The organism is Kitasatospora sp. NPDC056184 (genome assembly GCF_042268405.1).
Classification (GTDB): domain Bacteria; phylum Actinomycetota; class Actinomycetes; order Streptomycetales; family Streptomycetaceae; genus Kitasatospora.
Window position 1 is genome coordinate 1 of sequence record NZ_JBHJUI010000031.1, and the last position, 52358, is coordinate 52358.

A 52358-nucleotide genomic window follows, 5' to 3' on the forward strand; every position below is an offset into this window, starting at 1 on the left:
GGGCGGGACCGGATCTCTCCGGTCCCGCCCCCTTCGCCGTCGGCGGGCGCGGCGGTCAGCAGCAGTCCTGGACGACCAGCCCGGCCGGCAGCTCCTCGCCGCCGAACACCGCCACCGTCGCCGGGTCGCCGCCGAGCGCCGCGACCGCGAGCAGCAGCGCCCCCGCCGTCCAGGTGGTGCGCTCCTCGGGCCAGATCGCGTCGTCCTCGAAGACGTACCCGGTCCAGTACGAGCCGTCGTCGTGCCGCAGGTGCTTCTGGATCCAGCGCAGGATGTCCACCGCGCGGTCGGACTCGCCGACCGCCCAGAGCGCCAGGGCCAGCTCGGCGCTCTCGCCGCCGGTGACCCAGGGCCGGTCGCTGACGCAGCGCACGCCGAGGCCCGGGACGACGAAGCGGTCCCAGCCCTCGGCGATCCGCTCCAGCGCGGCCGGACCGCGCAGCGCGGTGCCGAGCACCGGGTAGTACCAGTCCATCGAGTAGCGGTCCTTGTCGAGGAACCGCTCGGGGTGGTGGGCGACGGCGTGCCGCAGCCGGCCGGCCGCGAGCTCCCAGTCGGGCTGCGGCTCCTCCAGGTAGTCGGCGACGGCCAGTCCGCAGCGCAGCGCGTGCAGGATGCTGGACGAGCCGGTGAGCAGGGCCTCGTCGGTGGCCGCGCCGTGCTCGTCGACCCGCCAGGCGATCGGGCCGCCGGGCAGCCGCTGGGCCACGATGAAGTCCAGCGCGCGCCGGACGGTCGGCCACATCCACTCCAGGAAGGCGTCGTCGCCGGTGGAGAGGTGGTGGTGCCAGACGCCGACGGCCACGTAGGCGCAGAAGTTGGTCTCCTTGGCGGCGTTGCTGACCGCGCCGTCGGCGTGCTCCGGCTGCCCGTAGGCGTAGGCCGCGCACCAGGAGCCGTCCGGGTTCTGACGCCCGGCCAGCCAGCGGTAGGCGGCCTCGGCGGCGGCGTGCTCGCCGGCGGTGTCCAGCGCCATCGCCGCCTCGGTGTGGTCCCAGGGGTCGAGGTGGTGGCCGCGGAACCACGGTATGGCGCCGTCGGGCTGCTGCTCGGCGAGGATGCTGCGGACGGTGTCGGCCGCCTGTTCGGCGTCGAGCACCCCGTCGAGCAGCAGGGCCTCCGGGACGGCGGCGGTCACTCCGCCCCGCCCGCGGCCGGGTCCGCCGCGCCGCGCCCCGCCCCGGCCCGGTGGGGCTTGGCGGCGTAGGCGACGAAGCTCTTGCCGATGACGGGGTTGAGCGCCCGTTCGGCGGCCTTGGTGAGGGTGCTGATGACGGGGGTGCCGACGATGTCCCAGACCAGCAGCTGGTGGTACGCCTTGACCGGCAGCGCCTTGTCGTTGTCGACGCCGACCGCGCACTTGATCCACCAGTACGGCGAGTGCAGCGCGTGCGCGTGGTGGGTGCCGTACGGCTCCAGGCCGGCGTCCTTGAGCTTGTCGAGCAGTTCGTCGCCCCGGTAGATCCGGATGTGGCCGCCCTCGACCTCGTGGTACTCGTCGGAGAGCGCCCAGCAGATCTTCTCGGGCAGCCAGCGCGGCACGGTGACGGCGAGCAGGCCGCCGGGCTTGAGGACCCGGAACATCTCGGTGAGCACGCCCTTGTCGTCCGGGATGTGCTCCATCACCTCGGAGATGATGATCTTGTCGAAGTGGTCGTCCTCGAAGGGCAGGGCCAGCGCGTTGCCCTCCATCGCGACCGCGGACGCGCCCTCGGGCGCCTCGCCCGCCTGCTCCATGGCGGCGAACCACTTCCTGACCTCGGCGATCTCCTCGGCGTTCTGGTCGAGGGCGACCACGTTGGCCCCGCGCCGGTAGCACTCGAACGCGTGCCGCCCCCCGCCGCAGCCCAGGTCGAGCACCCGGTCGCCGGGGGCGAGCGGGAAGCGCGAGAAATCAACGGTCAGCACTGCGGACTCCCATTCCTTCGGTACCCAAGGTTCCTGACGCCGAGTCAGAGAAATCGCGGGGCGCGCGGCGCGCGTGCGGGGCGGGCGGGGGCCGCACGCACCACCGGAAGACGGGTGCGTCCGGCCGCCACCCGGCCGGTCGCCGGGGGCGCCGTCAGGCCACGTAGCGCCAGCCCGGCCCGGAGCGGGCCGCGCTCCCGGCGCCGGTGGCGATCGCGGCCCGGTAGCCCTCGACGGTCAGCTCGGCCGCGCGCGCCCAGGTGAACCGGGCGAGCACCCGCTCCCGGCCCGCCGCGCCGAGCCTCGCACGCAGCTCCGGGTCGTCCAGCAGCCGGCCGAGCGCCGACGCGAGCGCGTCCGGGTCGCCCGGGGGCACCGCCAGACAGCTCTCCCCGTCCGGGCCCGCGACCTCGGGGATCGCCCCGCCGGTGGTGGCGACGAGCGGGGTGCCGGTGGCCATCGCCTCGGCGGCCGGCAGTGAGAAGCCCTCGTACAGCGACGGCACGCAGGCCACCTCGGCCGAGCGGTAGAGGTCCACCAGCTCCCGGTCGGTCAGGCCGTGCCGGAACTCGATGTGCCGCTCCAGCCCGAAGGCGCGCACCGCGCGGGCGATCGGCCCGTCCTCCTTCTGCGGCTTGCCGACCACGACCAGGTGCGCGTCCCGTTCGGTGCGCACCTTGGCCAGCGCCCCGACCAGGTGCACCAGACCCTTCAGCGGGACGTCCGCGCTGGAGGTGGTGACGATCCGTCCGGGCACCCGGGCGACCGCGTCGGACGGTGACCAGAGCCGGGTGTCGGCGCCGATCGGCACCACCGAGACGGCGTGCGGCGCGGCACCCAGGTGCTCGACGATCTCGCGCTGGGAGGTGCCGGAGACGGTGATGATGTGGTCCAGCCGGGCGGCGACCCGGCGCTGCATCCGGGTGAAGGCGTACCAGCGGCGCAGCGACAGCCGCTTGAGCCGGCCGGTGGCCGCGTCCAGTTCGACCTGGCGGTCCACGGTGATCGGGTGGTGGATCGTGGTGACCAGCGGGAAGCCGTACCGGCCGAGGCCCAGCAGGCCGTAGCCGAGGGTCTGGTTGTCGTGCACAACGTCGTAGCGGCCGCGGTGGCGGGCCAGGTACTGGCGGGCGCGCAGCGAGAAGGTCAGCGGCTCGGGGAAGCCGCCGGTGCGCATGGTCAGGTACTCCAGGACGTCCACCGGCCCCCGGTACTCCTCGCGGGCCGGGGTGCGGAAGGGGTCGTCGGCGCGGTAGAGGTCCAGGCTGGGCAGCTCGACCAGCCGGACCGAGCCCGGCCCCTCGACCCCGTCCAGGACGGGGTACGGCTGGGCGCCGATCACGTCCACGTGGTGGCCGAGGCGGGCCAGCTCGCGGGAGAGGTGCCGTACGTACACGCCCTGGCCGCCGCAGAACGGGTCGCCGCGGTACGAGAGCAGGGCAATCCGCAGCGGCTGCGCGGTCATCGTCGGCCCTCATCTCTGCTGCTGTCTGTGCTGCCGGTCGGTAAAGTAGATCAGGTTTCAGTGGGTGTGGAGTCCACCGGTGACCATGTGAACAATGAGAGACCTCGAAGATACCGGCCCGTAGCTTCCGCTCAGGATCCAGGGCTGGTGATTCGCGCCACGCCCGGGAGCGTCCTTGCCGTCACCGTCGTCACCGCCCTCACCCCCGTCCCCGCCGTCCCCGTCGGCGCAGCCGCCGCCGGCCCCGGCGGGCTCGCCCGCGCCGCAGGATCCGCCGCTCACCGCCCGGCAGGCGGAGCGGCGGCGGCGCATCCTGCGGACCGCGACCGCGCTGGCGGCGCGCGGCGGGTACGACGCCGTCCAGATGCGGGAGGTCGCGGAGGGCGCGCAGGTGGCCCTGGGCACGCTCTACCGGTACTTCCCGTCCAAGGTGCACCTGCTGGTCGCGGTGATGCTGGAGCAGCTGCGGGGCCTGCAGGAGCAGGTCCGGCGGCACCCGCCGACCGAGCCCGAGCCGGCGCCGAGGGTCGCCGAGACGCTCACCCGGGCGTTCCACGCCCTGCAGCGCGAGCCGTTGCTGGCCGAGGCGATGGTCCGCGCGCTGTCCTTCGCCGACCGCTCGGTGAGTGCCGAGGTGGACCGGGTCTCCGCCGCCACCGGGCAGCTCATCCTGGACGCCATCGGGCAGTCCGGACCGCCGACCGAGGCGCAGCGCGCCGCCGTCCGGGTGATCGAGCACACCTGGCACGCGGCGCTGGTCGCCTGGCTCTCCGGCCGCGCCTCGCTCGCCGAGGTGCGGGCCGACCTGCACACGGCGGCCCGGCTGCTCACGCTGCCCTGAGGCGGCTCCAACTGGAACCTGTTCTCGCCCGGACCGCGTCCGGGCGGCGCGCCCGGCGGCTAGAGTCGACGGGCAGGACAACTCCATCCGCCCCTCCTCCGGGGAAAGCCGGTGAGAATCCGGCGCTGACCCCGCAACCGTGAGCCCGGCGCCCGTCCGCCGGGCGAGTCGGAGTGCCCGGGGAGGGGCGAGCGGCCCCGCGCGCGGCGGACCTCCGCCGGGCAACCGTCGAGGACTACGGAACGGCCCGTCCGGGCCGGCACCCGCGCACCGAAAGGCACACCTCCGATCATGCTGACCGCCGCCCGTCTGGGCGCCGCCGCCCTGACCGCCGCGCTGCTCACCGGCACCGCCGCCGCCCCGGCCCTGGCCGACACCCCCGGAACCGGCACGGCCGGCACCGGTACGGCCCCCGCCGCAGCGGTCCCCGACGGCCTGTACGGCAAGGGCGACCCGACCTACGACGGCGTCTGGCGGCAGTCGCTCGCGCTGACCGCGCTGACCGCCGCCAAGGTGACCCCGGCCGACTCCGCCGTCGCCTGGCTCACCGGCCAGCAGTGCGCGGACGGCGGCTGGCCCTCGTACCGGGCCGACGCCTCGGCCGCCTGCGACGCCGGGACGGAGGACAGCAACGCGACCGCGGTCGCGGTCCAGGCGCTGGTCGCCCTCGGCGGGCACCAGGACGCCGTGGACAAGGGCGTCCAGTGGTTCAAGGCCAACCAGAACGCGGACGGCAGCTGGGCCTACAACCCGGGCAACCCGGGCGACGCCAACTCGACCGGCCTCGCCGTCAACGCGCTGATCGCCGCCGGGATCGACCCGGCGGCCGTCGCCAAGACCGGCCGGAACGCCTTCGACGGGCTCGCCGCCTTCCAGTTGGGCTGCGCCGCCCCCGCCGGGCAGCGCGGCGGCTTCGTCTACCAGCCCTCGCCGGACGGCACCCCGGCCGAGGCCAACGGCCTGGCCGGCGGTCAGGCCTCGCTCGCCGCCGCCGGCGGCAGGCTGCCGGTGGCCAACACCAACCGTACCGACGCCGCTCCCAAGGCCCTGGCCTGCCCGGAGGGCGGCGCCACCGCCGCCACCGCCGTGCCGCGCGCCGACTCCGGCGAGGCGGCGGGCGCGTACCTCACCGCACAGCTCGCGGCGGGCGGCGGGCACCTGACGCTGGCCCTGCCCGGCGCCGCGCCCGCCCCCGACCACGCGGCCACCGCCTGGGCCTCGCTCGGCCTGGTGCAGGGCGGCCACCCGCAGCAGGCCGCGGCCGCCGTCGACTGGCTGGCCAAGGAGGGCGGCACCTGGACGAAGGGCGGCACCGACGCCGCCGCCACCGCCACGCTGGTGCTGGTCGCCCAGGCCGCGCAGCGCGACCCGGCCGCGTTCGGCGGGACCGACCTGGTCAAGCAGCTGACCGCGCTCGGCCCGGCGCCCAAGGCCGCCGGCGCCGCGTCCGCCCCGGCGAACTCGTCCACGCCGGCGAACTCGTCCGCGCCGGCGAAGAAGGACGACGGCGGCAGCCTCAACAAGTACTGGCCGCTCGGCATCGGCCTGCTGATCGGCGTCGGCGGCGGCCTCCTGCTGAGCCTCCAGCGCAAGCGCGGCGCGAAGCTGTGACCCACCCCGGCCGGGCCCCGCGACCGGGCCCGCCGGACGCCGTCGGCCGTGCTGCCGCCGGTGCCACCGTCAGCGTCACCGCCAGTGCCGCCGCCGCCACCGCCGCCCTGGCCGCTGCCGGGGCCGAGGCCCGGCGGCGGGTGGTGCGGGCGGCCGTGCGGTTCGCGGCCGGGGTGATCACCGGGGTGCTGATCCTGCTCGTGCTCGGGGCGGCGCCGGCGGAGGCCGCCGGGTACCGGTACTGGTCGTTCTGGCGGTGGTCCGACGGCGGCTGGGCGTACCAGCAGCAGGGGCCGGCCGTGCACGTCCCGGCGGACGGGGCAGTGGACGGCTGGCGGTTCGCCGTCAGCCCGGACGGCGGACGGGAGGCCGCCCGGCCCGCCGCGGCCGGGGGCTTCGACGCGATCTGCGCCGGGACGCCGGCCGAGGGCGGGCGCAAGCGGGTGGCCGTGGTCCTGGACTTCGGTCTCGCCGCCGACGCGCCCGGCGGCGAGACCCCGCCGGCCCCGCGCACCGCGTGCGCGGTCGTCGCGCCGCGCGCCGGCTCCGCGGAGGTGCTGGCCACCGTCGCCCCGCCGCTGCGGTACGACGGGAACGGCCTGCTCTGCGCCATCGCCGGGTTCCCGCGCGCCGGGTGTGCCGACCAGCTCGGCGCGGCGGGCGCAGTCGGCACGGCCGGCGCGGCCGGCGACGGTGAGCGCCCCGCGGAGAGCGCGAGCGCTGCCCGGACCTCCCCGAGCGGGCCCGTCCTCGGGGTGGGCGCCGGGCTCGCGCTGGTCGTCGCGCTCGGCGCGGGCGCCGGCTGGCAGGTGCGCCGCCGCCGATGAGGACCACGCCGCCCGAATCCGTTCCCTGCTCGCCGAGCCCGAATATGACGACCGGTCTACAGATTCGCTGCTCTGTAGACCGGTCTACATATTCCGCCTCTACCGACCGATCTACATAAAACCCACCGCCCGGCGCAGGAAGTCGGCGGGTCCGACTTCCCACTCCGCACCGACCGCCCGCCTCGCCCGGACGACACGACACCCACCCCTGGACCCCACCGTGCCCACACCCCGCGCCGCCCGCCGCCGGCCCCCCGCCGGCCCCCGCCACCTCCACCCCGGGGCCTGGTGGCTGTGGGCGCTCGGCCTGGGCGCGGCCGCCACCCGCACCACCAACCCGCTGGTCCTGCTCCTGCTCGCCGCCGTCGCCGGCTACGTCGTCGCCGCCCGGCGCGGCGACGCTCCCTGGTCCCGCTCCTACGGCGCGTTCCTCCGCCTCGGCCTCCTCGTCCTCGGCATCCGCCTGGTCTTCGCCGTCCTCCTCGGCTCGCCGGTCCCGGGCACCCACGTCCTGTTCACCCTCCCCGAAGTCCCGCTCCCCGCCTGGGCACAGGGCGTGCGGATCGGCGGACGGGTCACCGCCGAGGGCCTGCTCGCCGCGCTCTACGACGGGCTGCGGCTGGCCACCCTGCTGGTCTGCGTCGGCGCGGCGAACGCCCTCGCCAGCCCGGCCCGCCTGCTGCGCACCCTCCCCGGCGCGCTCTACGAGGCGGGCGTCGCCGTCGTGGTCGCGATGACCTTCGCCCCGAACCTGGTCGCCGACGTGCAGCGGCTGCGCGCCGCCCGCCGGCTGCGCGGACGCACCGACCGCGGCGTCGCCGCCGTGCTCAGCGTCGGGCTGCCCGTCCTGGAGGGCGCGCTGGAGCGCTCGGTGGCACTCGCGGCCGCGATGGACACCCGCGGCTTCGGGCGCACCGCCGCGGTCCCGCGCCGACTCGCCGTGCTCACCGCCGCCCTCACCCTGGCCGGCCTGCTCGGCATCTGCCTGGCCGCGTACGGGCTGCTGACGGCGGGCGGCAGCGGATGGGCGGTGCCGGTGCTGGTGATCGGCCTGGCCGCCGCCTTCGCCGGGCTCGTGCTCGGCGGCCGGCGCTCCGTCCGGACGCGCTACCGGCCCGACCCCTGGGCGCTGCCCGAGTGGCTCACCGCCGGGTCGGGGATCGCGGTCGCCGCGTCGACGACCTGGCTCGCCGCGCTCGACCCGGCGGCGTTCGCCCCCACCGTCGTCCCGCCGACCGCCCCCGTCCTCCCGGTCGCCGCCGCCGCGGCCGCCCTGCTCGGTCTGGTCCCCGCCTTCGCGGCCCCGCCCCCGCCGTCCACCACCGCGGACCCCCACCCCTCGCCCGCCCCGACCGACCGGGCCACCCGGACCTCACCGGCCACCCCGACCGACCCGACCACCCCGCCCGCCCCGACCGAGCCCCGGAGGACCTCGTGATCACCTTCGAACAGGTCGGCGTCCAGTACGCCGACGCCGCGGCCCCCGCGCTCAGCGGCGTCGACCTGACGATCCCCGAGGGCGAACTCTGCCTGCTCGTCGGCCCGTCGGGCTCCGGCAAGTCCACCCTGCTGGGCACGGTGAGCGGCCTCGTCCCGCACTTCACCGGCGGCGTGCTGCACGGCCGGGTCACCGTCGGCGGGCGCGACACCCGCGAACACCGCCCGCGCGACCTCGCCGACCTGGTCGGCACGGTCGGCCAGGACCCGCGCGCGCACTTCGTCACCGACACCGTCGAGGACGAACTCGCCTACGGCATGGAGTCGTTGGGCCTGCCCCCGGACGTGATGCGGCGCCGCGTCGAGGAGACCCTCGACCTGCTCGGCCTGGCCGACCTGCGCCGCCGCGCGCTCACCTCGCTCTCCGGCGGCCAGCAGCAGCGGGTCGCGATCGGCTCGGTGCTCACCGTCCACCCGCGCGTGCTGGTGCTGGACGAGCCCACCTCCGCGCTGGACCCGGGCGCCGCCGAGGAGGTGCTGGCCGTGCTCCAGCGGCTGGTCCACGACCTCGGCACCACCGTGCTGATGGCGGAGCACCGGCTGGAGCGGGTGGTCCAGTACGCCGACCAGGTCCTGCTGCTGACCCCCGGCGCGCCGCCCGTCCTCGGCGAGCCGGCCGAGGTGATGGCCCACTCACCGGTGCACCCGCCGGTGGTCGGGCTCGGCCGACTGGCCGGCTGGCGCCCGCTGCCGCTCACCGTCCGCGACGCCCGCCGCCGGGCCGCCGGGCTGCGCACCCGGCTGGACGGCCACCGTCCGCCCGCCCCGGCCCCCCACCGCCCACCGCCCGGCACCCCGCTCGCCACCGCCTCCCGTCTGGTGGTCCACCGCGGCCCCGTCCCCGCCCTGCGCGGGGTCGACCTCACCCTCCACCCGGGCGAGGTCACCGCCCTCATGGGCCGCAACGGCGCCGGCAAGTCCACCCTGCTCGGCGCCCTGGTCGGCCTGCACGCGCCCGCCGCCGGCTCGGTCACCGTCGGCGGCCGCACCCCGCACCGCACCCGGCCCGCCGAACTGATCCGCCAGGTCGGGCTCGTCCCGCAGGACCCGCGCGACCTGCTCTACGGGGAGAGCGTCACCGCCGAGTGCGCCTCCGCCGACCGCGACGCGGGCGCCGCGCCCGGCACCTGCCGCGCCCTGGTCGAACGGCTGCTGCCCGGCCTCGCCGACACCGCCCACCCGCGCGATCTCTCCGAGGGCCAGCGCCTCACCCTCGCCCTGGCGGTGGTGCTCACCGCCCGCCCCCCGCTGATCCTGCTCGACGAGCCCACCCGGGGCCTCGACTACGCGGCCAAGGCCCGGCTGGTGGAGATCCTGCGCGACCTCGCCGCCGAGGGCCACGCCGTCCTGCTGGCCACCCACGACGTCGAGCTGGCGGCCGAACTCTCCCACCGCACGGCCGTCCTGGCCGACGGCGAGATCGTCGCGGACGGGCCGACGCCCGAGGTGGTGCTCGGCTCCCCGGCCTTCGCCCCGCAGGTCGCCAAGATCCTGGCGCCGGGCCCCTGGCTCACCGTCCACCAGGTCGCCGACGCCCTCGCGGAGGCCGCCGAGTGAACCCGCCCCACGCCCCGCTGGCCTGTCCCGTCCCGCTCGGCCGCCGCTCGGTCCTCGCCCTCGCCCTGGTCTCCCTGGTCGGTGTGGCGGGCTTCGGCTGGCCGCTGCTCGCCGCCACGGACTCCGCCCTGGTGGGCCACTCCGCCGACGCCCCCTGGCTGTTCGCCCTGCTCCTCCCGCTCCTGCTCGCCGTCCTCGTCGCCCAGATCTCCGAGGGCCGCGCGGCGGGCGGCGGCGCGCCCGGTCTGGACGCCAAGTCGGTGGCCCTGCTCGGTGTGCTGGCCGCCGCCGGCGCCGCCCTGCGGCCGCTCGGCGCGGGCACCGCCGGGCTGGAGCCGATGTTCTTCCTGATGGTGCTGGCCGGCCGGGTGCTCGGACCGGGCTTCGGCTTCGTGCTCGGCGCGCTGTCGATGTTCGCCTCCGCGCTGCTGACCGGCGGCGTCGGGCCCTGGCTGCCGTTCCAGATGCTCGCCATGGGCTGGGTGAGCTTCGGCGCCGGCCTCCTCCCCGGCCCGGCCCGCCTGCGCGGCCGCCGTGAACTCCTCCTCCTCGCCGGCTACGGAGCGGTGGCCTCCCTCCTCTACGGCGTGATCATGAACCTCCAGGGCTGGCCCTACATCGCGGGCCTCGCGAGCTCGATCTCCTTCGTCCCGGGCGACCCGCTCCCCGACAACCTGGTCCGCTTCGCCGCCTACTGCCTCACCACCTCGCTGGGCTGGGACCTCCCGCGCGCCGCCCTCACCGTCGTCCTCTGCCTCACCCTCGGCACCCCAGTCCTGCGCGCCCTGCGCCGCGCCACCCGCCGCGCCGCCTTCGCCGCCCCGGTCGCCTTCCGCCCGCCGACTCACCCGGCCGGCAGCACCCCGCCGTCCGAAGGGGTGAACCACACCGCCCGGCCGTGACGGGCGGCCCCGGGCGGTCCTGCCGTGCACGAGGATGCTCGACCGCAGCCCCGAGGAAGTGGAGTCGAGCCCATGCACCCCCTCAAGCGACGCCTCGCCCGCACGGCCACCGTCGCCACCACGGCGCTGGCCCTCGCCGGCGCCTTCGCCCAACCCGCCGCCGCCGTCACCTTCATCGGCCGGGACGTGCCGACCACCGTCACGATCGCCCCGGGCGAGAGCGCCGCCGTCCCGTGGACGTACCAGAACACCGGCGGCGCGGGCAGCCTCCCCGCCTCCGGCATGACCGCCGTCTTCACCGCCCCGGGCAGCACCACCTTCGCCCCGCAGAGCACCGTGCCCACGCAGTACAGCGGCGACGGCTCGGCCTGGGGCGCCAACAACGTCGGCCTGCGCAACTGCGCCCTCAGCAACGGGAACCGGACCCTCACCTGCGAGGGCTACGGCCGCAACGGGGGCAACAGCGGCTGGCCGGCCAAGGGCTACTTCCGCTTCTCCCCGCAGGTCACCGTGGACGCCGGCGCGCCCGCCGACACCGTCCTCCCGCGCGGCAACGGCAGCTTCCGGTACACCAACCCGGGCAGCGCCACCGAGTACACGATCACCGACGGCACGCTCACCGTCGCCACCCCGCCCCGCCCGCCGTCCGGCATGTGTCTGGACGTCGGCAACACCCGGGTCAACGCGGACAACGTCCGCATCTGGCAGTGCCTGGACCACACCAACCAGCGCTTCGTCATCGACGACGGCCGGATCAAGGTCGCCGACACCGTCGGCACCTCAGGTCCCGAGATGTGCCTCGACGCCGACAACACCGGTACCAACGGCGACAACGTCCGCATCTGGGCCTGCGAGTACACCCAGGCGGCCGACGCCAACCAGGCCTGGCTGCTGCGCCGGGGCTTGGTGGTCCTGGAGTCGACGGTCGGCTCCGCCCGGGAGATGTGCCTGGACGTCGGCGGTACGCGCGACAACGGAGACAACGTCTTCCTGTACGCGTGCGGCGCCGCCAACCCGAACCAGCGGTTCCTGGTCGAGAACGGCTACTTCAAGGTCCGCGACACCGTCTGATCTCCTGCGCAACCGGCGCACAACTCCCCTGCCCCGGCGACGGGACGGCCGCACATGCCGTCCCGCCCCGGGCACTCATGACGCCTCGGGCGCGGCACCGCCACCGCGCCCTTGCTCCACGGAACAGGCGGCACTTTCGTCAAGCGCCCGCCGAGGACGGCCGCGACGCTGTGGGTCACCTTCCCCGGCAGCGGCGCGGCCAGGATGCCCAGCAGCGCGTCCGCCGACCAGCCGCCCGCCAACAGGCCCTCCACCCGCGCCGCCTGGTCCACCAGGGGCTTGCCCGCCAAGGCCAACTTGGGGTCGCGCCAACCGAGTTCGAGCAGCAGGCCCAGCCCCTCCGTCATGCGAGGCGCTGCCTTCGCCGGAAGGACGGAAGGTTCCTTGCGCCCCACCGTCTTTACCCTCAAGGAGGGGCTTCCCGCCTTCCCGACGCCGGGCGCCCCGGCGGCCGGAGATGCGGGAAGCGGCGGCAGCGTGTGAACCGCCTTGTCCGTCCTCGGCATCTCGTATACAGCGACCGCCGTCCTGACCCGGCCCGTCAGGGGGTCGCGCACGGTCCGCCGCACGTAGTGCCCGGCCGCCTCCAGCTCCCGCAGCGCGCGGGCGACCGTCGCACGCCCCTCAACACTCTTTGCCGCCAAGGTCCGTACGTCCTCGCGGGCTCCGTCCGGCAGGCTGAGCAGATAGCCCAGCAGTCCTCGGGCAGCCCACGACAGCGCGTGCTTGCGCACGACATGCCGGTTGTCCAGGATCGTGTACCCGGGCGCGTGGTCGGGGATACGATGAATTCGCATCGTGGAGTCCTTTGCTCCTGGTGCCAATCCCCGGGGTGTTGGCGCACCGCCGGGGCTTTTCATGCCGCCATCACGGTAAGCACGGCCGCCGACCCCCCGGCCCTGAATCAGCCGATCTCCCCGCCGGATCACCCGTATTGGGGGCGCGCAGGCGCACACCCCAGCGCGACACACAGCGGCGCACCCCGGTCCGACCCGAGGCCGGCCGCCCTGGTCACGGAGTAGCGGGGCCCCGGCGGCAGGCACGTTCAACCCGCATCAGACGACGCCGAACTCGCCCGCCTGAACGGCACCGACGAACGCCCCCCACGCGCCGGAAGAGAAGACCAACGCTGTACCCACGGGGTCCTTGGAGTCACGGACGGGGACGACACCGGGCAGACCGTCCGCCACCTCGATGCACTCGCCGCCGTTGCTGCTGTGTGAGCTCTTCCGCCAGGTGACGCCACTCGGATCGTCCATGCTCAAAGCCCTTCCGCACGTCGCTGATGAACTCAGTACCAGCGAGACCCCACCACCCAGGTCAAGGGGTAGCGGGGCCTCGCTGGCCAGCGCGTCCAACACGCCGCATCAGACGACGCCGAACTCGCCTTCCCGAAGAGCGCCAACGAACGCGCACCACGCGTCAGCCGGGAAGATCAGCGCGGGACCGGACGGGTCCTTAGAGTCGCGGACCGGGACGGCACCGGGAACGTCGGCCGCCACTTCTACGCAGGAACCGCCGTTACTGCTGTATGAGCTCTTCCGCCAGGTGACGCCACTCGGATCGTCCATGCTCAAAGCCCTTCCGCGCGTCGCTGATGAACTCAATACCAGCGAGACCCCACCACCCCGGTCAAGGGGTAGCGGGGCCTCGGTCGCCGGCCCGTTCAACACGCCGCATCACACGGTGCCGAACTCGCCCGCCCGAACGGCACCGACGAACGCGCGCCACGCGTCAGTCGGGAAGACCAACACGGGGCCGGACGGGTCCTTGGAGTCACGGACTGGCACGGCACCCGGGATGCTGTCCGACACCTCGACACACTGTCCCGCCTGGGCAGTGTATGAACTCTTCCGCCAAGTGACGCCACTCAGATCGTCCATGCTCAAAGCCCTTCCGCACGTCTCCGATGAACTCAATACCAGCGAGGCCCCACCACCCAGGTCAAGGGGCAGCGGGGCCTCGGCGGCTGGCGCGTTCAACGCGCCGCATCAGACGGTGCCGAACTCGCCTGCCTGAACGGCACCGACGAACGCCCGCCACGCGTCGGCCGGGAAGATCAGCGCCGGACCGGACGGGTCCTTAGAGTCGCGGACCGGGACGGCACCGGGAAGGCTGGCCGACACCTCAACGCACTGTCCTGCCTGGGCACTGTGACTGCTCTTGAACCACGCAGCATCGCGTAGATCATCCATGTTCAAAGCCTCTCCGCACGTCTCGAATGAACTCCTGGCTCGCCGCTCGGGACAGCGCCTCCGCCTGAAGGTGATCGTACTCACTGCTCCACTCCGCCAACGTCACGGGATCACGTTCGAGGAAGCCCCGCCGTTCCGTCTCGCCATAACCAACAATGGCCCTGTTTGGCATGGTCAGCAACGAAATTGGGTGGGCGAACGGGCGGTTTTCCGCCGCTGAGAACGGGCTCACCTGGATGAGGATGCGAGGCCGGGAGGCAAGGGTCTCAAGGTACCGGAGTTGCGCAGCCATGACGTTCCGGCCACCGATCGGCCGACGCAACGCCCCCTCGTCTACGACCACCTGTACGAGCGGTGCCGGGTCTTGAGCAAGGACCTGCTGCCTTCGGAAGAGCAGCTCGGTTCGTTCGTCGGCCTGTTGCTGCGTCGCCACACCTCGAAGCACGGGCGCCGCTTGATAGGCGCCGACGTACGCGGACGTCTGGAACAGGCTCGGCACGATGTTGATCTCGAAGAGCCTCAAGCTGACGGCCTTCGATTCGCTGTGAACATACTCCTCGAAGCCTTCGAAGAGGGCGTGATTGCCGAAGGAAGCGGTCAACTCCCTTAAGAACTGCTCGCCACTACCAAACGCCTTGTCAAGCGCAGTTGCAATCTGGCGACTTGGTTTCCTTCGGCCGATTTCAAGGGCGGAGATGTGCGACGACGTACAGCCAACCAACGACGCAAGGTACTCCTGCGTCCAACCCCTTTGCTCCCGGGACGTGCGAAGTAGCACTCCGAACTTGGCGGTTAGGGAGGACTCGGGGTCAAGGTCCCTCTTGTTCACGGCGGTTCGTCCTACCAATCAAACGGACGGAGACGGGTTGAACAGTTGCTGATCCTAGGCCACAGTGAAGCCGCTCGGTAGCGAAACGACTACGGAAGGGAGTCGCCATGCGGCGCGCGAGGGAGCCGGCCAGACCGGACTATCACCCGCATCGGGGCGAGCTGGTCCACGATCGCCTCTACAACCGAACCGGTCGCTACATGGGCACCGTCGGCGGACAGGCATACCTGCGTCCCCCGGAGGGCGGCTGCGAGTGGGCGACTTACCACAGCGAGATCGAACCGGTGGGCGCCGAGCCCAGAGTCCATAGCAGCTAGCCCCCCAAGACTCCCGCCCCGCACTGCCCCCAACACCCGGCGCGAGGGCGGGCACCAACCCCCAACGAACCCCCTGAAAGGGCGGCGTTGGGGATGCGCCCGGCAGTCACCTTCCGACGTGACGCACCACGCCGGGTGGTGGCTCCGCCTGCTCCGGTCCCGTGAGGCAGGCGGAGCCCACAAACCCCGCCCCGTGTTCATCCACCCTCCCCGACACGGGGCGGGGCACCCCACACCTCCCCCCTCCCCGGAGCCCCGTCATGGCACATTCCGTTCGCCTCGATGCCGACGTCCTGGTCCTCAACTCAACAGGCACATCCATCCTCCTGATCCACCCGACCTACCGTCCCGACTGGGTCCTGCCCGGCGGCGGGATCCGCCCCGGCGAGTCCGTGGCCGTTGCCGCGAGACGTGAACTGCGCGAAAAGCTGGGGCTGAACAGGCTGATCACCCACGGCCTGACCGTCGACCAGGTTCCGGCCGACCCCGACACGGGAACCCCCAAGAACCTGACCGTCGTGTGCGACGGCGGGACCGTGGGCATCGGAACCGCGCTGGCACCGCCGATCGAGTCCGCGCGGGAGATTCGCGCCGTGGAATGGGTACCGCTGGACACCCTGTCCGACCACTGCGAGCCGTTCATGCAGCGCCGGATCCGGGTCGCCGTGGCCGCGGTCATGCACGGCACCCGGATCCCCCTCCTCTACCGGGGCGAGCCGGCGACCCCCGCCGCATGACGTGCGGCACTCCGAACCGATCGCCCCGCTCCCCTACGCCCACATCGAAAGCACCCTCTGGACAAGGGACTTCGACTCCCGCACCAGCGACTGCCAGTGCCCTTGGCGGACCCACCACGGATGCGTCGACGACCTCCCCCTCCCGCCCCGCCTCGGCCTGTACATCCACCCTGACGGACGGCGCGGCAGCTTCGTCCGACGCTGGCGCCGACACGACCCGGACACGCTGGCCATCGTCCAGACGGCCGTGGTGTTCCAGCACCACAACGCCGACGGCTCGGTCGTCGAGTGGTCGTTGAAGTGCGCGCGGTTGGGGCCTGCCGCATAGTCCCACCGATCCCGATTGGACCCCGCGTTGTCCTTCCTCTCCGGCCCCGGCCGACTCACCATGCCCTGGTCCGCCGAGTACTTCTTCCGGGGGCAGCCCGGGCTCCCCGGCACCTCCGACCTCTCCGGCCTCGGACTTCCCGACGTACGCGGATGGACGACCGCCGAGGCCTTCCCCCGACTCGCCGTGCAGGTGCTGACGGTCGCCGCGCGCCGATGGTGGTCGCCCGACGTGCCACCTGCGGTGATGGACCTCGGGGAGGCCCTGCTCCTCGGTGCACAGCAGGTGGCCGAGCGCGAGGGGCAGTGGCACTACGAACCGTCCGACCGGCAGGACTGGGCGGAGGTGACCGTGACCTACCACCCGGTCGGCGAACCCCCGCCGGAGCGCAGACAACCGCTGCCCCACTGACCCGGGCACACGAGGGCCGGCCACGCCCGGACCGCCACGGTACGGGCTTGCACAACCCGCCGCTTCAGCCACAGGGGCGGCCCTTTGAACAAGGAAGACACTGTGCGAACCACCATGGACCCGCGGACCGACCCGGACGAGAGCCCGGACGACGGCAAGGGCGGCAACCCCCTGCCCGGCGACTCCGACGACGGACGGAGGTACGGGACCTGACTCACTAACCTTGAAAGACTGCCCCCGCCGGACCTCCGGTCTCGACAACCAGACGGTCCGGCAGCCCGCCTGATGGGACCTCAGACAGTGACGCACTGGCACGCGTACGGGTGGAACGGCCGCGATCGGGCCGAGAGCAAGTCACGTGACGACGAGCTGCCCCCGATGGAAGTCAAGTACTGGCTCCGCAAGTCACCCCGCCTGATCCGGGCAACACTCAAGACCGTGGACGAGGCCGTCGACTGGATGGCCGGCGAGCTGGCGCAGCACCCCTACCCGGAGTCGTACGGCAGCAGCGACGACGCGCGCCTCCAGTACGTCCGTGACACGCTCTCCCTGACCGCCGGGAACGACGTCGTCTGGGGCTGGTACCCCAACGCGTCGCAGTACATCTCCCGCGCACTCATCGCATGCCCCCGAACGGCTGACGGAATCCCCTGCCCGCAGGGCCTCTAGCCCCGCAGCCAGGTTCTGTCCGCGCGATCACGAGCGGAGCCGGATGGCCAGTGCGGCGACAGTGACCGTGCCGAGGAAGATGTACACGCGCTTGGTGCAGTCGGCGCATTGTCCCGGCGCGATGACCAGGGACGACGTCCGGCAGCGGCCCTCCGCGCCCGGGTGGGACTTGGTGGTGCGACCGCCTCGGGACCGTCCGAGGGCCTCGCCGGGCGGCCGGCGAGCCGGGGCTCGGCCCGTGGGTGATGCTCGGCAAGACCTTCGGGGGGCCGACCGACCGGACGACCGGACGGTGCTGGTCCGGCCGGAACTGGTCGAGCTCGCCTTCGACGGCCTCCAGCACAGCCCCCGCTGCCCCGCAGGGCCGGCCCTGCGGGGCAGCCTCCGTTACCCCGCCGGGCAGCCCCCGCTACCCCGCCGGTCAGGCCCTGCGGTTCGCCCGGGTGGTGCGCTACCGGCCGGACAAGAGCGTCGCCGAGCTCGAAACGGTGTTCTCCATACGGGAGTTGGTCTCCGTAGAAGGCTTGTGAGGCCGTCCGCGCGGCCGGGTCCGCCGACCCGTCCGGCGAAGTACCACGAGCTGAACCGCATTGCGCCGCACGGAGGTTCACGCACAGGGGCCGAATCGGCCATTCTCGATCCGGCCACCGGGCCGCTCCGTGAACGGACCAGCGATGGCTAGGTTGACCGTGACAACGAGAGGCGGCTGCCGGGCAGTCGGCGCCGCCCTGGCGAAAGGTGCCGACATGCAGGTGAGCGTCGACCGGGACCGTTGCTGCAGCTCCGGCATGTGCGTGACGAACGCCCCCGAGGTCTTCGACCAGGACGACCGGGACAGTCTCGTGAAGCTCCGTCAGACCGTCGTGCTGCCCGAGCAGTTCGACGGCGTGAGGCTCGCCTCCGAGCTCTGCCCGGGCCGGGCGATCACCGTCACCGGGGACGAGCCCGCGCGGACCGGGGTCTGACGGACCCCCGCCGCCGGCCCCGCAGGCCGCCGGGAACCTTCCCGGGCCCCGAACCCCACGAGAACACCCGCGACGTGAGGAGACCCCCGCCTTGACCACCGCACCCACCACCCCCGTCCTCGCACTGCCGGCCCGGCACTCCGGCGGCTGCCCGTTCGGCCCGCCGCCCGCATACCCCGAGGCCGCCGCCACCGGGCCGATGACCAGGGCCGAGCTGCCCGACGGCGACCTCTGCTGGCTGGTCACCGGCTTCGCCGAGGTCCGCACCGTGCTGTCCGACCGCCGGTTCAGTGCCGACATCCGCCACCCGACCTTCCCGCTGCTGATCGCCGGCGCTCGCGAGCTGATCACCGACAATCCGGACTTCCTGCGGCTCGACGACCCCGAGCACGCCCGCCAGCGCCGCATGCTCACCGGGGAGTTCCTGGTCAAGCGGGTGGAGGCGCTGCGCCCGGAGATCCAGCGGATCGTGGACGAGGCACTGGACCGGATGACCGCGGGCCGGACCACGGCCGACCTGGTCACCGACTTCGCGCTGCCGGTGCCCTCGCTGGTGATCTGCCTGCTGCTCGGCGTGCCCTACGAGGACCACGACCGCTTCCAGCGCCTGAGCCGCACGATGCTCAGCCAGGAGAGCACCGTGGAGCAGCTCCGTGAGGCCCAGGAGGAGGTCCGGGACTACCTGTGCGACCTGACGGCCCGCAAGCGCGCGCAGCCGGAGGACGACGTCCTCAGCCGACTCGCGGCGCGGGACGACCTGACCCCGGACGACGTGGCCGGCATGGGCGTGCTGCTGCTGGTCGCCGGGCACGAGACGACCGCGAGCATGATCGCGCTGTCGACCGCGCTGCTGCTGGAGCACCCCGAGCAGATCCCCGGCCTGGCCGACCCGGCCACCCTGCCGGGCGCGGTGGAGGAGCTGTTGCGGCTGCTGACCATCGTGCACACCGGCCTGCCCCGGGTGGCGCTGGAGGACGTGGAGCTGGGCGGCGTCACCGTCCGGGCCGGGGAGGGCGTGATGGCGATGCTCTCCACCGCCAACCGGGACGAGGCGGTGTTCGGCGGCGCCGGCCATCGGGCGACGGACGAGCTGGACCTGCACCGGGACGCCCGGCGGCAACTGGCGTTCGGCTTCGGCGTGCACCAGTGCCTGGGCCAGCCGCTGGCCCGCGCCGAACTCCAGATCGCCCTGGAGACGTTGTTCCGCCGGCTGCCGGGGCTGCGGCCGGCCGGCGAGCGCGAGTTCCGTACCGATTCGTTCATCTACGGGATCAGGTCACTGCCCGTGACCTGGTGAGCGGGGCCCAGCGGAGAGCTCTCACTGGAGTACGCGTCCCGGGCCCGCAGCCGCAACGACGCCGTCCCCGGCTTCCCTGCCCGTATGCCCGCGCCGCGTCACCCGCCGCACCGCCCGGTCGCCTTCCGCCCGCCGACTCACCCGCCTGCCGGCACCAGGCTGGCCGAACAATCCCCCTGAACCGAACACACCGCGCCCCGGACCACTTCGGTCCGGGGCGCGGTGTTCGGTGCAGGCGGGTCGTCAGGCCTTCGGGCCGGTGGCCTGGACGACGTCGAAGGACCAGAGGGTGGAGCCGGTGGCGGCGGGGCGCTTCGGGGCCTCGCCCTCCGGGGCGGCCGGGCGGTGGGCGGCCTGCATCGGGCCGGAGAGCCAGGCCTGGAAGGACTCCTCGTCGCGCCAGCGGGTGTAGACCAGGTACTGGTCGGTGCCCTCGACCGGGCGCAGCAGCTCGAAGTACTCGAAGCCGTCGGAGTTCTCCACCGCACCGGCGCGGGCGGCGAAGCGCTTCTCCAGTTCCTCCCGCTGCTCAGCGGGGACGGTCAGGACATTGATCTTGACGACGGACATGCCGTACCTCCTCAGGGTTGCTCTGAGAAGGCAGTCTCCTACACCTCACGCGATCCACGGCGGGGTGACCCTGTCCCCGGTGTCCAGGTTGTGGGCCGTGGACGGCGCCGGGGAGGCGACCACGGCGGTGAAGCCCTCGTCGGAGCGCAGCCGGCGCGGGGCGTCGGCGGGCAGGACGAGGGTGTCGCCGGCGCCGAGGAGGAGTTCCTCGCCGTCCAGTTCGACGACGGCCGAGCCGGTGAGGAAGGTCCACACCTGCTCGGTGTCCATGGCGTGCCGGGGGCCCGTGCAGGCCGACTCCATCTCGACGCGCCACACCGCGAGGCCGGTGCCGCCCTGGGTGGGCGAGGCGCAGGTGGTCATGACGGCGTTGGGGGTCTCGGTGCGGCGGGCGTCTGCGTGGCGGATGACGGACAAGAGCGGGTGACTCCTCTAGAATGGACAACCAGATTGTCTATATGGTCAACGAGGTTGTCTATCGTGTCAACAGAGCAGGCCAGACCGGGTTTTGAGCTGCCGCTGCGGCTGCTGTTCGCCTTCCGGCTGATCATCGACGAGCTGCACGAGCGGCTCGCCCGCGAGGGGCACCCGGACATGCGGCCGATGCACGGGTTCGTCTTCCAGGCGGTCGGGCCGGACGGCACCACGGCCGTCGAGCTGGGGAGACGGCTCGGGGTGTCCAAGCAGGCGGCCGGAAAGACCGTCGAGCAGCTCGAACGGCTCGGGTACGTCGAGCGCGGCAGCGATCCGGCGGACGCCCGACGGAAGGTGGTCCGGCTGACGGCACGCGGGGTCGACGGCCTGGTCCGCTCGGCCCGGATCTTCGACGAGCTGCGGGAGGAATGGGCCGAGCGGCTCGGCGGCGAGGAGCAGCTGCGCGGGCTGGAGGACGCGCTGCGGACGCTCGCGCCCGGGAACCCGTTCCAGCTGGACACCCCCCGGTGGCTCGGGAGCGCCTGACCGTCAGAAGGAGCGGCCCTCGCCGTGGTACGGGTGCTCGGGGCCGGTCCGGTCGGGGCGGTCGCGGGGGTCGGCGCAGAGGGTGGAGGCCAGCCGGGTGAGCAGGTCGGCGAGGTCGTCGAACTGCTTCTCGTCCCAGTCGCCGAGGAGTTCGGCGAGCTGCGCCCGCCGGGCCGCGACCAGTTGGAGGGCCGCCGCCTCGCCCGGCTCGGTGAGGCGCAGCGGCAGGCCGCCGGTGCGGGCCGCCAGGCCGCGGCCCTCCACCTCGCGCACCGCCTCCTCCACCACCGCGAACGGAATGATCCGGCGCTCCGCCAGTTCGGACGGCTCCACGGAGCCGTGCTGGTGCATCTGGAGGAGCAGCCAGCTGGACGCGGGCTTGAGGTCGAGGCCGGCTCCGGCGGTGATCCGCTTGAACAGGTCGCGCCGCGCCTCCCGGGTGCTCAGCACGGACAGGGCCCGGCTGATCTCGTCCAGGGAGGTGCGCTCCACCGGGTTGACGCCGATCGACTCGCCGAGGTCGGGGGCGGTCACGGTGCTGCGCAGCTTCTGCTCCCGCAGGAACAGCGAGAGGACGAAGGCGACCGCGGCCACCGGCACCGCGTAGAGGAAGACCCGGGTGATCGACTCGGCGTAGGCGTGGTGGATCCCGTCCTGGATCGCGGTGGGCAGGCTGTCGACGACGCGCGGGTCGGCGGCCACCGCGTCGAGGTCGAAGCCGGGTGGCAGCGGGATGCCGGCCAGGGCGTCCCGCAGCCGGCTGTTGAGGCCGGACGCGAAGACCGTGCCGAAGACCGAGACGCCGACGGAGGCGCCGATGGAGCGGAAGAAGGTGGCGCCGGCGGTGGCGACGCCGAGGTCCTGGTAGCCGACCGAGTTCTGCACGATCAGCACCAGCACCTGCATCACCAGGCCCAGGCCGAGGCCGAAGACCAGGAAGTAGCAGCTCATCACGAAGGTGCTGGTGTGCTCGTCAAGCAGGGAGAGCAGCAGCAGGCCGACGACGGTGATGGCGGTGCCGGCGATCGGGAAGATCCGGTAGTGACCGGTGCGGGCCACGATCTGACCGGAGCCGATCGAGGTGACCAGCATGCCGATCACCATCGGGAGCATGTGGATGCCGGACATCGTCGGCGAGACGTTCATGACGACCTGGAGGAAGGTCGGCAGGTAGGTGAGCGCGCCGAACATCGCGAAGCCGATCACGAAGGAGATGACGGCCACCAGGCTGAACGTCCGCGAGCGGAACAGCCGCAGCGGCAGGACGGGCTCGACGGCGGTCCGCTCCACCAGGACGAAGGCCAGCAGCAGGACCAGGCCGAGCACGCCCAGGCCGATGATCTGCCAGGAGTCCCACGCCCAGGTCGTACCGCCGAGCGAGGTCACCAGCACCACACAGGTGGCGACGGCGGCGATCAGCACCGTGCCGAGGTAGTCGATCCGGTGCCGGCGCCGGGTCTGCACCCCGTGCAACACGGTCGCGATCACGACGAGGGCGACCACGCCGATCGGCAGGTTGATGTAGAACACCCAGCGCCAGCTGAGGTTGTCGACGAACAGCCCGCCGAGCAGCGGCCCGAGCACGCTGGTGACGCCGAAGACGGCGCCGAAGACGCCCTGGTACTTCCCGCGGTCCCGGGGAGGCACGAGGTCCCCGACGATGGCCTGGGAGAGCACCATCAGGCCGCCGCCGCCCAGGCCCTGGACGGCGCGGAAGGCGATCAGCTCGCCCATGTTCTGGGCGATGCCGCACAGCACCGAGCCCAGCAGGAAGATCACGATGGACGCCTGGAAGAAGACCTTCCGGCCGTACATGTCGCCGAGCTTGCCCCAGAGCGGGGTGGCGGCGGTGGACGCGAGCAGATAGGCGGTGACCACCCAGGAGAGGTGCTCCAGACCGCCGAGGTCGCTGACGATGGTGGGCAGGGCGGTGGAGACGATGGTCTGGTCGAGCGCGGCGAGCAGCATCGCCAGCAGCAGGGCGCCGATCGACAACCACAGGGCGCGCCCGGTGACCGGGGTCGGCCCCGGTTCGCCCGCCGGCGCCCGGTCGGACGCGGCGATCGGATCCGTCATGGCGTCTCCGTATCCGTAGCGGCTCGGCGGTGATCACTCTCGGCTCACCATGCTGTCAGAAATGCACCGGTTCGCGCGTTTTGAGTTGAGCCGAACGTAAGACTGTCAGGTCGTGCGACGTTCAGGTCGACACATCGACCGTTCCCCGGTTCCCAACCCCCACCAACCGGCACAAGGCCCCCACCACGGGCCGGACGCCCCTGTCCCCCCTCAGGGACGTCCTGCATAATCAGGCCCGTCCCCGTCCGAAACACGCGTCCGACCGCAGCCCGAGTCCGGGACCGCCACCGACCGAGAACCGAGGAGGGCCGGCCGATGCCGGACCAGCACTGCCCGATGTGCGGCACCGCCCGCTCCACCGGGTGCGGCTGCCTCGTCCCGGACGGCAGCCTCGACGAGACCGCCGTCCTGCCGCACCTGGAGGGCCCGCCGCTGGTCCGCCCGTACGTGCCGCAGGCCGTCGGCCAGGTCGCGGACGACCCGCCGGCCGGGGTGGCCGTCCACCCGTACGCCGAGCCGCACCACGACCCGCACCACGCCCCGCCCCCCGGAGCGGCCGCCGACCCCTTCGGCACGGCCGTGCTGCCGCCGCCCGCCGTCCCCCCGCTGGGCCCGGACGCCGACGCCTACGCGACCACCGTGCTGCCGCCCGTCGCCTCCGCCCCGCCGTTCCCGCCGCAACCCCAACCGCAACCGCAGCCGCAGTCGCCGTTCCAGCAGCCCCCGTACCAGCCCCCGCAGCCGCCCGCGCCCACCGGGAGCGCGCCCGAGGACGGGCACGGGGCCGGGGATCCGGCCGAGGACGAGCTCGGCGTGTTCCCGTTCGCCCACGCCGCCCCCGACGCCGCCGCCCCCGGCGGCGGCCGGGCCGCCCGGCGCTCGGCCGAGCAGCAGGACGCCCGCGGCCCGCTCGCCCGCCGCAAGGGCCTGCTGATCGCGGCCGGCGCCGGCCTGCTGGCCCTCACCGTGGGCCTCGCCTACGCGATCACCCCCTCCTCCGGCCCGGACGACCGGGCCGCGCCCGCGCCGACCGCCACCCTCGGCCTCACCCCGGTGGACCCGACCGTCCCGGCCCAGCCGAGCCCGAGCGCGGCGCCGCCCACCTCGGACACCCCCAGCGCGACGCCCACGCCCAGCCGGAGCAGCGCCAAGCCCTCCCCGGCCCGGACGACGGCCGCCAGCCCGCCCCCGGCCGCACCCGCGCCCGCGACCACGGTGGCCGCCGCTCCCCCGGCACCGGTCCCGGTGCCCGCCCCGGCGACCACGCCGCCGTCCACGGCCCCCACCGCCCCGGCACCGGCCCCCACCACGACAGCGCCCACCGCCGCCCCGAGCGCCACTCCGACCCCGACCCCGACGGTGCGCGTCCTGGAGTACGGCATGGAGGGACCCGACGTCCAGGCGCTCCAGCGGAAGCTCAGCGTCGTCATCTGCTGGGAGAAGGTGCCCCCGACCGGCAAGTACGACGACCGCACCAGGCTGATCGTCACGTACTTCCAGGACATCTACAGCATCCGGGGCGACACCCGCGGGGTCTACGGCCCGGTCACCCGCGCCGCGCTGGAGGCGCGCAACAGCTGCTGAACGGGTGCCGGGCCGCCCGCCGGGTCAGCCCTTGATCGCCTGGAAGATGCTGAACGCGGCCATCAGCACCATCACGCTCGCCGCGACCCGGATGATCATCTTCATCGGCACGTGCTTCAGCAGCTTCTGCCCGCCCAGGATCGCGATCCCCGCGACGGCGCACAGCGCCAGCCAGGCGCCCAGGCCCACGGCGAGCGGGTCGGCGTACTTGGCGGCCAGGTTGGCGGTCATGATCTGGGTCAGGTCGCCGAACTCGGCGATCGCCACGACCACGAAGCTGGCCCCGGCGACCTTCCAGAAGCTGTTGGCGGACGGCTCCTTGGCGGCGTGGCCGTCCTCGTCCTCGCCCCCGCCGTGGAAGAGCAGCATCGCCGCGCCGGCCAGGAACAGCACGCCGGTGACGCCCTCCACCCAGCGGTGCGGCAGCAGCGAGAGCAGGTGGCCGGCGACCAGCGCGATGCCCACCTGGAGGGCGAAGGCGGCGGCGATCCCGGCGAAGACGTAGCTCGCCCGGTACTTGGCGCCGAGCATCAGGCTGGCGAGAGCGGTCTTGTCCGGCAGTTCGGACAGGAAGACGATGCCGAACGTGATCGCGGCGACGGTCAGACTCATCGGGGGTGGTGTCCCTCGGGTACGGGCCGCCGGACCGCAGCAGCTCCGTCAGGGGTCGCTCCGGCCCGACAGCACTGGTTGGCAATCCACGGGACGCGCACGACGCGCGCCCGCACACACAGCACTGCGGCCGAAGGTCTCGCCGGCACCGCTCGCGGAACCGCGGTGCCCCGGGCGCCGGGCCCCGAGGGGCCAGTATGTCGACGGTCCGGTGGAGGGCTACTCCCCTTCAACGCGGACCAGCCTACCCGATCGGGCCTCCCGGCCGTCCGGCGCGCACCAGCCCCCGGCCGACCAGCTCCAGCACCACCACGACCGCCACCGACTCCACCGCCAGCAGCCCGATCAGCACGAACAGCTGCACCGCGCCCGCCTGGACCGGCGAGGCCCCGCCGAGCAGCATGCCGACGAAGGCGCCCGGCAGGGTGACCAGGCCCACCGTCCGGGTCTGGTCGAGCGCCGGGACGAGCGAGGTGGCGGCGGCGGTGCGGCAGATCTCCATCCGGGCGTCCCGGTCCTCGAAGCCGAGCGCCAGCGCCGCCTCGACCTCGCCGTGCCGCTGGCGCAGCTCGTCCAGGGCGCGCCGCCCGGACAGCGAGGTGGCGGTGAGCGCGCCGCCGATCAGGATGCCGGCGACCGGGATGACCGACAGGCCCTTCGGCGGCAGCAGCCCGCTGCCGAGCAGCAGCACCAGCACCGGCAGCACCCCGGCCCCGATCGGCGCGGCCGCCCACAGCCACCCGCGCCCGGGGGCCGGCACCATCCGCCGCCCGGCGGTCCGCACCGCGACCGTGAACATCAGCAGCACGAAGAGCGCCGACCACCAGCGCGAGCCGACCACCCAGGTGATCACCAGCGCGACGGCGGCGAGCTGCACCACCGCGCGCAGCCCGGCCCGCAGGACGGCGCGCCCCTGGCCGAGCCGCCCCCAGCCGGCGACCGCGACCGCGGCCAGCAGCAGGACGGCGGTGGCCGCGCCCAGCCCCGGGGAGACCGGCAGCAGCTGCCCCGCGTCGGCGAGCGGCGCGGCGGCCCACCCGCCGGACACCGGTCAGATCCAGCTGGTGAACCACATCCGGTCCTGCCAGGACGACATCGGGATCACCTCCGCCGTGTACAGCGGGTAGAAGAAGGCGAAGCACGCCACGATCGCCAGCACGATCAGCCCGGCACCGACCGCGCCGATCCGGCGCCGCTCGGGCGGGCAGCCCTCCGGGCCGAGCATCGCGCCCAGCATCTGCGCCACGGCCAGGCAGAGGAAGGGGACGAGCACCACCATGTAGAAGGAGAAGACCGTCCGCTCCTGGTACTGGAACCACGGCAGGTAGACGCCGGCGACGCCGCACAGCACCGCGCCGGAGCGCCAGTCGCGGCGGAAGAACCAGCGCCAGAGCAGGTAGACCAGCGCGAAGCAGGCCGTCCACCAGAGCAGCGGGGTGCCGAGGCCGAGGATCTGCGCCGCGCAGCCGCCGGAGTCGGTGCAGCCGCGCTGGCCGGCCGGCACCTGCTCCCAGTACATGGAGACCGGCCGGCCCTGGACCAGCCAGCTGAACGGGTTGGACTGGTAGGTGTGCGGGCTGCTCAGGCCGGTATTGAAGTCGTACATCTGGGCGTGGTAGTGCCAGAGGCTGCGCAGCGGCGCGGGCACCCAGCTCATCGACACCTGCGGCAGCCCGATGCCGAGGACGCTGTCCGGGGAGAGGCCGGCCCGGTCGTCGGCCCAGTGGCGGTCGAAGCCGCCGCCGGTGAACAGCCAGCCGGCCCAGCCGCCGACGTAGACGACGAACGCGGAGCCGACCATGGCGAGGAAGGCGGGCAGCGCGTCGAGCCGGAGCATCGCGCGCCAGGAGCGGCGGGCGCCGGCCCAGCGGCGGCCGGAGCGGTCCCACAGCACGGTGAGCAGGCCGAAGGCGGCGAGCACCATGACGCCGTTCCACTTGACCCCGGTGGCGGCGCCCAGGCAGAGCCCGGCGGTGATCCGCCAGGGCCGCCACCCGAGCCGGACGGTGCCGCCGCCGCCGTCCGGCAGCACGGCGGCGAGCCGGGCGCGGGTGTGGTCGCGGTCGATCAGCAGCGCGCCGAAGGCGGCCAGGACGAAGAACATCTGGACGCCGTCGAGCAGGCCGACCCGGCTCATCACCAGCTGGAGGCCGTCGACGGCCATCAGCAGGGCGGCGGTGCAGCCGATCAGGGTGGAGCCGAAGAGCCGGCGGCCGATCCGGGCGAGCATCAGCACGGTGACGGTGCCGAGCAGCGCGGTCATGAACCGCCAGCCGAAGGGGTGCAGGCCGAAGCCCCACTCGCCGAGCGAGATCACCCACTTGCCGAGCGGCGGGTGGGCGATGAACTCGGGCGCGGAGGTGAGCGGGATCTGCTGCGGGACGGCCAGGACCTGCTCGTTCGCGTGCTCCGACCAGGTGCCCTCGTAGCCCTGCCGGAGCAGCGACCAGGCGTCCTTGGGGTAGTAGGTCTCGTCGAAGACGAAGGCGTTGGGGTAGCCGAGGTTCCAGAACCGCAGCAGCCCGGCGAAGAGCGCCACGGCGATCGGTCCGAGCCAGTCCGAGCGGTCCGCCGCCCGGCGCAGCAGGCCCCGCCGCTCCGGTGCCGGGTCGGCCGGGGCCGCTGCCGCCGGGGGGTGGGTGAGCGCCGCTTGCGTCATGGTGTCGGTTGCCTCGCCGGTTCGCCTGTCTCGCCTGTGCCGTCCGCCGGCACGATCCGCCGGTGGCCGCGGTCGGCCCGCACCGGCCGGGGGCGGCCTGGACCGGCCCGGACGACCGCGGCCGGACGGACGACAGCCACCGACACTATGTGCCGGTGGGCGCGAAACCAAGCGCGACGGGCGCCGGACAGGTGACCTGTCCGGCGCCCGTCGGGGCACGTCCGCCCGGGGGTCAGGCGGCCGCCCGCAGTTCGCGGACCGCCGGGGCCGGGGTGCGGACCGGGGCCGCGGGGGCCTGCTCGCCCCCGGCGGAGCCGGCGGGCGCGTTGTCCTGGGCCGCGGTGAGGTACGGCCGCAGGCGCAGCGCCAGGACGACGATCAGCACGGTGGAGCCGGCCATCGCCGCCAGGTAGAGCGGCCAGGTGCCGGAGCCGACCATCAGGACGCCCACGGCCGGGCCGACGGCGATCGCGACCTGCTTCACCAGGGCGTACCCGGCGTTGTAGGTGCCGAGCAGCCGGGCCGGGGCGAGGTCCGCGACGATCGGGCCCATGGTCGGGGCGAGCAGCGACTCGCCGACCCCGAACAGGGCGTAGATCGAGACGATCGCGACCGTGGCGGCCAGCGCCTCGGTCCGGACCAGGCCGGCCACCAGGGCCATCGCCCAGGCGCCGAGCCAGACCACGCCGGCGGCGGCCATCGCGGTGGTGCGCCGGCGGCGGGCGGTGATCCGCACCATGAACATCTGCAGCACCACGATGGTCAGCGCGTTGGCGCCGATGGCGATGCCCAGGGTGGACGGGGCGGTGCCGACGGTGTCGGTGGCGAAGGCCGCGACACCGGACTCGAACTGGCCGTAGCAGGTGAAGAAGATCAGCCCGGCGAGGACGCTGAGCCGGAGCATGGCCTTGTCCGCCAGCAGCGCGCGCAGGCCCTGCGGGCCGTCGTTCTGCTCCTGGACGAGCAGCGGCGCGGCGTTCGGGATCCGGGCGGTGCCGGTCACCAGGGCCAGGCCGAGGAAGGTCGCGGCCTCGATGGTGAACAGCCGGGTCAGGCTGGCCGGGTCGGCGACGTCCACGATCTGCCCGCCGACCAGCGCGCCGATGCCCATGCCCAGGTTGATCAGGGTGAACTGCAGCGCGAAGGCGTGCGAGCGGGTCGCCGCGGTGGAGCAGCGGACGATCATCGTGGCGAGCGCCGGCTGGCAGGTGGTGACGCCCGCGCCGAACAGGAACGCGGAGACCAGCAGTGCCGGGGTGCCGGTGGCGTGTCCGAAGGCGAACGCGCCGGTGGCGGCCAGCGCGGCGCCGGCCAGCAGCACCGGGCGCGGCCCGTACCGGTCGATGCCGCGGCCGGTGAACGGCAGGACGGCGAGCGCGGCCAGCGCGAAGACGGTGAACACCATCCCCGCGGCCAGCGAACCCAGCCCCCGCACCTGGTCCACGTACACGAACATGTACGGCATCGTGAACCCGCTGCCGAACGCGCTGAGCGCGTTGCCGATCTGGACGCGGCGCAGCGGGCCGCCCGCCCCGCGTCGCTGCTGCCTCTGCTGCTTCACCGTGCCGGTCACCGTGCACACCCCTTCACTGCGGTCGGAGCCGTCAGGGCTCCGTCAGTTTCGTTGCGTACTCTTAAGGGAAGAAGACTTAAGAGCTAAAGTTTGACTCTAAAGTCTTAGCACCAGAAGAGTGCTGAGTCAAAGGCTTAAGGAGTGCACTTCACATGGGACACTGGTCCGCATGACTGCAGAGAAGCCCGCGCCGGCCACCCCCCGCGAGCTGGGCATCGCCGAGCAGGTGGCGCTCTACCAGCGGGAATTCCCCACCGTCGACCCGCAGGTGGAGACCATCGTGCAGACGCTCTCCCGGGTCGCCCGGCGGATGACCGTCGCCTACGACCGGCAGTTGACTGTGCTCGGAATCACCTCCGCCGAGTGGGAGGTGCTCAAGGCCCTGGTGGTCGCCGGCAGCCCGTACCGGCTCGGGCCCGGGGAGCTGGCCAAGCGGCTCGGGCTCACCCCCGCCGCGATGACCCACCGGATCGACCGGATGGTCACCGAGGGGCTGGTCACCCGGGAGCGGGACGAGAGCAACCGGGTCCGGGTGATCATCGAGCTGACCGAGCTCGGCCGGGACAAGTGGCTGGAGTCGATGCGGATGGCCGCGGTCTTCGAGGAGGAGCTGCTCCAGGACGTCGTCGGCGAGGACCGCACCGTGCTCTCCGGGATGCTGGCCCGGATGCTGCGCCGGATCGAGGAGAGCCGGCCGGACGCCCCGGGGCGCACCGCCGACCCGGCCTGAGCCGGGCGCGGGGTTCGGGGCAGACAGAAGTCCGGCCCGCCGGGGGACTCCCCCGGCGGGCCGGACTCTTCGTGCGCGGTGCGAGGTCCGTCAGGCCCTCATCCGATCAGTGGCGGTTCAGCAGGCGCCGTTGTCGGTCCAGACACCCCAGGCGCCGCTGGCGCTCGGGTCGTCGCCCTTGGTCCACCACTTGTTGGTGTAGTAGTGGCCCTTCCAGGAGACCTTGGTCGGGGTGGCGTAGGTGGCGGCCGCGTCCCAGCTCGGGGCGCCCGCGCAGCCGGCCGGGGTGGTCGGCGGCGTGGTCGGCGGGGTCGTGGGCGGGGTGGTCGGCGGCGTGGTCGGCGGAGTCGTGGGCGGGGTGGTCGGCGGCGTGGTGGTCGGCGGGGCCGGGCAGGCCGCGGCGGAGCCGTTGGTGGCCTCGACCATCTTGTCGAACAGCGCCGTCTTGGTGCCCAGGTCGTACAGCGAGAAGGCGAAGGAGCCGCCGAGGCCGTTGCAGTGGGCGTAGTCCAGCTTGGCCTGGATCGAGCGGGAGTCCTCACCGGACCAGAAGACGTTGCCGTCGTAGAAGTACGTCGCCTTGGCCGTGTCGTCCCAGTAGGTCTTCGACGGGTTGTCGACGAAGCCGGCCAGCTCCTTGTACATCTGGATGCCGGCGACGCCGCCCGAGAGCGGGGCGCCCGGGGCCGGAGCGGTGGCGGACTGGAACAGGCCGTTCTTGCCGTTGTTCGGCACGCCGGTCCAGCCGCGGTAGTAGAACGGCACACCGACGTTGATCTTGTTCGCGGGGAACCCGCCCGCGATGCCGTACTGCGGGTCACCGGCGGTGTAGGCCTTGATGGCCGCGTCCACGTTGTACTTGCCGTTGCCGCCCGGGACCGGGTTCATCGGGTCGTCGGGGCCGGAGTAGATCGGGGCCTGGTGGTTGGTCGGGCCCTTGGCCTCCCAGCCGCCGTGCATGTCGTACGTCATGACGTCCAGGAACGTCAGGTACTGACCGATCTTGTCGGTCTCGACGTTCTTGATCTTGTCCTGGCCGGCGCCCACCGCGGCCGCGGTGTAGTACTGCTTGCCGTCGGTCTTGCCCTGCGCGTCCAGCTGCTCGCGCAGCTCCTTCAGCAGCAGGGTGAAGTTCTGCTTGTCGTTCGGGCTCGACAGGTTGCCGGTGTGGCCGCCGCCGCCCGGGTACTCCCAGTCGATGTCGATGCCGTCGAAGATGCCGGCCGCCGTGCCCGGGCCGCCATAGCCGGCCTCGGAGGGCAGGTTGCCCTTGATGAACATGTCGATGCAGGACGAGACCAGCTTCTTGCGGGAGGCGTCCGTGGCCGCCGCCGACGAGAAGTACTTGGAGTAGGTCCAGCCGCCCAGCGAGATCAGGATCTTGAGCTTCGGGTTCTTCGCCTTCAGCTTCTTCAGCTGGTTGAAGTTGCCCGCGATCGGCTGGTTCCAGACGTCGCCGACGCCGTCGACCGAGATGTCCGGGCCGAAGCTCTTCTGGTAGTCCGCGAACGCGTCCGCCGCACCGTCACCCGCGTTGGGGTTGTTCTCGTCCTGGCTCGCGGCCTTGGTGGCCTGGAAACAGGTGCCGTTGGTGGGGTGGATGTTGGCGAACGAGTAGATCAGGTAGTCCAGCTTCCCGGCGACGCCGGTGTCCTGGATCGTCTTGGGGTAGTACGCGTTCGAGTAGATCGACCACTGGTCGAAGTAGGCGACCTTGATGCCACCGCTGGTGGCGGGCGCGCCGGTGCTGTTGCCGACGGCGGCGTTGGCGGTGGCGCCGCCGCTGAGCGCGAGGCCCGTGCCGAGCAGCAGGGAGGCCGTGGTACCGGCGGCGATCGCGGTCAGGCTCTTGGACCGCTTGCGACGGCCGCCCTCCTGAACCGGGGCCCCGGCCCTTTCGATGCGTGAACGGAGCATGGGTGCGTGACTCCTGGGTGTGGGGGATTCCGACCTGTCCCGGGACGCAGGTACGGGGTGGGGCCGTACGACCGGGACATGACAGAACGGGATGGGGGAATCGAGCGGAACATGCCTTGACGGACGCCGGGATATGCCGAACCGGCGTCAGCGGCGAACCGCTGACGCCGGCTCAGGGGCTCCCTGCACCTGGGGACTAAAATGGACTAGACCAACTACCCCGTCAAGAGGTGGTGGTGCGGCTTGAGCCGCCGTTAAGGTTCCCCGGAAACCCGCATGCCCCCGCTGACCTGCGGGTCAGCGGGGGCATGCGGGACGCGTCGAACCGCCCGGCGCGGGGCCGGCGGTGCTCAGTAGCGGACGGCGTTGGCGACGACGGCCTTCACCGAGCCCGAGAGGTCGCGGTTGCTCTGCGCCTTCGCCTCGGTGCTCTGACCGGCCGCCAGATCCGGCACGGTCACCGCGGTCACGTCCAGCAGATTGCCGCTGTCGTCGGTGAAGTTGACCTGGATCACGTACCGGCCGGCCTGCTGCCCGTGGTTGGTGACGGTCAGCGTGGCCTCGGCCTTGTCGTTGACGATGGACACGGCCCCGACCGCGATGTCCCCCTTCGCGTCCAGCCCGCCCTTGATCCCGGCGATCGCCGAGGAGGCCTTCGCCTGCGCCGAGGCGACCGCGGAGGCCGCCGACGAGGAGAGCCCGCTCGCCGCCGTGCCCAGGGCCGCGCTCGCCGCCGAGGCCGCGGCGGAGGCGGCGCCGGCGATCGCCGAACCCGCCTGCGCGGCGGCCGAGGAGGCCGCGCTGCCGGTCGCGCCCCCGTTGCCGTCGGAGGAGCAGCCCGCCAGCGCGGCCCCGCCGAGCAGGGCCGCGACCAGGGCGGCGGCCAGCGCGCGGCGCGGGTGGCGGACGGCGGGGGCGTGCGGGTCCGCGGCGGTCGGCCGGGGCGGGGCCGCGGGGCTGCGGGTCGGCTGGCGGTCCATCGGGGGTCCTCGATTCTGCGCCGGTGGCGTCTGGCCCGCGCCGGGGTGTCCGGCGCGCCTCCCCGCCCACGTTCCGGGGCCCGGGCGGCGCCCGCCAGCAGGACTGGGGCGTTCGGGTGAGCCCGGGCCGCGGGCCCCCGGGCCGCGAGGGCGCCGCGGGCTCAGGAGAGCCCCGCGCCGTCCTGCGTCTCCGCCTCCACCGCCGCGCGCTCCTCCGCCAGCCGGACGGCGTGCCGGCGGCGGGCCACCACCCCGTACGCCGAGGCCGCGCTCGCCGTGAAGGCCAGCAGGCCGGTCCACGGCCGGTTGAAGGCGTGCCCGGTCAGGTGGTCCAGCGAGTACCGGCCCGGCCCGGCCAGGCCCAGCGCCAGACCGGTCGCGCCGAGGAACGCCGGGTACTCGTAGCCGCCGGACATCGCGAAGAACCCCGCCGGGGCGTGCACCGCGACCGCGCCCGCCATCGTCCCGGCCACCACCGCGCCGGCCGCCGGCGTGGCCAGCCCGGCCACCAGCATCGCGCCGCCGCCCGCCTCGCCGAGGCCCGCGGCCAGCGCGCTCTGGCGCGGCGGGTGGAAGCCCATCGCCTCCATCGCCTTGGTGGTGCCCTCCAGGCCGCCACCGCCGAACCAGCCGAACAGCTTCTGGGTTCCGTGGGCGATCAGCACCCCGCCCACGGCGCCGCGCAGGGCCAGCAGGCCCAGGTCGATACGGTTCAGAGCCATGTCCTCGTCCCCTTCGGGAGCCCTCCGCCGCGCGGAGGGAAGGTCCGGCTTCCATCGCAGCCGAAACCGCCCGCAGGCTCGACCCGGGGCACCCGTTCGGGCGAATCACGGCACGAACGGGAATAATCCGGACAGGCGTGGCAGCCAGGCGGCGCCGACCTCCGCGGCCATGCTGGGCGCATGTTCGTCTTCGACCTGAGCAGCGCCTTCATCGCCTTCTTCGCCGTGGTCGGCCCGCCGAAGGTGCTGCTGTCCTTCGCCCGGCTGGCCTCCACCCGGAGCGCCGGGGAGCTGCGGCGGCTGGCGGCCTGGAGCACGGTCATCTCGGCCGTGATCGGGGTGGTCCTCGCCTTCAGCGCCGACTTCGTCACCTCGCTGTTCCACATCAGCGACCAGTCGCTCCAGCTCGCCGGCGGGCTGATCTTCTTCGTCTACGCGGTCGCGCTGGTCTTCGGTGTCCACCTCGGCTCCGGCGCCGACGAGGAGGACGAGCACCTGGCCGGCCCGCTGGTGGACGGCATCCGCGAGCTGATGCTGCCGTACCTGGCCAGCCCGCTCGCCGTCACCGCGGTCCTGGTCGGTTCGCTCGCCAAGGACGACTGGGGCTGGCACGCCACGGTGGCCGGCGCGTACGCCGCCGTGGTGGTGATCAACTTCATCTGCGTCGCCGCGCTCGCCCCGCTGATGCTGCGCACCCACCGGACCTCGCTGGAGGTGGTGGCCCGGCTGCTCGGGCTGCTGCTCGCGGCGGTCGGCGCCGAGCTCTTCCTCGAAGGACTGGCCGGGCTCGGCGTGCACCTGCCCGAGGCGCACTGAGCCGCGCGCCGCGGCGGGGCGGGCGGCGGGCCGCCTCAGCTCGCCGCGGCCAGCCGGACCAGCGCCTCCCCGATCCGGTCGCGCACCAGCGGGTCGGCGACCAGCCCGTCCGCGCCGACGTCCCCGCGCGCCAGCGGCACCCGGACGCAGGCCGCCTCGACGACGGCCGCCCCCGTGTAGCGCAGCACCGTGCCCAGCGCCGCCTCGGCGCCCAGGCCGCGGCCGGTCCCCGCGGCGTTGATCCAGGCGGCCGGCTTGTCCGCGATCTCGACGCCGCCGACCGTCCAGTCCAGCAGGTTCTTGAAGGCCCCGGGCAGGGTCCCGGCGTACTCGGGCGTACAGATCAGCAGGGCGTCGGCGGCCTCGACCGCCGCCCGCAGCGCGGCGACCGGCTCCGGCAGCGGATCGGTGTCGAGGTCCGGGTTGAAGTGCGGCAGCCCCGCCAGCCCGGTGTAGTAGGTGGTCGCGACGCCCTCGGTGGCCAGCGCCACGGCGGCGGCGGTGCGCAGCACGGTCTCGTTGACGGACCCGGCGCGCAGGCTGCCCGGGAGCAGCAGGATGTGACGGTCGTTCGGCATGGGGAGGAACCTATCGGCCGGCTCAGGGCACGACCACCGGCCGCCAGGGAACGGGGCTGGAGAGGATCATCGAACTGGCCGGCTGCCCGTAGCCGCCGAGGCGGTCGATGAGGGCCTCGAAATCGGCCATCGCGGGAACGGCGACCAGCAGCACGCAGCAGGCCCCGCCGGTGACCCGGTGCAGCTGGAGCACCTCCGGCCAGCCGGCCACCGCCGGGTCGCGCAGCACGCAGCGCGGGCCGTAGCACTGGAGCTGCACCAGCGCGGTGATGGGCAGGCCGGAGCGGGTGAGGTCGACGTGGGCGTGGTAACCGGTGATCACCCCGTCGGCCTCCAGGCGGCGGACCCGTTCGGCCACGGCGGGTGCGGAGAGGCTCACCCGGCGGGAGAGTTCGTTGTAGGAGAGCCGCGCGTCGGCCTGCAGCTCGGCCAGCAGTCGGCGGTCGACGGCGTCCACGGCGGCTCCTGAGGGTGTGGTCCGGTTGGCTGGATCCCGCTGCTTTGCGATCGTGAAGAGGATCGGGAAAACACCTCTCGTACGACAGGCGCGGCCGCGGTTGCCGTGCCCGCCGCCCATTCAAATGCGCGGCGGGCCGCCGCACAATGGGGCCCCGGTACTCGCCGAAGACTTCAGGAGGGATCGGGCATGGGGCACGACACGGTGGAGAGGCCCAACCTGTCGTTCGGGCGGGCCGGTGAGCCGGAGCGGGGCACCCCGTACGCGCGCTACGTCCGGCTGGACGAGCTGCACGGCCTGCAGCACCCGCTCAGCGAGGAGCCCGCCGAGCTGTCGTTCATCGTCACCACCCAGGTGATGGAGCTGCTGTTCGGCCTGCTCCGGCACGAGTGGACGCTCGCCCAGCAGGCCCTGCGCGCGGACGACCTGCCGGGCGCGCTGGCCGCGCTGCGCCGGGGCACCCACGTCCAGGACGTGCTGGTGGAGTCCTGGGACCTGCTGGCCACGCTCACCCCGCGGGAGTTCAACGCCTTCCGCCCGCTGTTCGGCGAGGCCTCGGGCTTCCAGTCCTCGGCCTTCCTGCAGCTGGAGTTCCTGCTCGGCAACAAGAACGCCGCGCTGCTGAACATGTACCGGGACAGCCCGCGGACCCACGCCGAGCTGGACGCCGCGCTGCGCGCCCCCGGCCTGTACGACGACGCGCTCGCGCTGCTCGCCCGCCGCGGCCTGGCCGTGCCGGACACCGTCTCCGCCCAGCGGCACCAGGCCGACGAGGCGGTCGCGGCCGCCTGGCGGCGGGTCTACACCGAGGCGGAGCACGCCGGGCTGCTGCCGCTGGCCGAGGCGCTGCTGGACGTCGCCGAGCGGGTGACCCGCTGGCGCCAGCGCCACCTGGCGGCGGTCAAGCGGGCGATGGGCGGCAAGCCGGGCTCCGGCGGCTCCAGCGGACTGACCTGGCTGCGCCGCTCCGCCGAGCAGGACGTCTTCCCCGAGCTGTGGGCGATCCGGGACGGGCTGTGACGGCGCCGCGCCCGGCGGGCATCAAGCGGTGGGCAGGGAGCGGCGGCCCGGAGCGGGCCGCGGGCACGGGCGACACGATGGAGGGGCAGGGCATGATCACGCGCGAGGAGTGCGCGGCGCTGGACGCCGCCGACCCGCTGGCGGCGTTCCGCGAGGAGTTCGCCCTGCCGCCGGGGGTGATCTACCTGGACGGCAACTCGCTCGGCGCGCTGCCGGTCCGCACCTCCGAGCGGGTGCGGACGGTGGTCGAGCAGGAGTGGGGCCGGGAGCTGATCCGCAGCTGGAACGACGCGGGCTGGTTCGAGCAGCCGTACCGGCTGGGCCGGCGGATCGCCCCGCTGGTCGGGGCCGCCCCGCAGGAGCTGGTGGTGTGCGACACCACCTCGGTGAATCTGTTCAAGGTGCTGGCGGCGGCGCTGCGGCTGCGCCCGGGCCGCTCCGCCGTGCTGGGCGACCGCGCGGCCTTCCCGACCGACCTCTACATCGCCGAGGGCGTGACCGGGCTGGTCCCGGGCGCCCGCAGCGTGCTGATCGACCCGGCCGAGCTGGACGCGCACCTGGACGGGGACGTCGCCGCGGTCGTCCTCTCGCACGTCGACTACCGGACCGGTGAGCTGCTGGACATGCCCGGGATCACCGCCCGGGTGCGGGCCGCCGGGGGCCTGATGATCTGGGACGTCTGCCACTCGGTGGGCGCGCTTCCGGTCGAACTCGCCGCGAGCGGCGCCGACTTCGCGGTCGGCTGCACCTACAAGTACCTGAACGGCGGCCCCGGCTCGCCGGCCTTCCTGTACGTCGCCGAGCGGCATCTGGCGGCCGGGCCGCTGCAGCCGCTGAGCGGCTGGTTCGGGCACGCCCGGCCGTTCGCCTTCGAGCCCGGCTACGCGCCGAAGGAGGGCATCGGCCGCTTCCTCACCAGCTCGCCCTCGCTGCTCGGCCAGGCCGCGCTGGAGGCCTCGCTGGACGTCTGGGAGCGGGCCGACCGGGCCGCCGTCCGCACCAAGAGCCTGGCGCTGACCGATCTGTTCATCGGCCTGGTGGAGGGCCTGGACGGCATCGAGGTGGTGACCCCGCGCGAGCACGCCCGGCGCGGCAGCCAGGTGGCGCTGCGGCACGCCGACGGCTACCCGGTGGTGCAGGCGCTGATCGCCCGCGGGGTGATCGGGGACTTCCGGGCGCCGGACCTCATGCGCTTCGGCTTCACCCCGCTGTACCTCTCGCACACCGAGGTGTGGGACGCGGCCCGGCACCTGGCGCAGGTGCTGGAGAGCGGCGAGTGGAAGGACGAGCGCTTCTCCCGCCGCGGCGAGGTGACCTGAGGCGAGGGTGACCCGAGGCGGGGCCGGTGGTCCCGCCCCCGGGCCTGCCGGGGACGGGACCGCCGACGTCACGGAGCCGTGAGCTCCTCGATCAGCCTCCCGTACACGGCGAAGGCCGGTTTGGGCGTGTAGTCGTCCCGGAGCAGGCCGAACCGGTGGAACGGGCTCGGGCCGGCGCTGTCCGCGTCGCGCAGGCCGAAGTGGCCGTAGCCGGCGAGGTTCAGCTCGTCGGCGAGGCCCACGACCGTCCGGACCACCTCCTCGACGACCTCGGCCTGCCGCCGCTCCGACCGGTCGGGGCCGGTGGGCCAGCCGTGCTCGCAGATCCGGACCGGCACCCCCGGCCCGATCCCGGCCCGGGTGACGATCTCCCGCCGGAAGCCGGTGAGCACCGCCGCGACCGCCGCGCCGAGCCGCGCGGCCGGGACGGGGCGGAAGACGTCGGGGAAGAAGTCCAGGCCGACGTAGTCGAGCGCGCGGTGGAAGCGCTCGTCGGCGAGCTCGCCGAGGGCGGGCCAGAACGGGGCGGCCGGGTCCGGGTCGAACGCCGCGTTGAACCCCACGGCGAGGTCGAGGCCGAGCGCCAGCGCCTCCTCCTTGGCCGCGACCACCCCCTCGACCAGGGCCCGCCGGACGTTCGGCACGGAGCCGTCGAGCACCGGGGAGTCGGCGTTCGGCTCCTCGCAGATCTGCAGGGTGCCGATCCGCTCCCCTTCGTCGCGCACGGTCCGCCGGACGAACTCCGTCCAGCCGTCCAGCCGGCCGGCCGGCTCCCGGAACTGGAGGACCAGGTCGAGTCGGCGCCCCTCCCGGGCGTACCGCTGCGGGGCGGCCGGGGTGGGCGGGGTGGCCGGCCCCTCGGGGAACGAGCGGTAGGCGCGGACCAGCAGGGTGGGCGCCGCGCCCTGGAGCGCGCGCAGCGCGGCGGTGATCCGCTCCGGGTCGTCGGGGCGGACGGGGGTGATCACGCGGCTCTCGTCTCCGAGCAGGCCGCCGGGATAGACGCCGAAGGTGAAGGTCATGGCCCCACCGTAGCCGAAATTTTTGGAGTCACTGCAAATTTGGTGCGGCGCTAGGATTTGCTCATGGGACTTCGCGAGGAGAAGAAGCGGCAGACCCGGACGCTGCTGGCCGACACCGCGACCGCGCTGTTCGCCGAGCACGGGTTCGAGCGGGTCACGGTGGCCGAGGTGGCCCGGGCCGCCGGCGTGGCCGTCAACACGGTGTTCAACTACTTCCCGACCAAGGAGGACCTCTTCTTCGACCGGCAGGACGAGGTGGTGGACCGGCTGGCCCGGGTGGTGCGGGAGCGGCCGGCGGGCGCCTCCCCCGTCGACGCCGTCCGGGCGGAGCTGCTCGCCGGGCTGGACGCCGACGAGCCGACGTACGGGCTGAGCCCGCAGGCCGCGGCGTTCTGGCGGACGGTCGAGGGCAGTCCGGCCCTGCGGGCCCGGCTGCTGGACCTGGGCGAGCGGGCCGAGGAGGCGCTGGCGGCCGCCCTGGCCGAGGAGGCCGGCCTCCCGGCGGGCGCCCCGCTCCCCCGGGTGGTGGCGGGCGCGCTCGCCGGGGCGCACCGGGCGGCGCTGGCGGAGGTCCGGCGGGGCGTGGTGGCCGGCGAGCCGGTGGACGCCGTCCGGGACCGGGTCGTGGCGGCGGTGACGGCGGGCTTCGGCCTGCTGGCGGCCGGACTCGCCGGGTGGCCCTCCGGGCCCGCCGGGCGCGCGGGGGCGTGAACGCGTCGGGCCGCCCGGTCCGGGGGGACCGGGCGGCCCTGGTGGCCGCGGGCTGCGGTCACCCGCAGCCGGCCGCGGCCGGCTGTGTGCGGCTAGCTGTGGCGGCCGCGGCGACGGGCGGCCACGACGGCGAGGCCGCCGAGGGCGAGCAGGCCGGCGCCGGCGAGCCCGAAGACCACGGGAGCGTTGCCCGCGCCGGTCGACGGCAGCTGGCCGCCGCCCCCGCCGCTGTGGCCGGCCGTCGGGTGGTGGCTGGACGGACCGTGGCTGGACGGGCCGTGGCTGGTGGGCGCGGCACTGGACGAGCTGGACGTCGCCGTCGGGCTCGTCGGGGCCGGGGACGTGGTGGTCTCGGTCGGCGTCGGGGACGTCGGCGCCGGCGAGGTGGTGGTCTCGGTGGGCGTCGGGGAGGTCGGCGCCGGCGAGGTGGTGGTCGGGGTCGGCGTCGGGGACGTCGGCGAGGGCGAGGTAGGCGTCGGGCTCGGCGTGACCTCGCAGTCCGGCAGGTCGCCGTCGAACGGGTAGCTGTGGATCTCGTAGCCGCCGTTGCCGGTCTGGATCAGGTTGCCCGCCAGGTACACCCGGCCGTTCAGGCCCGGCATGTTGATGGTCGTGGTGCCGGCCGGGTTGCCCGCCATCACCGAGCCCTGGAACTGCGCGCTGCCGTTGATCTGCGCACCGGTGGACGTGGGGAAGTTCCACATCAGCTTGGAGCGCATCTCGGTGGTCGGGTCGCCCGGCAGGCCGGTGCCCGTGTAGGTGTTGATGACCGGGTCGGCCGACAGCATGTTGACCACGACGGTCGCGCCGGCCGGGATGTTGGCGAACACCAGGCCGATCTGGCCGCCGGTCGGCGAGGCGAGGTTCCCGGTGACGTTGAAGACCTGCTTCATGCTCGTCCCGTCACCGGTGAAGGTCGCCTCGCTGCTGGTGAGCGCGACGGTGCCGGTGGCGGCGGCCCGGCCGACGCAGGCGGAGACGTCCTCGATCTGGGTGAGCACCGACTGGTAGGGGGCGGCGGCGTTCGCGTCCTGGATCGCCTGGCCGGTCGGGTCGATGGCGACCGTGCCGGTGAGCGCGCCCGCGTACCGCAGGTTGCCGAAGGCCTGGCCCTGGGAGTCGCTGCCGCCGATCAGCAGGGAGTTGCCGGGCAGCACGGTGACGTTGCCGCCGACGGTGAGGAAGTCGCTGCCGTTCGGCGGGACGACCCGCGAACCGACGCCGACCACGCCCGCGTTGAAGGCGCCGCCGCCCTGGCTCTTGTCGACGGTGAAGTCCCCGAGGGTGACGATCTTGCCCTCGGCCTCGGCGGCCCGGCCGGTGACCGTGTAGTAACCGCCGGTGAAGACGTTGATGGTGGCGTCCCGGCCCGGGAAGTCGCCGTTGTTCGGCGGCGGCCAGGTGGCCGGACAGTCGGGCCCGCTGCACGCGCCGAGCGGCGGGGCCAGCGGCGCGGCCGAACCGACCGTCAGCACGGCCGCGAACGGCAGCACGGCGGCGGCGGTCGCCACGGCGACCCGGGCGTTGCGGCGGCCGCGGGGGGCGGGGGGCCGCTCCACGGTGGCTCTTCTGTGACCGGGCGTACCGGTTCCCTGACCCATCGACACATTCCTCCGCGCAGAGAAAGGCAGGCGGGGGAGAACACCTGCCGCGTTCCAGTTGATCCTGGATCATCCCGGTCGATTCCCAGAGAATCCAGAGATTCGGGATATCCGACACCAAATCGGACGAACCATACCCTACAGACCATCAGCGTTGAGATGAAAATCCTCCGACCGGGCGAGGCCTTCGTGTCCTCCCGGGCCGCCCGCCGCCCCGCTAGGTTGGGGGCATGACTTCCGCGGGCATGACTTCCGACGCGATCGCCACCGTCGCCACGAGCGCCGACGTGCTGCGCCACCCCGGGGCCGGCGAGCACCTGCTCACCGCCGTGGAGAAGGAGCGCGCCGCCCGGTTCCGGCACGAGTCCGGGCGGGTCGACTTCATCGCCGCGCACATCCTGGTCCGGCTCTGCGCCGCCGAACTGCTCGGCGTCCCGGCCACCGCGCTGACCCTCGCCCAGCACTGCCCCGACTGCGACAAGGGCGACCACGGCAAGCCCCGCCTGCCCGACCACCCCGGGATCGAGGTCAGCCTCTCGCACACCAAGGGCGTGGTCGCGGCCGCCGCCGGACACCGGCCGATCGGCGTCGACGTCGAGCTGACCGACCGCGGCGGCACCCTGCTCGACGTCGCGCCCCGGGTGCTCGCCGCGGCGGAGCTCCGGCAGGTGCGGGAGCACGCCGACCCGGCGCGGGCCTTCCTGCGGCTCTGGGTCCGCAAGGAGTCGCTGATCAAGATCGGCCGGACGACACTCGACGGCCTGGCCGCCGTCGACCTCTCCGGGCTCCCGCTCGACCTGCCCGGCGGCGGGCCGCTGCTCAGCACCTTCGAGGGCCTCCAGTTGCTCGACTGGGTGGACGAGGCGCACGGCGCCGCCGTCGCCGCGGCCTGCGAGGTGGCGCCGCGGGTGGTGGCGCTGGACGCCCTCTGAGGCCCGACCCGGGTGGGGGCGGAGGCCGGTCGGATAAGCGGTGTTAGCGTCCTGGTCGGGGCGAGGAGAACCGTCCCGGCTGCCCGCACCGCGACCGCCGACGGGCCGCCCCCGTTGAGTCGCAAGGGTGCCCCGCCATGGCCAAGTTCCTGCTGAGCCTGCACGTCCTCGCCTCGGTGCTGTTCATAGGCCCGGTGGCCGTGGCCGTCAGCATGTTCCCGCGCCGGGCGAAGGCCGCGCTGGCGGGCGGGCCCGAGCAGGCCGCCGACGCCGGCATGCTGCGGCTGCTGCACCGGATCACCCAGGTCTACGCGCTGCTCGGGATCGCCGTGCCGGTCCTCGGCATCGGGGTCGCCCAGGTGATGGACGTGCTCGGCCAGTCCTGGCTGATCGTCTCCATGGTGCTGACCGCCGTCGCGGCCCTGGCGCTGCTGCTGTTCGTACTGCCCGCCCAGCAGGCCGCGGTGGACGCGCTCGGCCTGGAGTCCGGCTCGGAGGACCACGGCAAGGCCGTCAAGGGGCTCGCGCTGCTGCCGATGACGGCGGGCGTCTTCAACCTGCTGTGGGCGGTCGTCGTGGTGCTGATGATCATCCGGCCCGGTTCGACCACCGGTGCCTGACGCCGGGCTCCCCCGGTAGTACTGTCCGGCCATGACGATCATGGCGGGGATGGGGCCGGAGACCGCCGGGACCGGCGTGGGCGTGCTGCTGCGCGGCTGGCGGGAGCGGCGCCGGCTCAGCCAGTTGCAGCTGGCCCTGCGGGCGGACTCCTCGGCCCGGCACATCAGCTTCATCGAGAACGGCCGCGCCCGGCCGAGCCAGGAGATGGTGCTCAGGCTCGCCGAGCACCTCGACGTCCCGGTCCGCGAGCGCAACGCGCTGCTGCTGGCCGCCGGGTACGCGCCGCACTACCCGGAGAAGCGGCTGGACGACCCGGCGATGTCCGCCCTGCGCTCCGGGATGGAGCGGCTGCTGGCCGCGCACGACCCGTACCCGGCGCTGGTCGTCGACGGGACCTTCCAGGTCCTCGCGACCAACCGGGCGCTCGGGCTGCTGCTCTCCGGGGTCGCCCCGCACCTGCTGGAGCCGCCGCTCAACGCGATGCGGATCACCCTGCACCCGGAGGGCGTCGCACCGCGGATCGTGAACCTGCGGCAGTGGCGGCGGCACCTGCTGGAGCGGATGGAGCAGCAGGTCGGGCTGGTCCGCTCGCAGCCGCTGCGGGCACTGCTGGAGGAGGTCCGGGCCTACCCCGAGCCGCCCGCCGCGGCGGCGGAGGGGGACGAGGAGGACATCACCGAGCTGTTCCCGTTCGCGCTGCCGCTGCGGATCGCCCACGAGGGGCGGGTGCTGTCGTTCCTGTCGACGATCGCGACCTTCAACACGCCGATGGACGTCACGGTCTCCGAGCTGGCGATGGAGACCTTCCTCCCGGCCGACCCCGGGACCGCCGCCTACCTGCAGGCCGTCGTCGGCGCCGTGCGGTAGCGGCGGTCAGCGGGCGGGCGGGGCGGGGTCACTCGGGCAGGCGGCGCAGGGCGGTGAACTGGAGGGCGGCGAAGAGGGCCACGGTGGCGGCCTGGAGCGGGATCCAGACGTAGCCGGCGGTGGTCGGCTCGAACCACAGCTCCATCGCCACCACGCTGAGCACCGTCCAGACCAGGTTGATGTCGATCACCGCCCGCACCGCGAGGCCCGGCGGCTGCGGGCGGGCCGCCAGCAGGCCGACCGCGAGGCCGAACACCGCCAGCACGGCGCCGAGTTCGAGCAGGGTGGAGCGGCCGACGCCCAGCAGCTCGCCGAGCGGGCCGGGGAAGGCCAGGTAGGCGAGGCCGTTGCCGCCGCTGACGACGGCGTCGAGGACGAGCCACCGGCGCAGCGCCGTCCGGGCGGCGGGGGCGGTGCGGGGGGCGGTGGTCAGGGTGTGCGCGGACACGGCGGATCGGCCTCCGGAGCAGGGTGGGATCCCGGTCGGCGGTGCCGCCGCCGGGTGGGCACCACTGTGCCGGGGTGCGGAGCGGACGTCGATGACCTCCGAGGTCATGCCCGGGCGGGCGGCCGCCGCAGGGTGACGCCCGCCCGCTTGACGGCCCGCGCCACGATCGTGGTCTCGGCCCGGCCGACGCCGAGCGGGCCGAGGGTGTCGGTGACGAACCGGTAGAGCCCGCCGTGGTCCGGGCAGAACACCGCGGCCATCAGATTGGCCGGCCCGCTGGTCGCGAGGACGCCGTGCACCTGCGGGTGCCGGGCCAGGGCCGCGCCGACCGCCGCGAGCCGGCCCGGCGGCACGTCCAGCCAGAGGTTGGCGTCCACGGCGAGGCCCAGCAGCCGCGGGTCGACGGTGGCGTGGGTGCGCACCAGCCCGGCGTCCTCCAGCCGGTGCAGCCGGCGCCGGACGGTCGACTCGGGGGTGCCGACCGCCGCCGCGAGGGTCGCGTGGGACTGCCGGGCGTCCTCGCCGAGCCGGGCCAGCAGCGCGCGGTCCAGCTCGTCCACCTGGTCCCGCGGCACACCGCCCGGGGCGGGCCGGGCGGCCGGGGGGTCGGCGAGCGCCGCCGCCTCGGCCTCGCCCAGGTGGCCGGAGCGCCACTGGCCGGCGTCCGCGAAGGCGTGCAGCACGGCGTGGACGGTGGTCTCGGCGACAGCGGCGGTGGCGGGCAGTTGCCCGTAGAGCAGGCGGTCGCGGGCACCGGCGTCGCTGAGCATCACCGCGCCGATCTCCTGGCCGCCGAGCATGACGTCGACGAACGGCACGTCCGGCCGGTCGGCGAGGGCCTGGGCGACGGTGTCGGCCTTGCCGCGCAGCACCCGGATCCGCAGCAGCAGCGCGCCGACCGCGGCGTCCCCGGGATCGGGCATCCGGACCACCCGGACCAGGCCGGTCCGCTGGAGCCGGGTGAGCCGGCGGGTGACGGTGCGCGGGGAGACCCCGAGCACCTCGGCGATCCGCCCGGCCCCGGCCCGGCCGTTCACCTGGAGCGCGCAGACCAGCCGGCGGTCCAGGGTGTCCAGCACGGTGTCCGGATCAGCAGCTGTGACGTCCATGGTGTCCGATCTCCGTCGTTCCGTCGCCGTTCGGCGTCCTGCCCGGCCGCTCCGACGGTACTCCTGGAGCGTGCGACCGGGACGAACGGGAGAGGGACGATGAGCAACGACGAGGTGCGGGAACTGCGCGAGCTGCTGACGGGCGTCGAGGCGGCGGTCCGGGAGGTCGGCGCGCGGCTGGCCGCCCGCCGCCCGGCCGGACCGGTCCCGGCGTTCACCCTGGCCGAGGCGAGGGCCCGGTTCGACGCGCTGGACGGCCCGGCGGCGGCCGAACTCCGGTCCCGGCTGGGCGGGTTGCGTCCGCGGGCGGGCTGGGTGGACGACGAGCCGGCCGGCGCGGTGCCGGCCCGGGGCGAGTGGTGGCTGTGCGACGCCACCGACGGCGCGGTGCAGTTCCTGCTCGGGCTGCCGCAGTGGGCGGTGACCGCGACGCTGCTGCGGGACGGCGCGGCGGTGCTGGCCGTGGTGCACGCGCCGCAGCTCGGGGCCACCTACCGGGCGGTGCGCGGCGGCGGCGCCGAGCTGGACGGGCGGCCGATCGCTGCCGTGGAACGGGAGTTGGCGGCGGCGGTGGCCGGGACCGGACAGCCGCCGCTGGTCGCCCGCGACCCGGTGGCGCTGCGCCGGGCCGGCACCTCGCTGTCGGCGGTGGCGGGCGCGGTGCTCGCGGTGCGCAACCTCGGGCCGATCTCGCTCCAGGTGGCCCAGGTCGGCTCCGGACACCTCGGCCTGTTCTGGGAGTTCGGGCCGGACGCGCCCAACCTGCTGCCGGGCGCGCTGGTCGCGGCGGAGGCGGGTGCGATGGTGACCGACGCCTCCGGGGCCGCCTGGACACCCGCCGCGGACGGCTTCCTGGCCGCCCCGCCCGGCCTGCACGCCCGGGCGCTACCCCTGCTCAAGGACCTTGACTGAGCGTCAGATCCTGAACAGGGAGGCCGCGTTGTCGTGGCAGAAGGCGCGCACCTCGGCCGCCTCGGCGACCGGGTCGGGCGCGGTCATGCGGCGGGCACCGGCCGGGCGCGGTCGATGATCGCCGCGGCGTCCGGGCCGGGCGGCAGGGTGCCGAAGGCCGCGCCGTGGTCGCCGCCCAGCCGGGAGGCGCAGAACGCGTCGGCGACCGCCGGGTCCCCGTACCGGACGAGCAGCGAGCCCTGGAAGGCCAGGGCCATCGCCTCCACCAGCCGGCGGGTGCGGTACTCCAGCTGGTCGAGGTCGGTGAGCTGCTTGCGCAGCCCGGCGACGGCCGCGTCCAACCGGCGGTCGGCGCCCGCGGCGGCGTCCAGCTCGCCGAGCAGGGCGTCGACGGTCTCCGGGTGCCTGGCCATGGCGCGCAGCGCGTCCAGGGCGGCGACGTTGCCGGAGCCCTCCCAGATGGATACCAGCGGCGCCTCGCGGTAGAGCCGGGGCATCCCGGACTCCTCGACGTAGCCGTTGCCGCCCAGGCACTCCAGCGCCTCGGCGGCGTGCGCCGGACCGCGCTTGCAGACCCAGTACTTGGCGACGGCCAGGCCGAGCCGGCGCACCAGCGCCTCCTGCTCGTCCCCGGCGAGCGCGGCGTCGGTGGCCTGGGCCAGGCGCATCGCCACCGTGGTGGCCGCCTCGGACTCGACGACCAGGTCCGCGAGCACGTTGCGCATCAGCGGCTGGTCGACCAGCGCCTTGCCGAAGGCGCGGCGGTGCAGGGCGTGCTGGACGGCCCGGGTGGCGCCGAGCCGCATGCCGGAGGCGGCGCCGATGGTGCAGTCCAGGCGGGTCATGTTGACCATCTCGATGATGGTCCGCACGCCCCGGCCCTCCTCGCCGACCAGCAGGCCGTAGGCCTCGTCGTACTCGATCTCGGCGGAGGCGTTGGACTTGTTGCCCAGCTTGTCCTTGAGCCGCTGCAGGCGCAGCCGGTTGCGGGTGCCGTCCGGCAGGACGCGCGGCAGCAGGAAGCAGCTGAGCCCGCCGGGCGCCTGGGCGAGGGTGAGGAAGAGGTCGGACATCGGGGCCGAGGTGAACCACTTGTGGCCGGTCAGCCGGTAGCCGCCGTCCGGGTGCGGGACGGCGGCGGTGGTGTTGGTGCGGACGTCCGAGCCGCCCTGCTTCTCGGTCATCGACATGCCGGCGATCAGCCCGCGCTTGCCGTGCGGCTCGCGCAGCCCGAAGTCGTACGCGGTGGCGGCGAGCAGCGGCTCGAACTCGGCGGCCAGCGCGGGGGTGGCGCGCAGGGCGGGGACGGCGGCGTAGGTCATCGAGACCGGGCAGGTGTGGCCGGCCTCGACCTGGCCCCAGACGAAGAACTTGGCGGCGCGGGCGGCGTGCGCGCCGGGGCGGTCGTCGCGCCAGGGGGCGGCGTGCAGGCCGTGGCCGACCGCGGTGCGCATCAGCTCGTGCCAGGACGGGTGGAACTCGACCTCGTCGATCCGGTGGCCGAAGCGGTCGTGGGTGCGCAGCACCGGCGGGTTCTCGTTGGCCAGCCGGCCCCACTCGGCGGCCTGTTCGGAGCCGGCCAGCCGGCCGAGGGCGCGCAGTTCGGGCTCGGCCCAGCCGGCGCCGGCCCGGTGCAGGGCGGCGAGCAGCGCGGGGTCGGCGGCGGTGTCGTGCCCGTACGGGAGCGGGACCTGGTTGGTGACCTCATGCGTCGCTGTCATCGCGTCCTCCGAGGGATCGCAGGGTGAAGGTGACCAGGGCGGGGACCACCGCGTCGGGGGTGGTCCGGGGGTCGGGCGGGGGTGCGGCGGCGAGCGGGCCGGTGAGGGCCTCGGCGGTCGCGCCGACGATCGCGGCGGCGGTCAGCTGCGGGTCCTGGGGCGGCAGCTCGCCCGCGGCGAGGGCGGCGGCGATCTCGGCGGCAAGCACGTCGCGGAAGGTGCGGCGGAAGACCAGGCGTTCGGCGTCCACCGCGGTGTCGGCCGGTTCGACCAGCAGGGCGTGGGCGAGCCGGGGGGCGCGCAGGGCGCGGGCGGCGAAGGTCTCGACGACGGCCGCGATCCGCTCCCGGGGGGTGTCGTGGCGGGTGACGGCCTCGTGCACGGCGGCGACCTCCCGGGTGACCACCCGGCGGAAGAGCTCGACGGACAGCTCGGCCTTGCTCGCGAAGTGCCGGTACATCGAGCCGGTGGCGATCCCGGCGCGCTCGGCGACCGCGGCCATGCTGCAGCCGCCGTAGCCGCGCTCGGCGAGCAGGCCGACCGCGGCCTGGAGCACCTCTTCGCGCTGGGCGTCCAGGCGGGCTTGCACGGCGGGGGTGCGTCGGTAGGCCATGCAAGAAGTGAAGCACTGATTCACTGCTTCGGGAAGGGGCCGCGCGGGCCCGGGAACGGCGGAGGGCCGCCCGGTGCCGGGCGGCCCTCGCGGTCGTGCGGTCGTGCGGCCGTGCGGAGTCGTGCGCGGTGGCCCGGAGTGCGGGAGGCCGACTACAGCCGGACGCGGTCCTGCTGCAGCCCCGCCTCGTCCAGCGGGCCGATCGGCGGCACCTGGTAGCCGCCGCTCAGCGCGCGGGCGGCGTCGGAGCCGAGGCCGGCCCACTCCAGCACCTTGGCGGTGGCCGTCGCGGACTCGGCGGCCGGCAGCCTGGAGATGTTCGAGCCGTGGTTGCCGCCCGGCACGGTGTAGACGTAGCTGTCCTCGCTGCCCCGACCGAGGCGGAACGGCTCGGCGCCCCACGGGTCGTTCTGGCCGTAGACGTAGATGATCCGCTCGGCGGAGGTGCGCACCCAGCGGTCGATGTCGCGCATGGCGGACGGGTCGAACCGCATCGGGATGCTGCGCGGCACGTAGGTGCGCGGGGCGTACAGCTCCTTGTAGTCGTAGTGCAGCAGGCCCTTGAGCGCCGAGACGTCGAAGGAGGGCGAGCCCAGCTCGGTGCCGGCCTGGTAGTAGTACGCGGTGTACCCGGCGAGCGCCTGGTCGCTGTTGCCGGTGATGCCGGACTGCGCGTCGAGCCAGGCGTACAGCGCGTCGTCGGTGCCGGCGGCGCCCGGGGCGTTCACGCAGTCGGCCGCCAGGCTGTACTGCCAGAACGCCCACACCGAGTCCAGCACGGCGAGCTCGTAGGCCCGGTCGGCGCTGCCGATGGTGGTGAAGGTGGAGCCGGCGGCGGCGTTGTCGGCGGCGTAGCGGGCTCCCAGCCGGTCGCGGCGGGCCAGCAGCTCACGCTGGGTGGCGGTCAGCGCGGCGCGGCACTCGGGGGTGCCGACGTTCTCGAAGAACCGGCTGTACGCGGAGTCCTCGCGGTCGTTGACGTCGTTGGGCGCGACGTAGGCGATGGTGCCGGCCACGTCGTCCGGGAAGAAGCGGCGGTGGTAGGTGGAGGACATGCCGCCCTTGGAGGCGCCGGTGGAGAGCCACTCCTGGTGGTAGATCCGCTTGAGCGCGGTGATCAGCCGGTGCGCGTCGGTGGCCGCCTGCTCGATGCCGGCCTTGGTCCAGTCGGCGGGCGCGGGCCGGGACGGCGTGAAGTAGCGGTACTCGATGGAGACCTGGTTGCCGTCGACCAGCCGGGCCGGCTCGGTGCGGGTGGGCGTGGTCCGCAGCGTGTAGCCGTTGGTGTAGAAGACGGTCGGCCGGTCGTAGCCGCGGTGCAGCACGCTGAGCCGCTGCTGGAAGGTGCCCAGCCAGGGGCGCTTGTGGTCGATCGGCTGGGTGTAGGTCAGCAGGAAGTAGCGGTGGCCGGTGGTGGTGGGCTGCTCCTCGGTGACGGTCATCCCGGGGATCGCCGCCAGGCGGGCCTTGACGTCGGCCGACGGGTCGTCGGCGGGCGAGCCGGCCGCGGCGGTCCCGGTCTCCGGCCCGGCGGCCAGCGCGGTCGGGGCCAGGCCGAGGCCGAGCAGCGGTATCAGCAGAACGGCGACCAGCAGCCTTCGCATCGTGGTGGTCATCAACTCTCCATCGGGTCAACGGAACTGGATGGTGCTGTGGTCCGTACCACGCTTCGTCGGCAGGTACACCGCCGGCGGGCCGGACCGGGCCGTCCGGTAGACGGCCGAATGGGCCACCCGCCGGTCGCGGATGACCCATCGGTGACGAACGTGCTGGTCAGGGGCGGGGCAGGGTGCAGCCGGCCCGGGTCAGGTCGAGCTTGTTCCCGGGGCCGAAGCAGGCGGGGATGATGTACGTCTCCTGGGCGTAGCCGATGCCCCGGCGGACCGTCACCGCGCCGTTCTGGTCCACCTCGCAGGGGTTGTTCAGCGTGCAGCGCTGGCCGCTCTCGTTGATGGTGTTGTTCACCGCGACGACCTGGCCGCTGTTGGCGTCGACGAGCGGCGAGCCGGAGGTGCCGCCGATGACGTTGCAGCCGGAGGTGTAGCGGAGGGAGTCCTTGAAGGTCCAGTCCGCTTCCTTGAGCCGGTAGGCGAAGCCGTCGGCCGAGCAGGAGTAGATCCGCTTCCAGTAGCCGGAGACCACCTTGATCGCGGTGCCCTGGACGGGGTGGGTGGCCGCGACGGTCAGCGGGGCGATGCCGTAGCTCGACTGGATGGCGGAGTAGGTGGTGTTCAACTGGTAGATCGACACATCGGTGTCGGTCATGGTGCCGTAGACCATCTTGGTGGCGCGCAGGGTGCCCGCCGATCCGCCGCTCGCGTTCAGCAGGGTGAAGGTGCGGCTGGAGGCCTGGTTGACGACCACCTGGCCGGGGCCGGGCATGCCGGTCTCCAGGCAGTGGCCGTTGGAGAGCACCAGCGCCGGGTCGCCGGCCGCGGAGCCGGGGAACCGGATCAGCGAGCCGGAACAGTTGCTGAGGGCCACGGTGCCGGCGAAGTTGACGGCGGCGACCTTGCCGGCCTGCGCCGACTCCGCACCGGCCGTGGCGGCCGTCGTGGAGGCGGTGGTGGAGGCGGTCGCGACGGGCGCGCCGGCGAGGGCGGTCGCCCCGGCGGTGAGGAGCGCGGCCAGCATGCCTATGAGCGGCTTCTTCATGAGAGACCTCTCGGTGTGGGGGTGCCCCAAAGCTGGCGCGGACATGACGCCCTGTCAAGGGATCGAACACCGCACGGAGATCCCGGCACCGTGTTCCGGCCGCCGGACCCCGGTACTGTGGCCGGGACGGCAGGGACGACCACCAGGGGGACTGACATGGCCGGTGACAACCACGCGGACGGTACGCGGCGGGAAGGGACCGGGGGCCGGCTGCTCGCCGTGAGCGACCTGCACGTCTCCTACCAGCAGAACCGCGACCTGCTCGAACAGGTGCGGCCCGGCTCGCCCGACGACTGGCTGATCGTGGCCGGCGACGTGGCCGAGTCCACCACCACCATCCGCTGGGCGCTGGGCCTGCTCGCCGAGCGCTTCGCCAAGGTGATCTGGGCCCCCGGCAACCACGAGCTGTGGACCCACCCCAACGACCCGGTCCAGCTGCGCGGCGTCGAGCGCTACGAGCACCTGCTGGGCATCTGCCGCGAGCTCGGCGTGGTCACCCCCGAGGACCCCTACCCGGTGTGGACCGGCGCGGGCGGGCCGGTCGCGGTCGCCCCGCTGTTCCTGCTGTACGACTACTCCTTCCGGGCCCCCGGCACCACCACCAAGGAGGAGTCGCTGGCCGCCGCCTACGAGTCCGGCGTGGTCTGCGCGGACGAGCGCTTCCTGCACCCGGACCCGTTCCCGGACCGCGACTCCTGGTGCCGCGAGCGGGTGCGGCTGACCGAGAAGCGGCTCACCGAGCACGACCCCGGGCTGCCGCTGGTCCTGGTCAACCACTACCCGCTGGTCCGCCAGCCCACCGAGGTCCTCTGGTACCCCGAGTTCGCCCAGTGGTGCGGCACCGAGCTGACGGCGGACTGGCACCGCCGGTTCGACACCGCCACGATGATCTACGGGCACCTGCACATCCCCCGGCGCACCGTCTACGACGGGGTCCCGTTCGAGGAGGTGTCGCTGGGCTACCCGCGCGAGTGGGGCAAGCGCGGCGTGCCGGACCCGCTGCTGCGCGAGGTCTTCCCGGACGCCTGACCGGAGCGGGGGGCCCCCCCGGCCCCCCCCCCCCGGCCGCCCCCCCCCCCCCCGGCCGCCCCGCCCCCCCCGGCCCCCCCCCCCCCCCAGCCGCCAACGGCGCCCACCCCCCCCCCC

At 74.0% G+C, this 52358-nt stretch carries 54 protein-coding genes and 1 riboswitch; of the genes, 25 read left to right on the top strand and 29 right to left on the bottom strand.

Going from position 1 to position 52358, the window contains the following annotated elements; translation table 11 throughout:
• Window positions 1-55: 55 nt before the first annotated feature.
• The 3 genes from ACFC0B_RS36100 to ACFC0B_RS36110 form a co-directional block, all read right to left on the bottom strand.
• Window positions 56-1138, bottom strand: a complete 1083-nt coding sequence (locus ACFC0B_RS36100) for a prenyltransferase (protein ID WP_376096050.1) — start codon at window positions 1136-1138, stop codon at window positions 56-58.
• Window positions 1135-1908, bottom strand: a complete 774-nt coding sequence (locus ACFC0B_RS36105; RefSeq protein ID WP_376096053.1) for a class I SAM-dependent methyltransferase — start codon at window positions 1906-1908, stop codon at window positions 1135-1137. The genes ACFC0B_RS36100 and ACFC0B_RS36105 overlap by 4 nt, the downstream gene beginning before the upstream one ends.
• 154 nt (window positions 1909-2062) lie before the next feature.
• Window positions 2063-3373 (bottom strand): glycosyltransferase family 4 protein, encoded by a 1311-nt coding sequence (locus ACFC0B_RS36110; RefSeq protein WP_376096056.1) that lies wholly within the window; start codon window positions 3371-3373, stop codon window positions 2063-2065.
• 175 nt (window positions 3374-3548) lie between these two features.
• Between ACFC0B_RS36110 and ACFC0B_RS36115 the strand changes: the two genes are divergently transcribed.
• From ACFC0B_RS36115 to ACFC0B_RS36145, 7 genes are all read left to right on the top strand, one after another.
• Window positions 3549-4214, top strand: coding sequence for a TetR family transcriptional regulator (locus tag ACFC0B_RS36115; RefSeq protein WP_376096059.1), 666 nt, complete (start codon window positions 3549-3551; stop codon window positions 4212-4214).
• Window positions 4215-4321: 107 nt separating this feature from the next.
• Window positions 4322-4387: riboswitch (cobalamin riboswitch) on the top strand.
• A gap of 118 nt (window positions 4388-4505) precedes the next feature.
• Window positions 4506-5825, top strand: a complete 1320-nt coding sequence (locus ACFC0B_RS36120; RefSeq protein WP_376096062.1) for a hypothetical protein — start codon at window positions 4506-4508, stop codon at window positions 5823-5825.
• A complete protein-coding gene (locus tag ACFC0B_RS36125; protein ID WP_376096065.1) occupies window positions 5822-6652 on the top strand; it encodes an SCO2322 family protein in 831 nt (276 codons plus the stop codon). Before ACFC0B_RS36120 ends, ACFC0B_RS36125 begins: the two co-directional genes overlap by 4 nt.
• A 220-nt stretch (window positions 6653-6872) precedes the next feature.
• Window positions 6873-8090 (top strand): CbiQ family ECF transporter T component, encoded by a 1218-nt coding sequence (locus ACFC0B_RS36130; protein ID WP_376096068.1) that lies wholly within the window; start codon window positions 6873-6875, stop codon window positions 8088-8090.
• Complete coding sequence (locus tag ACFC0B_RS36135; RefSeq protein WP_376096071.1) at window positions 8087-9706, top strand: ABC transporter ATP-binding protein; 1620 nt, start codon at window positions 8087-8089, stop codon at window positions 9704-9706. The genes ACFC0B_RS36130 and ACFC0B_RS36135 overlap by 4 nt, the downstream gene beginning before the upstream one ends.
• Window positions 9703-10608 carry an ECF transporter S component gene (locus ACFC0B_RS36140; protein ID WP_376096074.1) on the top strand — a complete coding sequence of 302 codons (906 nt, stop codon included), beginning with the start codon at window positions 9703-9705 and terminating at the stop codon, window positions 10606-10608. The genes ACFC0B_RS36135 and ACFC0B_RS36140 overlap by 4 nt, the downstream gene beginning before the upstream one ends.
• A gap of 72 nt (window positions 10609-10680) precedes the next feature.
• On the top strand, window positions 10681-11679 hold the full coding sequence (locus tag ACFC0B_RS36145; protein ID WP_376096077.1) for an RICIN domain-containing protein: 999 nt from the start codon (window positions 10681-10683) through the stop codon (window positions 11677-11679).
• On the opposite strand, the gene ACFC0B_RS36150 is transcribed toward ACFC0B_RS36145, so the two are convergent.
• The 6 genes from ACFC0B_RS36150 to ACFC0B_RS36175 all read right to left on the bottom strand — a co-directional run bounded on the left by ACFC0B_RS36150 (window position 11652) and on the right by ACFC0B_RS36175 (window position 14703).
• Window positions 11652-12476, bottom strand: a complete 825-nt coding sequence (locus ACFC0B_RS36150; RefSeq protein ID WP_376096080.1) for a helix-turn-helix domain-containing protein — start codon at window positions 12474-12476, stop codon at window positions 11652-11654. The two genes, ACFC0B_RS36145 and ACFC0B_RS36150, sit on opposite strands and share 28 nt — an antisense overlap.
• Before the next feature lie 258 nt (window positions 12477-12734).
• The gene (locus ACFC0B_RS36155; RefSeq protein WP_376096083.1) at window positions 12735-12938 is read right to left on the bottom strand and encodes a DUF397 domain-containing protein; all 204 of its coding nucleotides are present in this window, start codon (window positions 12936-12938) and stop codon (window positions 12735-12737) included.
• Between the two features lie 108 nt (window positions 12939-13046).
• Window positions 13047-13250, bottom strand: a complete 204-nt coding sequence (locus tag ACFC0B_RS36160) for a DUF397 domain-containing protein (protein WP_376096086.1) — start codon at window positions 13248-13250, stop codon at window positions 13047-13049.
• Between the two features lie 108 nt (window positions 13251-13358).
• Entirely contained in the window at window positions 13359-13562 is a 204-nt protein-coding gene (locus ACFC0B_RS36165) for a DUF397 domain-containing protein (protein ID WP_376096089.1), read from the bottom strand.
• 108 nt (window positions 13563-13670) lie between these two features.
• Window positions 13671-13874: a DUF397 domain-containing protein gene (locus ACFC0B_RS36170; RefSeq protein WP_376096092.1), complete on the bottom strand. Its 204-nt coding sequence runs from the start codon at window positions 13872-13874 to the stop codon at window positions 13671-13673.
• The gene (locus ACFC0B_RS36175) at window positions 13867-14703 is read right to left on the bottom strand and encodes a Scr1 family TA system antitoxin-like transcriptional regulator (protein WP_376096095.1); all 837 of its coding nucleotides are present in this window, start codon (window positions 14701-14703) and stop codon (window positions 13867-13869) included. The genes ACFC0B_RS36170 and ACFC0B_RS36175 overlap by 8 nt, the downstream gene beginning before the upstream one ends.
• A 577-nt stretch (window positions 14704-15280) precedes the next feature.
• Between ACFC0B_RS36175 and ACFC0B_RS36180 the strand changes: the two genes are divergently transcribed.
• The 6 genes from ACFC0B_RS36180 to ACFC0B_RS36205 all read left to right on the top strand — a co-directional run bounded on the left by ACFC0B_RS36180 (window position 15281) and on the right by ACFC0B_RS36205 (window position 19427).
• Window positions 15281-15757 carry an NUDIX domain-containing protein gene (locus ACFC0B_RS36180; RefSeq protein ID WP_376096098.1) on the top strand — a complete coding sequence of 159 codons (477 nt, stop codon included), beginning with the start codon at window positions 15281-15283 and terminating at the stop codon, window positions 15755-15757.
• A gap of 1 nt (window position 15758) precedes the next feature.
• Window positions 15759-16085, top strand: a complete 327-nt coding sequence (locus ACFC0B_RS36185; RefSeq protein WP_376096101.1) for a hypothetical protein — start codon at window positions 15759-15761, stop codon at window positions 16083-16085.
• A gap of 15 nt (window positions 16086-16100) precedes the next feature.
• Window positions 16101-16496: a hypothetical protein gene (locus ACFC0B_RS36190; RefSeq protein ID WP_376096104.1), complete on the top strand. Its 396-nt coding sequence runs from the start codon at window positions 16101-16103 to the stop codon at window positions 16494-16496.
• Between the two features lie 300 nt (window positions 16497-16796).
• Window positions 16797-17165 (top strand): hypothetical protein, encoded by a 369-nt coding sequence (locus ACFC0B_RS36195; protein ID WP_376096107.1) that lies wholly within the window; start codon window positions 16797-16799, stop codon window positions 17163-17165.
• A 746-nt stretch (window positions 17166-17911) separates the two neighbouring features.
• On the top strand, window positions 17912-18130 hold the full coding sequence (locus tag ACFC0B_RS36200) for a ferredoxin (protein ID WP_376096110.1): 219 nt from the start codon (window positions 17912-17914) through the stop codon (window positions 18128-18130).
• Between the two features lie 91 nt (window positions 18131-18221).
• On the top strand, window positions 18222-19427 hold the full coding sequence (locus tag ACFC0B_RS36205; protein WP_376096113.1) for a cytochrome P450: 1206 nt from the start codon (window positions 18222-18224) through the stop codon (window positions 19425-19427).
• 243 nt (window positions 19428-19670) lie between these two features.
• Here ACFC0B_RS36205 and ACFC0B_RS36210 read toward each other — a convergent pair whose 3' ends face one another.
• Entirely contained in the window at window positions 19671-19997 is a 327-nt protein-coding gene (locus tag ACFC0B_RS36210) for an antibiotic biosynthesis monooxygenase family protein (RefSeq protein WP_376096116.1), read from the bottom strand.
• Between the two features lie 45 nt (window positions 19998-20042).
• The gene (locus ACFC0B_RS36215; RefSeq protein WP_376096119.1) at window positions 20043-20414 is read right to left on the bottom strand and encodes a cupin domain-containing protein; all 372 of its coding nucleotides are present in this window, start codon (window positions 20412-20414) and stop codon (window positions 20043-20045) included.
• Window positions 20415-20477: 63 nt separating this feature from the next.
• On the opposite strand from ACFC0B_RS36215, the gene ACFC0B_RS36220 reads away from it, so the two are divergent.
• Window positions 20478-20957 carry a MarR family winged helix-turn-helix transcriptional regulator gene (locus tag ACFC0B_RS36220; RefSeq protein ID WP_376096122.1) on the top strand — a complete coding sequence of 160 codons (480 nt, stop codon included), beginning with the start codon at window positions 20478-20480 and terminating at the stop codon, window positions 20955-20957.
• A gap of 3 nt (window positions 20958-20960) precedes the next feature.
• Here the strand turns inward: ACFC0B_RS36220 and ACFC0B_RS36225 are convergent, their stop codons facing one another.
• Window positions 20961-23033 (bottom strand): DHA2 family efflux MFS transporter permease subunit, encoded by a 2073-nt coding sequence (locus tag ACFC0B_RS36225; RefSeq protein WP_376096125.1) that lies wholly within the window; start codon window positions 23031-23033, stop codon window positions 20961-20963.
• 315 nt (window positions 23034-23348) lie between these two features.
• Between ACFC0B_RS36225 and ACFC0B_RS36230 the strand changes: the two genes are divergently transcribed.
• Window positions 23349-24617: a hypothetical protein gene (locus ACFC0B_RS36230; RefSeq protein WP_376096128.1), complete on the top strand. Its 1269-nt coding sequence runs from the start codon at window positions 23349-23351 to the stop codon at window positions 24615-24617.
• 24 nt (window positions 24618-24641) lie between these two features.
• Here the strand turns inward: ACFC0B_RS36230 and ACFC0B_RS36235 are convergent, their stop codons facing one another.
• From ACFC0B_RS36235 to ACFC0B_RS36250, 4 genes are all read right to left on the bottom strand, one after another.
• Window positions 24642-25229, bottom strand: coding sequence for a TMEM165/GDT1 family protein (locus ACFC0B_RS36235; RefSeq protein ID WP_376096131.1), 588 nt, complete (start codon window positions 25227-25229; stop codon window positions 24642-24644).
• 244 nt (window positions 25230-25473) lie between these two features.
• On the bottom strand, window positions 25474-26277 hold the full coding sequence (locus ACFC0B_RS36240) for an ABC transporter permease (RefSeq protein ID WP_376096134.1): 804 nt from the start codon (window positions 26275-26277) through the stop codon (window positions 25474-25476).
• Window positions 26278-26280: 3 nt separating this feature from the next.
• Window positions 26281-27888, bottom strand: coding sequence for a dolichyl-phosphate-mannose--protein mannosyltransferase (locus tag ACFC0B_RS36245; protein WP_376096137.1), 1608 nt, complete (start codon window positions 27886-27888; stop codon window positions 26281-26283).
• 232 nt (window positions 27889-28120) lie between these two features.
• Window positions 28121-29461 carry an MFS transporter gene (locus ACFC0B_RS36250; protein WP_376096140.1) on the bottom strand — a complete coding sequence of 447 codons (1341 nt, stop codon included), beginning with the start codon at window positions 29459-29461 and terminating at the stop codon, window positions 28121-28123.
• A gap of 169 nt (window positions 29462-29630) precedes the next feature.
• Between ACFC0B_RS36250 and ACFC0B_RS36255 the strand changes: the two genes are divergently transcribed.
• Window positions 29631-30191, top strand: a complete 561-nt coding sequence (locus ACFC0B_RS36255; protein WP_376096143.1) for a MarR family winged helix-turn-helix transcriptional regulator — start codon at window positions 29631-29633, stop codon at window positions 30189-30191.
• A 117-nt stretch (window positions 30192-30308) separates the two neighbouring features.
• On the opposite strand, the gene ACFC0B_RS36260 is transcribed toward ACFC0B_RS36255, so the two are convergent.
• The 3 genes from ACFC0B_RS36260 to ACFC0B_RS36270 all read right to left on the bottom strand — a co-directional run bounded on the left by ACFC0B_RS36260 (window position 30309) and on the right by ACFC0B_RS36270 (window position 33810).
• Window positions 30309-32108, bottom strand: a complete 1800-nt coding sequence (locus ACFC0B_RS36260; RefSeq protein ID WP_376096146.1) for a glycosyl hydrolase family 18 protein — start codon at window positions 32106-32108, stop codon at window positions 30309-30311.
• Between the two features lie 350 nt (window positions 32109-32458).
• Window positions 32459-33088, bottom strand: coding sequence for an FxLYD domain-containing protein (locus ACFC0B_RS36265; protein WP_376096149.1), 630 nt, complete (start codon window positions 33086-33088; stop codon window positions 32459-32461).
• 161 nt (window positions 33089-33249) lie between these two features.
• A complete protein-coding gene (locus tag ACFC0B_RS36270; protein WP_376096152.1) occupies window positions 33250-33810 on the bottom strand; it encodes a DoxX family protein in 561 nt (186 codons plus the stop codon).
• Window positions 33811-33990: 180 nt separating this feature from the next.
• Here ACFC0B_RS36270 and ACFC0B_RS36275 point away from each other — a divergent pair, with 180 nt between their 5' ends.
• Window positions 33991-34626, top strand: coding sequence for a MarC family protein (locus tag ACFC0B_RS36275; RefSeq protein WP_376096155.1), 636 nt, complete (start codon window positions 33991-33993; stop codon window positions 34624-34626).
• Window positions 34627-34661: 35 nt separating this feature from the next.
• On the opposite strand, the gene ACFC0B_RS36280 is transcribed toward ACFC0B_RS36275, so the two are convergent.
• A complete protein-coding gene (locus tag ACFC0B_RS36280; protein ID WP_376096158.1) occupies window positions 34662-35204 on the bottom strand; it encodes an NADPH-dependent FMN reductase in 543 nt (180 codons plus the stop codon).
• Between the two features lie 22 nt (window positions 35205-35226).
• Complete coding sequence (locus ACFC0B_RS36285) at window positions 35227-35661, bottom strand: Lrp/AsnC family transcriptional regulator (RefSeq protein WP_376096161.1); 435 nt, start codon at window positions 35659-35661, stop codon at window positions 35227-35229.
• A gap of 189 nt (window positions 35662-35850) precedes the next feature.
• Between ACFC0B_RS36285 and ACFC0B_RS36290 the strand changes: the two genes are divergently transcribed.
• Both ACFC0B_RS36290 and kynU read left to right on the top strand, forming a co-directional pair.
• Window positions 35851-36681, top strand: a complete 831-nt coding sequence (locus ACFC0B_RS36290; protein WP_376096164.1) for a tryptophan 2,3-dioxygenase — start codon at window positions 35851-35853, stop codon at window positions 36679-36681.
• 92 nt (window positions 36682-36773) lie between these two features.
• Complete coding sequence (gene kynU / locus ACFC0B_RS36295; protein ID WP_376096167.1) at window positions 36774-38000, top strand: kynureninase; 1227 nt, start codon at window positions 36774-36776, stop codon at window positions 37998-38000.
• A 68-nt stretch (window positions 38001-38068) separates the two neighbouring features.
• On the opposite strand, the gene ACFC0B_RS36300 is transcribed toward kynU, so the two are convergent.
• The gene (locus ACFC0B_RS36300) at window positions 38069-39022 is read right to left on the bottom strand and encodes a hypothetical protein (RefSeq protein ID WP_376096170.1); all 954 of its coding nucleotides are present in this window, start codon (window positions 39020-39022) and stop codon (window positions 38069-38071) included.
• Between the two features lie 63 nt (window positions 39023-39085).
• Here ACFC0B_RS36300 and ACFC0B_RS36305 point away from each other — a divergent pair, with 63 nt between their 5' ends.
• A complete protein-coding gene (locus ACFC0B_RS36305) occupies window positions 39086-39733 on the top strand; it encodes a TetR/AcrR family transcriptional regulator (protein ID WP_376096173.1) in 648 nt (215 codons plus the stop codon).
• Between the two features lie 92 nt (window positions 39734-39825).
• Here ACFC0B_RS36305 and ACFC0B_RS36310 read toward each other — a convergent pair whose 3' ends face one another.
• Complete coding sequence (locus ACFC0B_RS36310; protein ID WP_376096176.1) at window positions 39826-41292, bottom strand: choice-of-anchor A family protein; 1467 nt, start codon at window positions 41290-41292, stop codon at window positions 39826-39828.
• Between the two features lie 272 nt (window positions 41293-41564).
• Here ACFC0B_RS36310 and ACFC0B_RS36315 point away from each other — a divergent pair, with 272 nt between their 5' ends.
• The 3 genes from ACFC0B_RS36315 to ACFC0B_RS36325 all read left to right on the top strand — a co-directional run bounded on the left by ACFC0B_RS36315 (window position 41565) and on the right by ACFC0B_RS36325 (window position 43754).
• Entirely contained in the window at window positions 41565-42266 is a 702-nt protein-coding gene (locus ACFC0B_RS36315; RefSeq protein ID WP_376096179.1) for a 4'-phosphopantetheinyl transferase family protein, read from the top strand.
• A gap of 137 nt (window positions 42267-42403) precedes the next feature.
• Window positions 42404-42886, top strand: coding sequence for a hypothetical protein (locus ACFC0B_RS36320; RefSeq protein ID WP_376096182.1), 483 nt, complete (start codon window positions 42404-42406; stop codon window positions 42884-42886).
• A gap of 31 nt (window positions 42887-42917) precedes the next feature.
• On the top strand, window positions 42918-43754 hold the full coding sequence (locus ACFC0B_RS36325; protein WP_376096185.1) for a helix-turn-helix domain-containing protein: 837 nt from the start codon (window positions 42918-42920) through the stop codon (window positions 43752-43754).
• A gap of 28 nt (window positions 43755-43782) precedes the next feature.
• Here ACFC0B_RS36325 and ACFC0B_RS36330 read toward each other — a convergent pair whose 3' ends face one another.
• Window positions 43783-44202 carry a hypothetical protein gene (locus ACFC0B_RS36330; RefSeq protein WP_376096188.1) on the bottom strand — a complete coding sequence of 140 codons (420 nt, stop codon included), beginning with the start codon at window positions 44200-44202 and terminating at the stop codon, window positions 43783-43785.
• Between the two features lie 104 nt (window positions 44203-44306).
• Entirely contained in the window at window positions 44307-45311 is a 1005-nt protein-coding gene (locus tag ACFC0B_RS36335) for an Lrp/AsnC family transcriptional regulator (protein WP_376096191.1), read from the bottom strand.
• 99 nt (window positions 45312-45410) lie between these two features.
• On the opposite strand from ACFC0B_RS36335, the gene ACFC0B_RS36340 reads away from it, so the two are divergent.
• Complete coding sequence (locus tag ACFC0B_RS36340) at window positions 45411-46223, top strand: inositol monophosphatase family protein (RefSeq protein ID WP_376096194.1); 813 nt, start codon at window positions 45411-45413, stop codon at window positions 46221-46223.
• An 83-nt stretch (window positions 46224-46306) separates the two neighbouring features.
• Here the strand turns inward: ACFC0B_RS36340 and ACFC0B_RS36345 are convergent, their stop codons facing one another.
• The 4 genes from ACFC0B_RS36345 to ACFC0B_RS36360 form a co-directional block, all read right to left on the bottom strand.
• The gene (locus tag ACFC0B_RS36345; RefSeq protein ID WP_376096197.1) at window positions 46307-47944 is read right to left on the bottom strand and encodes an acyl-CoA dehydrogenase family protein; all 1638 of its coding nucleotides are present in this window, start codon (window positions 47942-47944) and stop codon (window positions 46307-46309) included.
• Complete coding sequence (locus ACFC0B_RS36350; RefSeq protein WP_376096200.1) at window positions 47928-48557, bottom strand: TetR/AcrR family transcriptional regulator; 630 nt, start codon at window positions 48555-48557, stop codon at window positions 47928-47930. Before ACFC0B_RS36350 ends, ACFC0B_RS36345 begins: the two co-directional genes overlap by 17 nt.
• A gap of 152 nt (window positions 48558-48709) precedes the next feature.
• Window positions 48710-50173, bottom strand: coding sequence for a S28 family serine protease (locus tag ACFC0B_RS36355; protein WP_376096203.1), 1464 nt, complete (start codon window positions 50171-50173; stop codon window positions 48710-48712).
• A gap of 157 nt (window positions 50174-50330) precedes the next feature.
• The gene (locus ACFC0B_RS36360) at window positions 50331-51212 is read right to left on the bottom strand and encodes a serine protease (RefSeq protein WP_376096206.1); all 882 of its coding nucleotides are present in this window, start codon (window positions 51210-51212) and stop codon (window positions 50331-50333) included.
• 156 nt (window positions 51213-51368) lie between these two features.
• Between ACFC0B_RS36360 and ACFC0B_RS36365 the strand changes: the two genes are divergently transcribed.
• The gene (locus tag ACFC0B_RS36365; RefSeq protein WP_376096209.1) at window positions 51369-52241 is read left to right on the top strand and encodes a metallophosphoesterase family protein; all 873 of its coding nucleotides are present in this window, start codon (window positions 51369-51371) and stop codon (window positions 52239-52241) included.
• The last annotated feature ends 117 nt before the right edge of the window (window positions 52242-52358 follow it).

Bases quoted from the DNA above. Each gene is read 5' to 3' on its own strand.
- ACFC0B_RS36110 (WP_376096056.1), bottom strand. From the start codon at position 3,373: ATGACCGCGCAGCCGCTGCGGATTGCCCTGCTCTCGTACCGCGGCGAC.
- ACFC0B_RS36120 (WP_376096062.1), top strand. From the start codon at position 4,506: ATGCTGACCGCCGCCCGTCTGGGCGCCGCCGCCCTGACCGCCGCGCTG.
- ACFC0B_RS36145 (WP_376096077.1), top strand. From the start codon at position 10,681: ATGCACCCCCTCAAGCGACGCCTCGCCCGCACGGCCACCGTCGCCACC.
- ACFC0B_RS36150 (WP_376096080.1), bottom strand. From the start codon at position 12,476: ATGCGAATTCATCGTATCCCCGACCACGCGCCCGGGTACACGATCCTG.
- ACFC0B_RS36155 (WP_376096083.1), bottom strand. From the start codon at position 12,938: ATGGACGATCCGAGTGGCGTCACCTGGCGGAAGAGCTCACACAGCAGC.
- ACFC0B_RS36160 (WP_376096086.1), bottom strand. From the start codon at position 13,250: ATGGACGATCCGAGTGGCGTCACCTGGCGGAAGAGCTCATACAGCAGT.
- ACFC0B_RS36165 (WP_376096089.1), bottom strand. From the start codon at position 13,562: ATGGACGATCTGAGTGGCGTCACTTGGCGGAAGAGTTCATACACTGCC.
- ACFC0B_RS36170 (WP_376096092.1), bottom strand. From the start codon at position 13,874: ATGGATGATCTACGCGATGCTGCGTGGTTCAAGAGCAGTCACAGTGCC.
- ACFC0B_RS36180 (WP_376096098.1), top strand. From the start codon at position 15,281: ATGGCACATTCCGTTCGCCTCGATGCCGACGTCCTGGTCCTCAACTCA.
- ACFC0B_RS36200 (WP_376096110.1), top strand. From the start codon at position 17,912: ATGCAGGTGAGCGTCGACCGGGACCGTTGCTGCAGCTCCGGCATGTGC.
- ACFC0B_RS36210 (WP_376096116.1), bottom strand. From the start codon at position 19,997: ATGTCCGTCGTCAAGATCAATGTCCTGACCGTCCCCGCTGAGCAGCGG.
- ACFC0B_RS36225 (WP_376096125.1), bottom strand. From the start codon at position 23,033: ATGACGGATCCGATCGCCGCGTCCGACCGGGCGCCGGCGGGCGAACCG.
- ACFC0B_RS36230 (WP_376096128.1), top strand. From the start codon at position 23,349: ATGCCGGACCAGCACTGCCCGATGTGCGGCACCGCCCGCTCCACCGGG.
- ACFC0B_RS36235 (WP_376096131.1), bottom strand. From the start codon at position 25,229: ATGAGTCTGACCGTCGCCGCGATCACGTTCGGCATCGTCTTCCTGTCC.
- ACFC0B_RS36245 (WP_376096137.1), bottom strand. From the start codon at position 27,888: ATGACGCAAGCGGCGCTCACCCACCCCCCGGCGGCAGCGGCCCCGGCC.
- ACFC0B_RS36255 (WP_376096143.1), top strand. From the start codon at position 29,631: ATGACTGCAGAGAAGCCCGCGCCGGCCACCCCCCGCGAGCTGGGCATC.
- ACFC0B_RS36260 (WP_376096146.1), bottom strand. From the start codon at position 32,108: ATGCTCCGTTCACGCATCGAAAGGGCCGGGGCCCCGGTTCAGGAGGGC.
- ACFC0B_RS36265 (WP_376096149.1), bottom strand. From the start codon at position 33,088: ATGGACCGCCAGCCGACCCGCAGCCCCGCGGCCCCGCCCCGGCCGACC.
- ACFC0B_RS36270 (WP_376096152.1), bottom strand. From the start codon at position 33,810: ATGGCTCTGAACCGTATCGACCTGGGCCTGCTGGCCCTGCGCGGCGCC.
- ACFC0B_RS36275 (WP_376096155.1), top strand. From the start codon at position 33,991: ATGTTCGTCTTCGACCTGAGCAGCGCCTTCATCGCCTTCTTCGCCGTG.
- ACFC0B_RS36280 (WP_376096158.1), bottom strand. From the start codon at position 35,204: ATGCCGAACGACCGTCACATCCTGCTGCTCCCGGGCAGCCTGCGCGCC.
- ACFC0B_RS36290 (WP_376096164.1), top strand. From the start codon at position 35,851: ATGGGGCACGACACGGTGGAGAGGCCCAACCTGTCGTTCGGGCGGGCC.
- kynU (WP_376096167.1), top strand. From the start codon at position 36,774: ATGATCACGCGCGAGGAGTGCGCGGCGCTGGACGCCGCCGACCCGCTG.
- ACFC0B_RS36300 (WP_376096170.1), bottom strand. From the start codon at position 39,022: ATGACCTTCACCTTCGGCGTCTATCCCGGCGGCCTGCTCGGAGACGAG.
- ACFC0B_RS36305 (WP_376096173.1), top strand. From the start codon at position 39,086: ATGGGACTTCGCGAGGAGAAGAAGCGGCAGACCCGGACGCTGCTGGCC.
- ACFC0B_RS36315 (WP_376096179.1), top strand. From the start codon at position 41,565: ATGACTTCCGCGGGCATGACTTCCGACGCGATCGCCACCGTCGCCACG.
- ACFC0B_RS36320 (WP_376096182.1), top strand. From the start codon at position 42,404: ATGGCCAAGTTCCTGCTGAGCCTGCACGTCCTCGCCTCGGTGCTGTTC.
- ACFC0B_RS36325 (WP_376096185.1), top strand. From the start codon at position 42,918: ATGACGATCATGGCGGGGATGGGGCCGGAGACCGCCGGGACCGGCGTG.
- ACFC0B_RS36335 (WP_376096191.1), bottom strand. From the start codon at position 45,311: ATGGACGTCACAGCTGCTGATCCGGACACCGTGCTGGACACCCTGGAC.
- ACFC0B_RS36340 (WP_376096194.1), top strand. From the start codon at position 45,411: ATGAGCAACGACGAGGTGCGGGAACTGCGCGAGCTGCTGACGGGCGTC.
- ACFC0B_RS36345 (WP_376096197.1), bottom strand. From the start codon at position 47,944: ATGACAGCGACGCATGAGGTCACCAACCAGGTCCCGCTCCCGTACGGG.
- ACFC0B_RS36350 (WP_376096200.1), bottom strand. From the start codon at position 48,557: ATGGCCTACCGACGCACCCCCGCCGTGCAAGCCCGCCTGGACGCCCAG.
- ACFC0B_RS36355 (WP_376096203.1), bottom strand. From the start codon at position 50,173: ATGACCACCACGATGCGAAGGCTGCTGGTCGCCGTTCTGCTGATACCG.
- ACFC0B_RS36360 (WP_376096206.1), bottom strand. From the start codon at position 51,212: ATGAAGAAGCCGCTCATAGGCATGCTGGCCGCGCTCCTCACCGCCGGG.
- ACFC0B_RS36365 (WP_376096209.1), top strand. From the start codon at position 51,369: ATGGCCGGTGACAACCACGCGGACGGTACGCGGCGGGAAGGGACCGGG.